42 protein-coding genes, 1 tRNA gene and 1 riboswitch are annotated in these 50,543 nt (G+C 63.2%); of the genes, 22 read left to right on the top strand and 21 right to left on the bottom strand.

Features of this window, described 5'->3' with window-relative positions; translation table 11 throughout:
• The 8 genes from L288_RS34525 to L288_RS34560 all read left to right on the top strand — a co-directional run.
• Positions 1-4,572 (top strand): VCBS domain-containing protein (locus tag L288_RS34525; RefSeq protein WP_021238791.1); only part of this gene is annotated, 4,572 nt, incomplete at its 5' end.
• Between the two features lie 69 nt (positions 4,573-4,641).
• Positions 4,642-5,337 carry an OmpA family protein gene (locus tag L288_RS34530; protein ID WP_021238792.1) on the top strand — a complete coding sequence of 232 codons (696 nt, stop codon included), beginning with the start codon at positions 4,642-4,644 and terminating at the stop codon, positions 5,335-5,337.
• A 14-nt stretch (positions 5,338-5,351) separates the two neighbouring features.
• A complete protein-coding gene (locus L288_RS34535; RefSeq protein WP_021238793.1) occupies positions 5,352-6,746 on the top strand; it encodes a TolC family protein in 1,395 nt (464 codons plus the stop codon).
• A gap of 53 nt (positions 6,747-6,799) precedes the next feature.
• The gene (locus L288_RS34540) at positions 6,800-8,956 is read left to right on the top strand and encodes a type I secretion system permease/ATPase (RefSeq protein WP_021238794.1); all 2,157 of its coding nucleotides are present in this window, start codon (positions 6,800-6,802) and stop codon (positions 8,954-8,956) included.
• Positions 8,957-9,054: 98 nt separating this feature from the next.
• Positions 9,055-10,002 (top strand): cell wall hydrolase, encoded by a 948-nt coding sequence (locus L288_RS34545; RefSeq protein WP_041208374.1) that lies wholly within the window; start codon positions 9,055-9,057, stop codon positions 10,000-10,002.
• Complete coding sequence (locus L288_RS34550; RefSeq protein WP_031304526.1) at positions 9,999-11,273, top strand: HlyD family type I secretion periplasmic adaptor subunit; 1,275 nt, start codon at positions 9,999-10,001, stop codon at positions 11,271-11,273. Before L288_RS34545 ends, L288_RS34550 begins: the two co-directional genes overlap by 4 nt.
• A 35-nt stretch (positions 11,274-11,308) precedes the next feature.
• The gene (locus L288_RS34555; RefSeq protein WP_021238797.1) at positions 11,309-11,686 is read left to right on the top strand and encodes a hypothetical protein; all 378 of its coding nucleotides are present in this window, start codon (positions 11,309-11,311) and stop codon (positions 11,684-11,686) included.
• 213 nt (positions 11,687-11,899) lie between these two features.
• Positions 11,900-12,634, top strand: coding sequence for an SDR family oxidoreductase (locus tag L288_RS34560; RefSeq protein ID WP_021238798.1), 735 nt, complete (start codon positions 11,900-11,902; stop codon positions 12,632-12,634).
• A 73-nt stretch (positions 12,635-12,707) separates the two neighbouring features.
• On the opposite strand, the gene L288_RS34565 is transcribed toward L288_RS34560, so the two are convergent.
• Positions 12,708-13,679 (bottom strand): AraC family transcriptional regulator, encoded by a 972-nt coding sequence (locus L288_RS34565; RefSeq protein WP_021238799.1) that lies wholly within the window; start codon positions 13,677-13,679, stop codon positions 12,708-12,710.
• A 47-nt stretch (positions 13,680-13,726) separates the two neighbouring features.
• On the opposite strand from L288_RS34565, the gene L288_RS34570 reads away from it, so the two are divergent.
• The gene (locus L288_RS34570; RefSeq protein ID WP_152522084.1) at positions 13,727-14,845 is read left to right on the top strand and encodes an aromatic ring-hydroxylating dioxygenase subunit alpha; all 1,119 of its coding nucleotides are present in this window, start codon (positions 13,727-13,729) and stop codon (positions 14,843-14,845) included.
• Between the two features lie 182 nt (positions 14,846-15,027).
• Here L288_RS34570 and L288_RS34575 read toward each other — a convergent pair whose 3' ends face one another.
• Positions 15,028-17,415, bottom strand: a complete 2,388-nt coding sequence (locus tag L288_RS34575; RefSeq protein WP_021238801.1) for a TonB-dependent receptor — start codon at positions 17,413-17,415, stop codon at positions 15,028-15,030.
• A 778-nt stretch (positions 17,416-18,193) separates the two neighbouring features.
• Here L288_RS34575 and L288_RS34580 point away from each other — a divergent pair.
• Genes L288_RS34580 through L288_RS34620 form a run of 9 tightly spaced genes read left to right on the top strand, consistent with a single transcriptional unit; the run spans position 18,194 to position 29,164 of the window.
• Positions 18,194-19,276: a putative urea ABC transporter substrate-binding protein gene (locus L288_RS34580; protein ID WP_021238802.1), complete on the top strand. Its 1,083-nt coding sequence runs from the start codon at positions 18,194-18,196 to the stop codon at positions 19,274-19,276.
• Between the two features lie 37 nt (positions 19,277-19,313).
• Positions 19,314-20,129, top strand: a complete 816-nt coding sequence (locus L288_RS34585) for an ABC transporter permease (RefSeq protein ID WP_021238803.1) — start codon at positions 19,314-19,316, stop codon at positions 20,127-20,129.
• Entirely contained in the window at positions 20,126-20,926 is an 801-nt protein-coding gene (locus tag L288_RS34590; protein WP_021238804.1) for an ABC transporter ATP-binding protein, read from the top strand. Before L288_RS34585 ends, L288_RS34590 begins: the two co-directional genes overlap by 4 nt.
• On the top strand, positions 20,919-21,392 hold the full coding sequence (locus L288_RS34595) for a CopG family ribbon-helix-helix protein (protein ID WP_021238805.1): 474 nt from the start codon (positions 20,919-20,921) through the stop codon (positions 21,390-21,392). Before L288_RS34590 ends, L288_RS34595 begins: the two co-directional genes overlap by 8 nt.
• Positions 21,389-22,213, top strand: a complete 825-nt coding sequence (locus L288_RS34600; RefSeq protein ID WP_021238806.1) for an urea amidolyase associated protein UAAP1 — start codon at positions 21,389-21,391, stop codon at positions 22,211-22,213. The genes L288_RS34595 and L288_RS34600 overlap by 4 nt, the downstream gene beginning before the upstream one ends.
• Positions 22,214-22,231: 18 nt before the next feature.
• Positions 22,232-22,867 (top strand): urea amidolyase associated protein UAAP2, encoded by a 636-nt coding sequence (locus L288_RS34605; protein WP_021238807.1) that lies wholly within the window; start codon positions 22,232-22,234, stop codon positions 22,865-22,867.
• Positions 22,864-26,460: an urea carboxylase gene (gene uca / locus L288_RS34610; protein WP_021238808.1), complete on the top strand. Its 3,597-nt coding sequence runs from the start codon at positions 22,864-22,866 to the stop codon at positions 26,458-26,460. Before L288_RS34605 ends, uca begins: the two co-directional genes overlap by 4 nt.
• Positions 26,457-28,226, top strand: coding sequence for an allophanate hydrolase (gene atzF / locus L288_RS34615; protein WP_021238809.1), 1,770 nt, complete (start codon positions 26,457-26,459; stop codon positions 28,224-28,226). The genes uca and atzF overlap by 4 nt, the downstream gene beginning before the upstream one ends.
• A gap of 2 nt (positions 28,227-28,228) precedes the next feature.
• A complete protein-coding gene (locus L288_RS34620) occupies positions 28,229-29,164 on the top strand; it encodes a Vgb family protein (protein ID WP_031304527.1) in 936 nt (311 codons plus the stop codon).
• Between the two features lie 56 nt (positions 29,165-29,220).
• Here L288_RS34620 and L288_RS34625 read toward each other — a convergent pair whose 3' ends face one another.
• The 5 genes from L288_RS34625 to L288_RS34645 form a co-directional block, all read right to left on the bottom strand.
• Positions 29,221-29,550, bottom strand: a complete 330-nt coding sequence (locus L288_RS34625; protein ID WP_408020607.1) for a UrcA family protein — start codon at positions 29,548-29,550, stop codon at positions 29,221-29,223.
• Between the two features lie 122 nt (positions 29,551-29,672).
• Positions 29,673-30,032 carry a hypothetical protein gene (locus tag L288_RS34630; protein WP_031304529.1) on the bottom strand — a complete coding sequence of 120 codons (360 nt, stop codon included), beginning with the start codon at positions 30,030-30,032 and terminating at the stop codon, positions 29,673-29,675.
• Positions 30,033-30,049: 17 nt separating this feature from the next.
• Positions 30,050-31,618: a tetratricopeptide repeat-containing sulfotransferase family protein gene (locus L288_RS34635; protein ID WP_031304530.1), complete on the bottom strand. Its 1,569-nt coding sequence runs from the start codon at positions 31,616-31,618 to the stop codon at positions 30,050-30,052.
• On the bottom strand, positions 31,615-32,589 hold the full coding sequence (locus L288_RS34640; protein WP_236613034.1) for a sterol desaturase family protein: 975 nt from the start codon (positions 32,587-32,589) through the stop codon (positions 31,615-31,617). The genes L288_RS34635 and L288_RS34640 overlap by 4 nt, the downstream gene beginning before the upstream one ends.
• A 257-nt stretch (positions 32,590-32,846) precedes the next feature.
• Positions 32,847-33,785, bottom strand: a complete 939-nt coding sequence (locus L288_RS34645; protein ID WP_021238815.1) for a LysR family transcriptional regulator — start codon at positions 33,783-33,785, stop codon at positions 32,847-32,849.
• Positions 33,786-33,893: 108 nt separating this feature from the next.
• Between L288_RS34645 and L288_RS34650 the strand changes: the two genes are divergently transcribed.
• Positions 33,894-34,889 (top strand): isopenicillin N synthase family dioxygenase, encoded by a 996-nt coding sequence (locus tag L288_RS34650; RefSeq protein ID WP_021238816.1) that lies wholly within the window; start codon positions 33,894-33,896, stop codon positions 34,887-34,889.
• A 28-nt stretch (positions 34,890-34,917) separates the two neighbouring features.
• Here the strand turns inward: L288_RS34650 and L288_RS34655 are convergent, their stop codons facing one another.
• The 10 genes from L288_RS34655 to L288_RS34700 form a co-directional block, all read right to left on the bottom strand.
• On the bottom strand, positions 34,918-35,517 hold the full coding sequence (locus L288_RS34655) for a hypothetical protein (protein ID WP_031304532.1): 600 nt from the start codon (positions 35,515-35,517) through the stop codon (positions 34,918-34,920).
• Positions 35,518-35,549: 32 nt separating this feature from the next.
• Entirely contained in the window at positions 35,550-36,545 is a 996-nt protein-coding gene (locus L288_RS34660) for a sterol desaturase family protein (RefSeq protein ID WP_031304533.1), read from the bottom strand.
• Between the two features lie 297 nt (positions 36,546-36,842).
• Positions 36,843-37,616: a DUF6925 family protein gene (locus L288_RS43490; RefSeq protein WP_021238819.1), complete on the bottom strand. Its 774-nt coding sequence runs from the start codon at positions 37,614-37,616 to the stop codon at positions 36,843-36,845.
• Positions 37,613-38,395, bottom strand: a complete 783-nt coding sequence (locus L288_RS34670; RefSeq protein WP_021238820.1) for an ABC transporter ATP-binding protein — start codon at positions 38,393-38,395, stop codon at positions 37,613-37,615. The genes L288_RS43490 and L288_RS34670 overlap by 4 nt, the downstream gene beginning before the upstream one ends.
• A complete protein-coding gene (locus L288_RS34675; RefSeq protein WP_021238821.1) occupies positions 38,392-39,378 on the bottom strand; it encodes a FecCD family ABC transporter permease in 987 nt (328 codons plus the stop codon). Before L288_RS34675 ends, L288_RS34670 begins: the two co-directional genes overlap by 4 nt.
• Complete coding sequence (locus L288_RS34680) at positions 39,375-40,268, bottom strand: ABC transporter substrate-binding protein (RefSeq protein WP_021238822.1); 894 nt, start codon at positions 40,266-40,268, stop codon at positions 39,375-39,377. The genes L288_RS34675 and L288_RS34680 overlap by 4 nt, the downstream gene beginning before the upstream one ends.
• Complete coding sequence (locus tag L288_RS34685) at positions 40,268-42,199, bottom strand: TonB-dependent receptor plug domain-containing protein (protein WP_021238823.1); 1,932 nt, start codon at positions 42,197-42,199, stop codon at positions 40,268-40,270. Before L288_RS34685 ends, L288_RS34680 begins: the two co-directional genes overlap by 1 nt.
• 216 nt (positions 42,200-42,415) lie before the next feature.
• Positions 42,416-42,661, bottom strand: a riboswitch (cobalamin riboswitch).
• A 168-nt stretch (positions 42,662-42,829) separates the two neighbouring features.
• On the bottom strand, positions 42,830-43,054 hold the full coding sequence (locus tag L288_RS42010; RefSeq protein WP_021238824.1) for a hypothetical protein: 225 nt from the start codon (positions 43,052-43,054) through the stop codon (positions 42,830-42,832).
• Between the two features lie 469 nt (positions 43,055-43,523).
• Complete coding sequence (locus tag L288_RS34695) at positions 43,524-43,940, bottom strand: RidA family protein (RefSeq protein WP_031304536.1); 417 nt, start codon at positions 43,938-43,940, stop codon at positions 43,524-43,526.
• A 25-nt stretch (positions 43,941-43,965) separates the two neighbouring features.
• On the bottom strand, positions 43,966-45,243 hold the full coding sequence (locus tag L288_RS34700; RefSeq protein ID WP_236613035.1) for an aminotransferase class V-fold PLP-dependent enzyme: 1,278 nt from the start codon (positions 45,241-45,243) through the stop codon (positions 43,966-43,968).
• Between the two features lie 320 nt (positions 45,244-45,563).
• On the opposite strand from L288_RS34700, the gene L288_RS0121760 reads away from it, so the two are divergent.
• On the top strand, positions 45,564-46,100 hold the full coding sequence (locus tag L288_RS0121760) for a hypothetical protein (RefSeq protein WP_021238827.1): 537 nt from the start codon (positions 45,564-45,566) through the stop codon (positions 46,098-46,100).
• A gap of 384 nt (positions 46,101-46,484) precedes the next feature.
• Here the strand turns inward: L288_RS0121760 and L288_RS34705 are convergent, their stop codons facing one another.
• From L288_RS34705 to L288_RS34720, 4 genes are all read right to left on the bottom strand, one after another.
• Positions 46,485-47,423 carry a nucleotidyl transferase AbiEii/AbiGii toxin family protein gene (locus tag L288_RS34705; RefSeq protein WP_031304538.1) on the bottom strand — a complete coding sequence of 313 codons (939 nt, stop codon included), beginning with the start codon at positions 47,421-47,423 and terminating at the stop codon, positions 46,485-46,487.
• An 11-nt stretch (positions 47,424-47,434) separates the two neighbouring features.
• Positions 47,435-48,013, bottom strand: coding sequence for a hypothetical protein (locus L288_RS34710; protein ID WP_021238829.1), 579 nt, complete (start codon positions 48,011-48,013; stop codon positions 47,435-47,437).
• A 174-nt stretch (positions 48,014-48,187) separates the two neighbouring features.
• Positions 48,188-48,382 carry an Arm DNA-binding domain-containing protein gene (locus tag L288_RS43085; RefSeq protein WP_269077980.1) on the bottom strand — a complete coding sequence of 65 codons (195 nt, stop codon included), beginning with the start codon at positions 48,380-48,382 and terminating at the stop codon, positions 48,188-48,190.
• 177 nt (positions 48,383-48,559) lie between these two features.
• Positions 48,560-48,646: transfer RNA gene (locus tag L288_RS34720), tRNA-Leu, on the bottom strand.
• 143 nt (positions 48,647-48,789) lie between these two features.
• Here L288_RS34720 and L288_RS34725 point away from each other — a divergent pair.
• A complete protein-coding gene (locus L288_RS34725) occupies positions 48,790-49,545 on the top strand; it encodes an alpha/beta fold hydrolase (protein WP_031304539.1) in 756 nt (251 codons plus the stop codon).
• Entirely contained in the window at positions 49,545-50,405 is an 861-nt protein-coding gene (locus L288_RS34730) for a tetratricopeptide repeat protein (protein WP_021238832.1), read from the top strand. The genes L288_RS34725 and L288_RS34730 overlap by 1 nt, the downstream gene beginning before the upstream one ends.
• The last annotated feature ends 138 nt before the right edge of the window (positions 50,406-50,543 follow it).

Consider the following 50,543-nt stretch of genomic DNA (forward strand, 5'->3'; position numbering starts at 1 on the left):
GACGATGCGCCGCGCGCTTTGGCGGACAGCGATGGCGTGAGCGAGGATGGTCCGCTGGTGGCGGACGGCAATGTGCTGACGGGCATCGGCGGCAGCGACGCCAACGGCAGCGACGGCGTGGCGGACGTGCAGGGCGCGGATGGTGCGGCTATATCCAGCGCCGGTACGTTCAAGGGTGTCTATGGCACGCTGACGCTGGAGGCCAGCGGGCTCTACAGCTACAGGCTCGACAATGAAAATCCCTTGGTCCAGACGCTCAGCCCCGGCGAGACGCTGACCGACAGTTTCAGCTACTCCATCACTGATGGTGATGGAGATGTGTCGTCGTCCACCCTCACCATCACCATATCGGGATCGGACGACGGCGTAGGGATCAGCGGCCTTGATGGCGAAGGCGCCGAAGTCCTTGTGTCGGAAGCCCATCTGGCGGATGGGTCAGCCCCCGATGCAGCGGCGCTCACCCGTACGGGCAGCTTCAGCATATCCACCCCCGACGGGCTGGCGGCGGCGAGCGTGGAAGGGGTTTCCATCTTCGCGGGCGGCGCGTTCAAGGCCGCTGCGATCGTCACGGCGGAAGGCACGCTGCGCATCACCGGATTCACGCCCGTGACGGGCCCTGATGGCTCGGTGACCGGCGGCAGCTTTGCCTACAGCTATGAACTCACCGGCAACAGCCTCGCCCATGGCCAGCCGGGGACGGATAGCATCCTTCAATCCTTCACCGTCACCGTCACCGATGGCGACGGGTCGGCCGATAGCGCCTCGCTCGACGTCCGCATCAGCGACGACATCCCCGATGCGCGCGACGATAGCGCGGTCATTTCAGGCTCTGCCACAAGTGTCGCGGTCGATGTCAGCGGCAATGACGTGAGCGGAGCGGATGGGCTGGGCAGCGTGACCTTTGCCAGCACAGCGGGCATCTATGGCGATCTTGTCTCGCAGCCTGACGGAAGCCGGCATTATGTTCTGAACGCAGCCGGGCTCGCCAAGATCGCGGCGCTCGCTCCTGGTGCGAGCGTGATCGACAGCTTCGCCTATAGCCTGACCGATGGCGATGGCGACAAGGATAGTGCCACGCTGACCATCAGCCTGGTGGGAGCTGATGACCCGGTCAGTGTGACTGGCCTGACCGCTGGTGGCGATGTCGTTGTTGACGAGGATGACCTGATCGCAGGAACGGACGGCGACAAGGAACCGCTGACGCAGACAGGAGATTTCACCATCTCCGCTCCCGATGGGGTGGATAGCCTATTGATCGACGGCCATGCAGTAATTTCGGCTGGCGTTTTTTCGCAGGTCAGTTTCATTTCGCCGCTTGGGAACAGGCTGGAGATCACCGGCTATGACCCGGTGAATGGTAAGGTCAGCTATAGCTACACGCTGCTGGGAGCAGAACAGCATCCGGCGGGCGGGGGCGAGAATGCCCTGATCGAAACCTTCCCGATCATTCTGACCGATACCGACGGGGATTCCAGCCCGGCAAATCTTGAGGTCAAGATCATCGACGATGTGCCGGTGGCGGCACCGGAAACCGCAGGGGTGGCTGTTGGAGCGACCAGCTTCAACATAGGCCTGATCCTCGATTTCTCCGGCAGCATCGACAAGGGCGAACTGAATGTCATGTTGAGCGCCGTCAAGGGCGCGATGGGGGACCTGTTCGCCACGTCCACTGTGACGGTGAGCCTCACGGTCTTTTCGAACGAGGCGATGAGCTTTGGACCTTTCACCAGCTATGCGGCGTTGGAGGCGCAGATCGACGCCCTCAATCCCACGGCTGGCGGCACCCGTCCCTATAATGGCGGGACGAACTATAGCGCCGCGATCACCGAAGCGATGGAAAGCTTCGCGCCTGATCCCAGCGCGAACAATCAGATATTCTTCCTGAGTGACGGCAATCCCAATCAACATACCGGAACCGGCGGCCATTCGTTGGCCGATGCCGTGGCCAGTGTGTGGGAGAGCTTCGTCGCTGACAATGACATCACGATCAGCACGGTGGGCGTGGGGGCAGAGGTCAATAGCCCGCGCCTTCAGGACGTCGACGTCGACGGGGAAGGAGCCCCTATTCTGGTCGATGACTTCGCTGCGCTGGTGGATGCGTTGGGAGAGATTGTCGGCAACCTGGGCGCTTCGGGCAATCTGCTGGCCAATGATCATCTGGGCGCGGACGGCGGCCGTTTACTGTCGATCACGGTTGATGGCGTAGTCTACACTTGGGACGGCGCCAGTTCGATCATCAAGTCGGGCGCGGCGAGCGGCGTGATCAGCGGGCACCAGTTGTTGATCGATACCAGCGCGGGTGGACGTTTGACGCTCGATTTCGCATCGGGTGCGTGGACCTATGCACGCCCGAATGGCGGCGAGGCGGCCGACGAGCGATTTGATTACAGCATCATCGACAATGACGGGGACAAAGCTCAGTCTTCCCTGACTCTCACGGCTCAGCCCGACAGTGCGCCAGTGACGGCGGCGGTTTTTGCGACGCTCGATGAGGATGGGCTGCCTGGCGGTACGGCAGGCGGCACCGGGGATTATACTGGTGCATCTGGCGAGGCGCAGGTCAGCGGAACGCTGGGGATCGCTTATGGCGCGGATGGTCCCGGCCTCTATGGTCCGGGAGGCACCGGTACGGTCAGTTTCGCGGCCATGCACAATCTGACCGCAGTCGTGGGCGTCGAAACCGTGCGCTACAGCTGGGCGGGCGCGACCCATACCTTGTCCGCGATCGTGGACGGCGGAGCGCGGGCCGGAACGACCTTGTTTGAAGTCCAGATCACTGATGCGTTGACCGGAGCCTATAAGGCTACCCTTGTGAACAACGTCCTTCATGCCGGGGGAGCGGACGAGAATGATGCCGGTCCGGTCAACCTCACCTATCGCGTGGGAGATGGAAACGGCACGGTGTCGGCCGGTGTGCTCACTCTGACGATAGATGACGACACGCCTTCGCTCGGTTCGATCCAGAACGGCTTTGCCAGTTCCAATGCAAATGCGGCCGCGGCCGTGGGAGTGCTGCATCTCCATGCGGGTCCTGACGGGACGGGCGCGGTGACGGATGTGACGATCCTGTCGAGCGACATGCAATCGGGAAGCAGGCCTATCCTAGGTCAACTGGAAGGCAACATCTTCACTGCTTACCGGGACAGCAACAACAACGGGCTGTTGGAAGTCAGCGAGAAATCAGCCTCAAATTCTGTCTTCACGCTGAAGATCGATCCCGCAGGGGGTTCGTCAGGGCTCTACACTTTCGATCTGACGCGAGCGATCAACAATCCCGATACGGGCGCGACCGTGACCTTTGCGGTCACGCTGACCGATGGAGATGGCGATGCGGTCACTGGGAACTTCTCCGTCAATGTGAAGCAGGGGAATACGCCTTCCAGCCCGGTTGCGCCCGTCGTCTTCGACCTTGATGGGGATGGAATTTCGTTTCTGTCATCATCCGCGGGCGTCCTCCACGATTATTATGGGACGGGCGCGGTGCCGACAGCGTGGATATCGCCAGCAGACGGGTTATTGGCGCGCTGGAGCGGCGGGCGCTTCGACATCGTCTTTTCAGATGATGCGCCGGGCGCCGTTTCGGATCTCGATGGCGTCCGCCTTGCCTATGACAGCAATGGCGACGGTGTATTGAACGCGGCAGACAGCAGCTATGCGACCTTGGGCATCTGGCAGGATGCCAACAGCAACGGCCTGGTCGATGCGGGGGAATATCAGGCTTTGGCCACGCGGGGGATCGTCAGCATCGGCCTGGTTACGTCTGGGCCCGGCTTTAGCGCTGCGAACGGCGATGTCGACGTGACAGGCACGGCCAGCTTCGTGCGGAGCGATGGCACCGCGGGCATGTTGGCCGACGCCATTTTCGCGACCGGCCGCGCCGCCAGTCTTTTCCAGCAGGAGCGCCACTCTTTCACCAGCCAGAACCAGGCTCTTGTAGCAGCCGGATTGGTGGCTGTGTCGGGTGTTGGGGTTGTGGGCGAGGAGGGGTCTGCGCCTGTTCTTGCGGCGGAGGCAGCGATCGTAGCGGAGCCTGTTCAGGCGGGCATGGCGGCTTTGGAGCCGGTCGAGGTGGAGGAGGGGCGCGCAGCGCCGCTGGCTCCTGCCGGGGACCGGAGTGAGCATATCGAGCCGTCCGTGCCACAGCGGGGTCATGGCGGGGAGGAGGCTGTAGTGGATCATGCCAGCCTTGGGGATGGTGATGACGCGGCGGCGGCTTCGCCGGATGGGCCTGAGGCGCCGCAGCCTGATCTGGGGGACCATGGGGGATTGCTGGCGCAGTCGGTCGAGTTGCCCGGATTTGACGGCACTGCGGCGGTGCTGGCGGCGGCGGCGCAGGAGACTGGGCCTGGGCAGGTGGTGCAAGTGGTGGGCGAGGCGCTGGGCACGGCGGCGGGGCCGGACATCGACGCGCTGCTGGCGGCATTGCCGGGCGGGGATCATGCCCCGGCGCCGCTGCTGTTCAACGTCCTTGCCGTCGAGCCGGTGGTGGATGCCGGGCACATGGCGGCTGCGGCTGCGGTGTTCGATGCGGCGCTGGCGGCGCATGAGGCGGTGGCGGCCGCGCATGGCTGAGCATCCTGGTCAGCGGGATCTTGCGGTTGGAATTTGGGGGAGAGGATGATGCGGAACGGGTTGAGGAGCATGCTGTGCTTCGGCCTTGCGGCGGGGATGGTTCCGGCGGGAGCCTGGGCGGCGGCGGCGTCACCGCTGTTGCAGCTTGGCAAGGCGGAACTAAAGAGTGAACTCGAAGGCAGATACGACATGGTGGTAAAAGCCGTGGGCGATGCGGGGCTGCGGGCAGCGCGGGACAGCCGCTGGACCTGGGCGGTGGAGGCGAAGAACCAGTGCGGCATCGCGCTTGGCTTCCTGAAATCGGGTACGAAGGATGCGGAGAGCATCAGCAAATGCGACGCATTTGCAGCACGCCTGTCAGCGCCGCCGCTATCCGACGGGGCATCGGCCGTGGTTGCGGCGTCAGCACCGGCGGCGCTGGACTGCACCGCGCCCGCGGTATCGGTCTTCTTCGACTGGAACATGGACGCGCCCGTCCCGGAGGGGGCAGCGGCGATCGGGCAGGTCGGGCAGTCGGCGGCACAGTGCGGCTGGAGGCGCTTTGGCATCACCGGCTATACCGACACGTCAGGGGGCACGGGCTATAATGACGGTCTGTCGCTGCGGCGGGCGCGCAATGTCGCCGCGCTGCTGAGCCAGAGCGGCATCGCCGCGGAGGCGATGAGCGTCAGCGGCCTGGGCGAGACGCAGCTCAAGATCGAGACGGCCGACAATGTGCGCGAACCGATGAACCGCCGTGTCGAGATCACGGCCAGCGCGAACTGAAGGGGAGAGGCATCATGACAATCATGCGCAAGAGTTGCGGCAGCCTGATGGCCCTGTGCGCGGCGGCGATGGGGCCGAGCGGCTGGGCCCAGACGACGGACCTTAAGAGCGCGATCGCGGCGGCGATCGACAGCCATCCCGAGATAAACCAGGCGATCCAGAACAAGGAAGCGATCGAGTTCGAGCGCGAGCAGGCCAGGGGATTGGACCTGCCGCGGATCAGCGTGGAGGGATCAGCGGGCATCCGGCGGCTGGAGAACAACACCCGCCGCACGCTCGGCATCGGCGACCAGACGCTCTATCCGCTGGAGGCGAGCGTGCTGGCCGAAGAGACGCTGTTCGATTCAGGCTATCGCAGCGCGGAGAAGCGGCGGCAGGCGGCGCGGATCGACGGGGCGGCGCTGCGCGTGGGCGAGCGTTCGCAGTTCGTGGCGCTCAACGTCGCGCGGCAATATCTGGACTATATGCTCCAGCAGCGGGTCGTGGCGGCGGCGGAGGACAATATCGCCTTCCACCGCAAGTTGCTGGGCGACCTTGGCGAGGGCGTGTCGAAGGGGTCGATCAGCATCGCCGACCAGCAGCAGGCCGAGGAGCGGCTGCAATCCGCGCTGGTGCGCAAGAGCGAGGCGGAGCAGGACCTGACCAATGCGGCGATCAGCTTCCGCACGCTGACGGGGCTGTCGATCGATCAGGTGGCGATGCCCGATCCGGTGACGGGCGCGGTGCCGCCGACGCTGGAGGAGGCGATCGCGAGCGCGCGCACCCATAATCCGCTGATCCGGGAGGCGGAGGCCGATATCCAGGCCGCCCATGCGGTCGTGGACGAGGCGGAATCGGAACTGGGTCCCAAGGTGACGCTGGAAGGGCGGGGACGCATCGGCGAGGATGTGGACGGCTTCCGGGGGAGCACCAATGACGTGCAGGGCCGGGTGGTGCTGCGCTGGCAGTTGTTCAACGGCGGCATCAACCGGGCGAAGGTGCAGGAGATGACCCGCCGCGCGAGCGAGGCGCGCTTTCGCCTGAGCCAGCGCCAGCGCGAGGCGGAGGAGGATGTCCGCACAGCGTGGAACCGGTGGGACACGGAAAAGAAGCGGCTGACCGACCTGTCGCGGCAGGCGGCCGTTTCGGACTCGCTTTTGATCTCCTATCGCGAGCAGTTCAATGTCGGGCGGCGATCGCTGCTCGACGTGCTCGACAGCCAGAACACCCGGTTCAACACGCAGGTGCGGACGGAAACGGCGCGCTTCTCGGAGATTTTCGCGCAATATCAGATATTGGCGGCGGCCAACCGGCTGCTCGACACGCTGGGGATCGCGCCGCCATCGGGCGCTAACCCCTATGCGCGCCAGAAATATGACGTGCCTGACCTTCCGCCCGCCGAATTGCAGCGGCGGCGCTATCCGGGCTGAGCTTCCCTCTTTTAAGGCCGCTCCGGCAGGGCCGGGGCGGCGCAGGGCCGACAATGCTGGAACGAAGCACATTGAGCCTGTCCGAATGGCTGGACCGCCAGGGCATGGCGGGGGACGAGCTGAGCCAATGCATCGCCCATGTGGCGCGGCACTTCGGGCGTGCGCCGGGGATCGTGGCGCTGCGGGCGGGGCTTGCCGTCGATGAATCCGGGCGGCTGCCCTTTCATCAGGCGGAATCCGCGCTCGACCAGATCGGCCTGCTGAGCGATCCGGTGCGCGGGCGGCTGGACAAGTGGCGGCCGGGCAACCTGCCCGCCATCCTGCCCTTGGCGGGCGGGCGCTTCCTGCTGCTGCTCGACATCCGGGAGGGGGACGCGCTGGTGCAGCTCCCTCATGCGAGCGAGCCCATATGGACGCCCCTTGGCGGCCTGGAGCCCGTCTTCACCGGCGAGGCGCTGGCGGTGATGGCCGACCATGGCCGCGAGCGGGCGGAGGAACGGCCCTGGGACGAGCGGGCGCGGCAGCACTGGTTCTGGCGGGAGGTGTGGCGGGCGCGGGGCGCCTTTGGCTATGTGATGCTGGCGGCGGGGATCATCAACCTTCTGGCTTTCGCGCTGCCGCTGTTCACGATGAACGTCTATGACCGGATCATCCCGAACAAGGCGGCGTCGAGCCTGTGGGTGCTGGGCGCGGGCGTCATGCTGGCGTTCGCGCTCGACTTCGCGCTGCGGCTCGCGCGGGCGCGGCTGGTGGACGAGGCGGGGCGGGAGATTGACGAGCGGCTGTCGCAGCGCCTGTTCGAGAAGGTGATGAACGTGCCGCTGGCTAGCCGGGCGGGGAGCACGGGGGCGCTGGCGCGGCGGGTGTCGGAATTTGAAAGCGTCCGCGAGTTCTTCACCTCGACCACCGTGGTGCTGGTGGTGGACATCGCCTTCCTGTTTCTGTTCGTGGGGGTCATCGCGCTGCTGGGCGGCTGGCTGGCGGCGGTGCCGGTGGTGATGATCGGCGTCATGGGGACAGCCGGCTTCTTCCTGCAACGTTCGATGGCCGGCCTGTCGCGGGACGCGCAGGCGGACGCGAGCTTGCAGAGCGCCGCGCTGGTGGAGGCGATCGGCGGTATCGAGACGCTGAAAGCCTGCCGGGCGGAAGGGCGGATGCTGGAGCGCTGGCGGCGCTATGCGCGGATGAGCGCCATGACGCAGGAGAAGCTGCGGCGGCTGAGTTCGGCAAGCGTGACCCTGGCGTCGCTGTGCCAGCAGGTGACGAGCATCGCGCTGGTGATCGGCGGTTTCTATATGTTCGCGGCTGGCGAGATCTCGATGGGGGCGATCATCGCCATCGTCATGCTGGCGGGCCGGTCGCTCGCGCCGGTGGGGCAGCTTGCCTTCGTGATCGTGCGGGCGCGCCAGGCGCTGACCACGCTCGCCAGCCTCCAGACGCTGATCGACCAGCCGGACGAGCGGCTGGACGGTGCGCGCGGCATCATCCCCAAGGTCCGCAAGGGCGCGATCGCCGCGCGGGCGCTGGCGTTCAGCTATCCGGGCGCGACGCAGCCGAGCCTGAAGGGCATCGACCTGCGGATCGAACCGGGCGAGCGGATCGGCATCATCGGGCGCGTGGCGTCGGGCAAGTCGACGCTGGGGCGGGTGCTGTGCGGCCTTTATCCGCCCAGCGGCGGCATGCTGGCCATCGACGATGTGGACAGCCGCCAATATCATCCGCACGAACTGCGTTCCGCCTTCCGCTATGTGGGGCAGGACGCAGAGCTGTTCAGCGGGTCGGTGCGGGAAAATCTGCTGCTGGGCGCGCGGGACGCGGATGACGCACGGCTGCTGGAGGCGCTGGAGCGTTCGGGCGCGTCGCGCTTCTTCGGGCGGGACGCGGCGGGGTTCGACCTGCATATCGGCGAGCGGGGCAGCCGCCTTTCCGGGGGGCAGCGCAGCTTCCTGGTGCTGGCGCGGGCGCTGGTCGAACCGGCGAGGCTGCTGTTCCTGGACGAGCCCACCGGGGCGATGGACAATCAGACGGAAAATCTGTTCGTCGATCATCTGGCAAAGGCGCTCGACCCGGATCAGACGCTGATCGTTTCGACCCACCGCCATGCGCTGCTGCGCATCGTCGAGCGGCTGATCGTGATCGACCAGGGGATGGTGATCGCCGACGGGCCGCGCGACGAGATTATCGGGCAGTCGCAGAAGGGGGCGGCGTGATGGGCGCGATGGAACCCGTCCCTATGGACAATCGGGCGGGAAGATGGGGCGCTGCGATCTTGTGCGCAGGCGTTGGAGCGGCGGTTCTTGCAACTGCGATGCTCTGGCCCCAGGCGCCCCGGCGGCCCGCCGTGCAGGCGAAGGTGGCGGAAGCGCCCGCGGCGATCCCCCGCCAATATCTGGCGCTGGCCGCCATGACGGAGCAGGCGGGGCCGGTGGCGCAAGGGGCAAGGGCGCGGGAGGAGAATGAGCGCCTTGGCTTTGCGGGCGGCGCGGTTCCGGCGGCCAGACCCTTCCACGCGCTGGCGCAGGCGGGCGAGGATCATGCCCGCGCGCTGCAATGCCTGACCCAGGCCATCTATTATGAAGCGGCCACCGAGCCGGAAAGCGGGCAGCGGGCAGTGGCGCAGGTGGTGCTCAACCGCGTGCGCCATCCCGCCTTCGCCAAAACGGTGTGCGGCGTCGTCTACCAGCGCTTCGACGCTTCGGTGTGCCAGTTCAGCTTCGTGTGCGACGGATCGCTGGCGCGGCGGCCGGTGGCGTCCCTCTGGAACCGGGCGCGGCGGATCGCGGCCGGGGCGCTGGCGGGCGCGGTGGAGCGGAGCGTGGGCACCGCGACCCATTATCATGCCGATTATGTGTTCCCCGGCTGGGCGCCGCATCTGGCGAAGCTGGCCAGGATCGGCGCGCATATCTTCTACCGCTGGCCCGGCGTCTGGGGCCTGCCGCCCGCCTTCACCGGCCGCTATGCGGGCGGGGAGCATGTGCCTGCCTTCGATCCTGCGAGCGTGACGGCGGCGGCGCGGCCGGAGATCGATTATCCGCCCATAGCCGCGCTGCCCGAACGGCGGGCCGCCAACGATCTGGGCGGGCGGATGGACCCGGCCAAGGGGTGGACGCTGTCCATCCCGGACCCGCCGCGCGATGGCGGCGCGCTTGGCCGCATGCTCGCGGCGCAGGAAAGGGGCAAGGACGAGGTGGGGGAAAGGACCGGGACGGTCGCTCTGGCGGCCGGTGATCATGCCATGGGAGAGGGCCAGCCATGATGAGGCGCTGGATCGGCTGGCTGCGGGGGCAGCCGGGCAACAGGCAGGTCATCCTCTATAGCGGGGGCGGCATGGTGGCGTTCCTGCTGTGGGCGAGCCTCGCCCCGGTGGACGAGGTGACCCATGGCCAGGGCCGGGTGATCCCGTCCAGCAAGGCGCAGGTCATCCAGTCGGCCGAGCCCGCGACGATCGAGGAGATCCTCGTCCGCTCGGGGCAGAAGGTCGGCAAGGGGCAGTTGCTGGTGCGCCTGGACGATGCGCTGCTGGCGTCGGAACTGGGGCAGTTGCAGGCGGAGACCCGCTCGCTCACCGCGCGCGCCGGGCGGCTGGAGCAGGAAGGCACGGGCACGGGCGCGGTCTGCGCCACGGGCGGGCCTGAATGCCAGCAGGAACGGGCGCTGGCCGCAGTCCGCCAGTCGGCGCTGCGCAGCAAGCAGGACGCCTTGTCCGCCCAGGTGGACCAGCGCCGCCGCGAACTGGGCGAGGCGCAGGCGACGATCGACAGCCTCACCGGCAGCGTGCAGCTGGCGCGCCAGCGGGTCGGGATGCTGGAGCCGCTGGCCGCCAAGGCGATCATCCCGCAGACCGAACTGCTTGATGCCAGGCGCGACCTGGTCGACGCTCAGGGCCGCCTCAACGCCGCCCAGCAGCAGGCCTCCCGCGCGTCCGCCGCGATCCGCGAGGCGCAGGCGCAACTGTCCGAGGCCCATTACCAGTTCCGTCAGGACGCGCTCAACGAACGCAGCCAGCTCGAAGCGAAGATCGCGGTCAACAGCGAATCCCTGCGCGGTGCGAAGGGCCGGGCGCAGCGCGCCGAAATCCGTTCCCCGGTGGACGGCGTGGTCAATGACGTGCAGGTGACCACCATCGGCGGGTTCGTCACCGCCGGGCAGAAGATCATGCAGATCGTCCCCATCGGCGACAAGCTGCTGGTCGAAGCACGGGTCAAGCCCAACGACATCGCATTCATCAAGACCGGCGACCGCGCGGTCGTGAAGGTCACCGCCTACGACTTCTCCATCTATGGCGGCCTCACCGGCACCGTGCAGCAGGTCTCCGCCGACAGCGTCTATGACGAAACCACGCGCGAAGCCTATTTTACCGTCATCGTCGAAACAGACCGCGCCTGGCTCGGATCAGCCACACGCAAACTCCCCATCACTCCGGGCATGATATGTGATGTCGAAATCCTCACAGGACAAAAATCCGTCCTCGCATACCTCCTCAAACCCATCATCAAAGCAAGAGAAGAAGCTCTGAGAGAACGGTGATTTTATGTGATAGGTAATTCCGGGGGAGAACTGAGATGAAAACACAGTCAAGGGGCTTTATCCAGCTCATAGGGCAAGATGATCTTTTTACGGCCTGCATCAGCCATTTACTGGAAGAGAGCGGGTTTGAGCTATGCGACTATGTGAAGCAAGTGGATGATTTCCAGGAAGTGAACAGGCCCTTTTTAGAGGGAATAACTGTAATATTAACCGGCAATGAAGTTGACAGCGGCATAATAGCTAATATCGGCAAGGCTTATCCAAAATCATCTGTAATTATAATGACAGATGCCCCGAGGGAGTCTTACGCTTATTGGCAGCATGTGGTGTGTGTTGAGAACAGCGTCACAGTGGATGGGTTAGTCGAAACGATTGATAAGTCGCAGCCGGTAAGGCCTCTGGCAGGTTGCTGAGATCCATTTGCCGCTGACGCACCCATTTCACAATGGCTTCTCAAGGAAGGCCGCGGTGCCCCATGGCCAAATGCAGTTGTTGTGCCTCCGGGCATAAGCGATTGCGATACCATTCATGCCGACATCTGATTTTCCGCTGCCGGGGCGGACGGCTATCATTTGGGGCCTAAGATGCGTCTCCAATGGGCGAGCGCGGCATGAGCGGGAGCGGAGATGAAGGCGGACAGTCTGGCGGGAAAGCATGTCGTCGTCGTAGGCGGGAGCCAGGGCATCGGGCTGGCGGTAGCGCGGCTGGCGGGCGATTGCGGCGCGCGGGTCACGATCATGGCGCGTAATCCGGGCCGGCTTGCCGAGGCCAAGGCAATGATCGGCGGCAGCGCGGCCGCCGTCTGCGACATCGCCGACGAGGCTTCGGTCGCCGCCGCCTTTGCCGATGTTCCTGAAATCGACCATCTCGTCGTCACCGCAGGCACTTTCGGGGTGGAAGGGCCGAAGCGATCCTTCGTCGAAGCGCTGCGCGAAGATCTGGAGCAGGTCGTAAGCGTGCGGATCTGGGGGCATTTCAACGTCGTACGCGGCGCGCGGGCTAAACTGGCCGAGCGCGCGACGATCACGCTGTTTTCGGGCGCCGCCGCATGGCGTCCTGTGCCAGCGCTGGGCGAGGCGGCGAGCACCATGGCTGGGATGGACAGCTTCGCCCGCAATCTGACGGTCGAACTGGCGCCGGTCCGCGTGAATGTGATCGCGCCGGGCCCTGTCCAGTCTCCGGCGCTCGCGCGTCATTCGGGCCCTGCTTATGAGAAGATGCTGGCCCATTTGGCCTCCACCTTGCCAAGCCGTTACGTCCCGACGACCGGGGATATTGCCGACGCGGTGCTGTTTGCGATGCGCAATCCCGCGCTGGCGGGCGCGGTTCTCCATGTCGATGGCGGCGCGACGCTGGTCTGACGCGGTACGCTGGCGCGGCTTGCTTCGATAATCAGGAGGATAAATGCCATGTTGTTCGAGCGGGTGGATCGCGTCATCGCTGTGGTGGATGATATCGACAAACTGCCGCGTGGCGCATCCGGTAACGGCTGGGACTTTCGCCCGCGACGGCGGTGAATATGCGAGCGAAGGTGCGCGCGCTCGAATAGCCGAGGCTTTCCGCCACATCCTCCACCGACCGCCTCGTCCTTTTCAGGATGTCCTTTGCGATGTCCACGCGCAATCTGGTCAAATAGGCGAACGGCGTTTCGCCTATGGTGCTACGGAAATGTTCCGCCAGCTTGGACCGTGAGCAGCAGCCGGCCGCGGCAAGCGTGCCCAGATGCCAGCGCCGCCCCGGATGATCGTGCATTGCGCGCAACACTTTCGAGACGATCGGATCGTTCAGCCCCTTCAGCCAGCCACTTTCGTGCGGTGTTTCGGCCAGCCATGTCCTCAGCGCAGCGGTAAGCAGCAGTTCGATGATCCTGAGGGAAATGGCTTCATAGCCGAAAACATGCCGCTGCCGCTCAATGGCGATGAAATCAGCGGTCGCCGCCAGCCACGGGCGAATGGCCGGATCGAGTCGACGAAAGACCATCAGGGCAGGCAAGTGGGCAAGCAGTTGATCGGAACCGGGCCGATCGAACATGATCAGCCCGGATGTCATCACCAATGCAGGCGGCGCGGTTCCGATTTTGAGCAACAACGGCTCGCTCAAGCCATTGTCATGCGACCATATCGGCAGATTATCGCGTTTCAGAATATCCTGGATGCCGGAGATCACTGGATCTTCCCCCATGGCGATGCGATGCGGCAAGCCATGGGGAAGCAGAACCAGATCGCCTGCACCCACATGATGGCTTTCGCCTTGCGCCGAAACCCAGCCTTGCCCCTTGGTTACATAGTGAAAAAGCGAGCCGCCGCTGGAGGCGAGATCGACTCCAGAGTCTTCGCCAAGACGGGTTTCGGCAAGGAGGGGCGCCGCCGCGCGGAGACCGCAGAGAATTGAAGCGACCAGATCCATCTGGACTGATTGTACCAAGTTTAAAACTATGAGGCCATTCTAATCCAGTGATCAGCGGGATACAGATCTTATCAGAACTTATAATTGCTGGGAGAGATGCGATGTACCCGTTGGGTGAGGCTCAAAAGCCATGGCCTGAAAACCAGTGGTATATCGCCGCCACGACCCAGGAGGTCGGGCCCGGCACATTGCTCGGCCGCCGCCTGCTCGGAAAGAGGGTCGTTCTCTTTCGCGACACGGCGGGAAAGGCGCATGCCTTGTCTGGCCTGTGTCCGCACCGGATGATGCCGATGGAGCTTGGCAAGCATCTGGGCGACCTCATCGAATGCGCCTATCACGGGCTCGTCTTCGACAGGAACGGTGCCTGCGCCGCTGCCCCCACCTCTCGCAGCGTGCCCGGCTGCTCTCTCACGCGATATCCGCTGGCCGAGACAGGGCCGCTGCTGTGGATCTGGATGGGCGATCCAGACATGGCCGACAGTGTGCCGCTACCCAGGACCGACTTCGTGGGGATCGGCGTGCCCGGCTGGCGGGTGGACGTGGCGGGCTATTTCCATCTCAAGGCGCGCTATACTCTGCTTGTCGACAATCTTTTCGATCTCAGCCACCTCAGTTACATTCACGCCAGTATTGTTGGGGATCCAAAAAATAATACGCTGCCCTTGGAAGAAGCCGCCTTCGTCGAGGATGACGGCCGCACCTTCTTCCAGCGCGTCAGGGACGATTTTTCATCGCAAGACGATTATCACCGGTTTCTCGACCCGCGCATGGGTGAAAGAATGTGCGCGGGTTTCCAGACAGAGATGATCGCGCCCGGACTGATCAGGGCCGGAGACGTACATTGGTGCGGCCCGGACAGGCGGACCGCGCCGGTCGGTTACAGCAACTTCAATCACGCTTTTACCCCGGAAAGTGAACATTCCACCCATTATTGGACTTTTCTTTCCAGGAATTACGATACTAGCAATGACATGACGAGCGCGCGCCAGGTCGAACAGAATAATGCCGTGGTGGCGCAGGATATCGATGCGCTTGAAGCGATCGAAACTGCGTTGCAACAGGGAAACCTGCCGCCCGAGATTTCCATGAAACAGGATTTGGGCGGAATGCGCGCGCGGCTGCGCCTGATCCAGATGATCAACAGAGAAGCGGCTGCCCAAGCGTGAATCGCGACTGGTGCGGGTGCTGCTTGAACAGGTGAGCGGCGCTTGCCGAGATGGTACTTCCGTCAGGATGCTTCGGCGCGGAATTTCCAGTTCGCGCCGTCCGGTTGTAAGTCTTTGCCCTTCCAACTGACGGCCGGAACGGGGCGCGATCCTTCTGGAAAGCGCCCCACCATTTGGCCGGATCAATATTTGAATCGGGCTTCGATGCCGAAGGTTCGTGGATTGATGACTGTACGTTTATAGTAGCGCAGCACCACGCCATCATTGAGGCCGACGCGAGAACGGTCATTGGCAACCGACGCGACGGCATATTTGTCGAAGATATTGTTGGCGAACAATCCGATACTGTATTTGTCCGTTTCATACCCCAGCGATGCGCGATGCAGGACATAGCCGGGCAGTTTGTCGCCGAAGGCGCGGTCCCAGCCGAGCCGCGTTACCACATTTCCGCGGTAGGTGGCGGTCCAGTTGCCGACGATGCTGCCGTCGCCGAACGGATGAGAGTAGGTCGCGCCCAGGCTGCCGCTGTTCTTGGCCGAACCGGGCAGGCGATCGCCCGAAAGCGCGTCCAACTGGACGGGAACGCTGGGATAAGTGCCAGCCGGATCGTTCACGGCGATGACGGCGGGCACATCCTGGGTCAACTTGGCATTGACGTAGGAATAGGTTCCCTGGATCGATAATCCCGGCAAGGGCCGTAGCTGGAACGAAGTTTCGAACCCTTCGGACTTCGCCTTGCCGCCATTCACCGTAATGCCGACAATGCCGTTCAACGTCGCGGAATCCACTTGGATGCCGTCCCATTTGATCTGGAAGACGTTGAAGTTGAACGTCAGCTTGCGATCGAAGAACTGGGTGCGAATGCCGATTTCCGCATTCTTGGTGGTATCCGGGCCATATTGGAGTTCATTCGGCAGGCCGCAGACATTTTGCGCTGGTGGCGGCTTCAATATGGGTGGGCAAGGCGCGACGGAGTTTGGGCCGCCAATGCGATACCCCTTACTGTACGTCGCATAGAGCATGACGTCCGGCGTGAAGTTGTAGGAAGTGTTGAACTTCCATACCGTCCCGCTCTTCTTCGCACTGCCGCCTGCCGCTTCAGCATCATAGGGGCTGAGCGGATCGCCCAGCAACGGGGTCACGGCCCGCCCCCTGATGTTCGATTTATATTGAAACCAGCGGGCACCAGCAGTCACCTGCCACTCCGGCGTGACGTGGAACGTGCCTTCGCCGAAGATCGCCTTTTCAGTGATTTTCGAACTTGTGTAGGAGGCGTATTCAATCTCTTCGGGATTGGTCGCCAGGTCGACCCAGGGATGGCCCGGAATAATCTCATGATAGTCGTTTTGCAGCTTCTGTTCGTTATAGAAGCCGCCTATCACCCAGTTGAAGGGGCCGCCATGGCGTGAAACGAAGCGTACTTCCTGGTTGAACTGCTTTCGGCTGTTGACGCTTTCATTATAGCTCGAAAAGGCGGGAAAGGTTTCGTAACCATAGTCGAGATCGAGCAACAGGTCGGTATTGTCCAATGTTCGGACATTACGCACATTGGTATAGGCGGTCGTCGCAACAAGATCGGCGAAGTCGGCGATGTTCGCATTGACCTCCATACTGCCAAGATGTGCGCGGCGGTTCACTGGTTCCAGATAGCGCGCGCCATTTTCATAGCGGCCGGTCCCCAGCACTCCATTGCTGTTATACTGGCCGCCATCGGTCTTCGTCCGCTGGAAGGCGTAGGTGAAGTTGACCGACAAATCCGGGTTGAATTCGACCAGCAACTGGTTGCGGGTGGTGAATGTCTTTTCGAAATTCACGTCCTTGCGGGCGGCGAGGTTCGCCGCATAGTCAGCATCCGTTACGCCGCCGGGGCCGCTGGGCTGCGGAAAGGACACGCCCGGTTCCTGGAGCAGAAGCGGAGAATCGATGAAGCCGGGATCATAATAATAGCCGGTGGCCGAACGGAAGGCGACATGATCCCGGATGATCGGGATGTTGATGACGCCGTCCAGCTGGAACCCGGCTTTGCCACTATGATCCTTTCCATAGAGACGGCCATGCACTTCGCCGCCGATGGCCGTCAGGTCAGGGCGATTGGGTATGTTGCGGATCGCGCCAGCGAGCGTGCCGAGGCCGTAGAGCGTGCCCTGCGGCCCAAGCAATGTTTCGACCCGCGCGATGTCCAAAAGCTTGAAGTCATAATAGAGAGGAACCTCGCCTAAATAGACGCCAAGAGCGTCGTCATAGGAAAGACCTGTCGAATCAGTGTCGGAAGCATTGAGACCACGAAGTACGATCGTTCCGGTCGATCCGGGCCCGGTGTCCGAAATCGTCATACCGGGCGTAAAGTCCGCTAGATCACGGACATCGTCGATCCGCTGCCTGGACAATTGCTCTGCACCGATGGCAGTGATGTTGATCGGTACGTCCTGAATTGTGACTTCCCGGCGAGTGCCGGTCACGATGATCTCGTTGGCGTCACCATCTTGTGTGGCACCTTGCGCGATAGCCGGAGTGGTTCCGGCGCCCATCAATATGGTCGCGCCTAACAGCGTGTTCCGAAACAATTTCATAGTCACTCCGACCCCCTTGCGGTTGAGCCTTTAAGTGACATCCCTCCCATTGGCGCTCTGGCCGGACCGGCGCCTTGTCAGATTGCTTGTTGGCCTGTCGGCTCTGATATTCATGGCGCAGCCGCTTTTCCCGGCGGACGTGCTGGAACAAGTGTTGCCGTGCTGACCTGTTCTTCGATCATTTCGCGAATCTATCGGCAGGCCTGCCATGCTCAAAGAACCGGCGAGCATCACGGGCGGCATGTCATCCGCCATTATTGCGCTGCTGGCCTGAATTCGATCCACTTGCCCTCGCTTCAATTGTCGTACTTCGGACTTCAACCTTCCCGCTTCGGCATTTCGGCCTACAATCACTGACACGGTATGGATATTACCTAACGCGTCAAGCGTAATATTTTTGCGCCTGCTCAGTATGAGCGAAATCTATATTGCGGTGCGTAAAAATGGCTTGTTTAGGGCCTTTTCGATTTTACCCCTTCGGATTTTCCGAGCCATGTTCGGCTATGCTGCCGTCCCACCGCCGAAGGTGTCCCGGCCGATTCGCGAATGAGTCTGCTCTTCCGAATCGTTGTTCATGGGCATCGCGGAAAACCAAGTATATCGGGCGTTCATGAAGTAAGCTGACCGTGCTGCAACGGGCACCGGACTCCAAGTGAGCTCAGGTGTTTGCGGTCGCAGCACCTGCTCAACATTATTACTTTTTTTTGGGCTTGTAATATTCCTCCCAAGGCAGCAGGATCAGTCATGACGATGTTGCACTGCGAAAGGGGATCGAATCATGGTCAGGCTGATCAGCAAGGCAGGCAGGGTCGCACTATTTGCCAGCGCATTGTTGCTCGCATCCTGTTCGCAAGGGCCGGACCCGAAGGCAGAGCAGCGAAACGAGTTCAATATCGGCTGGTCGATCTATGCCGGATGGATGCCCTGGCCCTATGCCCAGCAGGCGGGCATCGTGAAGAAATGGGCCGACAAATACGGGATCAAGATCAATGTCGTTCAGGTGAACGACTATGTGGAATCGATCAACCAATATACGGCGGGCAAGTTTGACGGGGTGACCGTCACCAACATGGACGCGCTCACCATACCCGCTGCTGGCGGCAAGGACAGCAGCGCCATCATCGTGGGCGATTATTCCAACGGCAACGACGGCATATTGCTGAAGGGCGCGAACCAGTTGCGCGCGATCAAAGGTCAGCAGGTCTATCTCGTCGAACTGTCCGTTTCCCACTATCTGCTGGCGCGGGGCCTAGAGACCGCAGGCCTCAAGCCTACCGATGTCAAAACCGTGAATACATCCGATGCCGATATCGTCGGCGCGTTCGGCAGCCCGCAGGCCAAGGCCGTGGTCGCCTGGAATCCGCAGCTTTCCGTCATGAAGGCTCAGCCGGGGGTAAGCGAAGTCTTCAGCTCCGCCCAGATTCCAGGTGAGATACTCGACCTTCTGGTCGTCGATACTGCAACGCTCAAGGCCAATCCCAATCTGGGCAAGGCGCTGACGGCAATCTGGTATGAGACTGTCGCCCTGATGCAGCGGCAGGACGCCCAGGGGAAGGCGGCGCGCGCGGCGATGGCGAAGCTGGCCGGGGCGACTCCCGAAAGTTTCGAAAACCAGTTGTCGACCACGCATCTCTATACTGATCCCAAGGCCGCGGTGACTGCCACATCCGCTCCAGCGCTGGTCAAGACGATGACGCAGGTGCGCGATTTCAGCTTTTCCAAGGGGCTGTTCAAAGGCGCGTCGTCGGCCGATGCCGTAGGTATTGCCTTTCCGGGCGGCAAGACGCTGGGTGATCCGCAGAGGGTGACGCTGCGGTTCGATGAAAGCTTCATGAAACTGGCTGCGGACGGAAAGCTCTGAACCAGTTCGTTTCGATCTTGTCGAAAGTGATGTGACGATGCGTTGGGTGAACCGACATGCTCGCCGAGGCGACCGCATCTTCCTGGGTGCGCTGCCGATCCTGTTGCTGGTCCTGCTCTACCTGTTTCTGGCGGCGCAGCGCCATGCGGCCAATCCGATGGATAAGATTCTGCCGCTGCCTGGCAGCATGGCAGACGCCATGTCGGTGCTGCTTTTTCAGAAAGACCAGCTCAGCGGCCAGTTCGTCTTCTGGGCCGACACGCTGGCCAGTCTCCAGCGGCTTGGCATCGGGCTTGGTATTGCGACGTTGTCGGCACTGGCTGTCGGCCTGGTGCTGGGCGTCCTTCCGCCGGTGCGTGCCACCTTTGGCCCGCTGGTGACGGCGATTGCGGTCATCCCGCCCATCGCCCTGCTGCCGATATTGTTCATTGCCTTGGGTCTGGGAGAGACCGCGAAGGTGGCGCTGATCGTCATCGGCGTCGCGCCGGTCATGATGCGCGACATCGCGGCCTATGTCGCAGGCCTGCCGCGTGAGCAGATCGTCAAGGCGCAGACGCTGGGCGCAAGCTCATGGCAGATCATGATCCGGGTCGCACTGCCGCAGGCGATGCCACGGCTGCTGCATGCCATGCGCCTGTCGCTGGGCCCTGCCTGGGTATTCCTGATCTCGGCCGAAGCGATCGCGTCCGACGTCGGCCTTGGCTACCGGATCTTCCTGGTCCGCCGGTATCTGGCGATGGATGTGATCATCCCCTATGTCGCCTGGATCGCAATCCTCGCGATCCTCATGGATGCAGCGCTTACCGTTGCCAGTCGACGGCTATACCCCTGGGCACATGGAGCAAGCCATTGAGCGCGCTCCTTTCCCTCCGCGACATCTGGGTCGAATATGGCGACAAGATCGTGCTCGAAAGGGTCGACCTTGATATCGAAGCCGGTTCCTTCGTCTCGATCGTCGGCCCTTCCGGCGCGGGAAAGAGCAGCCTTCTGCGCGTCGTCCTGGGGCAGGAAGTGCCCACCAGGGGGACCATATTGCTTGACGGAGAAAGGCTGAAGCCCGAATGCGGGCCCGACCGCGGCGTCGTGTTCCAGCGCTATTCGGTATTCCCGCACCTTTCGGCGCTGCAAAACACGATATTCGGCCTTGAATGCGCCAAGGCGCCCCTGACGGCGCGGCTGTTTGGCGGCGCGCGCCGGAGGGCGATGGCGGAGGCGGAAGAGATGTTGCGGGCGGTTGGACTTGGCGACGCCCTCCACCTCTATCCAGCGCAGATGTCCGGTGGCATGCAGCAGCGGCTTGCCATCGCCCAGGCGCTGATCAAGCGTCCGCGCATCCTGCTGCTGGACGAGCCGTTCGGCGCGCTGGACCCCGGCATCCGGGCGGACATGCACGCGCTGATCATGCGGTTGTGGCGAGACTATTCGCTGACGATCATCATGGTGACGCACGACATCAGGGAAGCGTTCACCCTGGGCACGCGGGTGCTCGCGCTCGACAAGCGCCGTCACGACCCGCACGCCCCCCACCGGTTCGGCGCCACCGCGGTCTATGATCTTCCGCTGCGCCGCCGCGCCGATCCGGCGCCCAGCGAAGAAGCGGCCGCCGAGACCAGCCAGCAGAATGATGAGGAGGAGGTTGGAAATGGCTAGCGACAGCGGAAGCCTGGCCAGGCTCAGCATGAGCCTGTCGAGCGATCTGTTCCGTCAGCTCGACGCCATGGTGGAGGAACGCGGGTTGCCCTCGCGCTCGCAGCTTATTGCCGAGCTGATTCGTCATGCGCTGGCCGAGCATGAGGCCCTTACCCGTCCCGACGAGATGCTCGCGGGCACGATCACCATGGTCTACCGGGGCGATCGGGGACGGGTGCGGCATCAACTCGCCCAAACCCAGGCCGATTATCTCAAGGAGGTGATCTCCTCCCAGCATGTGTTCCTGGAAGGGGACCAGTCGCTTGAGGTCCTGCTGGTCCAGGGCCCCGCATATCTGCTGAAGGAATTATGCGACGCGCTGCGCAGGGTACGCGGCGTCCAGCAACTCCAGCTTGTCACGACCACCGCGCTGCTTCCGCCGCTTTATGAGCAGGAAGAAGGCGGCTCCAAGGGAAATGCCGCATGACCGAGACGCTCGCCAATCCATCTGCCGCCCGCGATCATGCCCGCGCCATGGCGGGGCGGGTGGTCGAAGCCATGCCGGTGCTGCCCCCGGTGGCGGACGACCTTCCGGCCGATGTGGCCGCGACCGACCTGCTGTGGGAAGAAACGATCGCGGCAGGCGGCTATGCCTCCCGGCTGCTGCCGCGCGGATCGCGCCTGCGCCTGATCGACCTTGCGGGCGACGCCTGCGCCTCGATCCTGCTGTTCAACGCCGAAATGCCGACCGAGCGGCTGAATGTTGCTGACACGGTGAAGGTGCAGTGGAACGCTTATCTGGGACAGGGCAAGCTGCTCCTTTCGGACATGGGCCGCGTTCTCATGAGCATTCTGGAAGACGGCGCGGGCACGCACGACACCTTCTGCGGGACGTCCAACGCAGCGACGAATGCCGCGAAATATGGCTCTGGAGCCAATAGCGGGCCTTGCCCCAACGGGCGCGACCGCTTTCTGCTCGGTGCGGCCAAGCATGGCCTTCAGCGGCGGGACGTCCACCCCTGCGTCACTTTCTTCAAGGGCGCGAAGATCGAGGCCGATGGCGCGATCACGCCGATGATCGGGCCCTTTCCTCCGCAGCGAAGCATCGTGGTGCGGGCGGAGATGGACGTGATCATGGTCATTGCCAACTGCCCGCACGTCCTGGACCCCAGGGAGGCATATACGGTCACTCCGCTGCGCGCGACCGCCTGGCGCGGGCCCGTGACGGCTGAGGACGACCCGATCCGCAACGCGACGCCAGAGGGGCTGCGCGCCTTCCAGAACGTCGATGACTATTACCGCCGATAGGAAGGAACAGCTTCCCATATGAGCTTTGATCCCCATTTGCAGGGCCTCCCCGGGGCCGTCCTCCACGACGTGACCGTGCCCGCGCGGGCGCCGTGGCTGCACCATGTCGCGGCCGGGCAGACGTTGCGCATCGTCGATCTTGAGGGCAACCAGGCGGTCGACTTCCTCCTCTATGCGGCGGCGGACGATGCTGAACGCTATAGTGCGCAGGATACGGTGGCGGCGCAGGGCAACCTGTTCCTGCGCGAAGGCACGGTACTGCGATCGAACGAGGGGCGGCCGATGATGACCATCGCGGCGACCTCCGTCGAATATCATGACACGATCGGCGGCGCCTGCTCATGCGAGTCGAATACGCTGCGCTACGGCCATCACACCAAGGCCGAACATGCCTGCGTCGAGAATTTCCTGGAGGCGAACCTGCTGGAAGGCCGCGGCAAGCGCGACATCGTTTCCAACATCAACTTTTTCATGAACGTGCCGGTCGAGGATGATGGATCGCTCGGCATCGTGGACGGTATTTCCGCCCCTGGCCTGACCGTCGATCTCAAGGCGGAAATGGACGTCATCGTCGTCGTTTCGAATTGCCCGCAGATCAACAATCCCTGCAACGGATTCAATCCCACCCCTGTGCGCATGATCGTGACCGCATGAGCTTCGATACCGTACTGATCGCCAATCGCGGCGCGATCGCCACCCGCATCATCCGCACGCTGCGCCGCATGGGCCTGCGCTCCGTCGCGGTCTATTCGGAAGCGGACGAGGGTTCGCTGCACGTCGCGCAAGCGGACGAGGCTGTCTGTATCGGCCCTGCGCGGGCGTCCGACAGCTATCTCAACATCGCCGCCATATTGGAGGCGGCGCGCGCGACCGGCGCGGGCGCCATCCATCCCGGATATGGTTTCCTTGCCGAAAATGTGGAGTTCGCCGAAGCCTGCGCCGCGGCCGGGATCGTCTTCATAGGGCCGACGCCGGATAATATCCGCACCTTTGGCCTCAAGCATAGCGCGCGCGCCCTCGCCTCCGCGCATGGCGTGCCGCTCGCGCCGGGTACTGGCCTGCTCACCGATGAAGAGGAGGCGGCCGCTGCCGCCCGCGAGATCGGCTTCCCCGTGATATTGAAGGCGACGGCAGGCGGCGGCGGCATCGGCATGCGCATTTGCGAGGACGAGGCCGCCGTGCGCGAGGGATTCAGCGCCGTAGCCCGTCAAGGGCAGAGCAATTTCGGCGATGCGGGCATATTCCTCGAACGCTATATTCGCCGCGCGCGGCACATCGAAGTGCAGTTGTTCGGCGACGGGCAAGGCCGTATCATGCCATTGGGCGAGCGCGACTGTTCGCTCCAGCGCCGCAATCAGAAGGTGGTCGAGGAAGCGCCCGCACCGCTGTTGCCCGAAGCGGTCCGCAGCGACCTGATCGCTGCGGCGACCCGCCTGGGTCAGGCCGCCAGCTATCGCTCCGCCGGGACGGTCGAGTTCCTCTATGATGCAGAGCGCGAGGAGTTCTTCTTCCTGGAGATGAACACGCGCCTTCAGGTCGAGCATGGCGTCACCGAAGAAGTGATGGGCATAGACCTTGTCGAATGGATGATCCGCGGTGGTGCTGGAGATTTCAGCTTTCTCAATGCCGAGCCGCCCCGGCCCCATGGCCATTCCGTTCAGGTGCGGCTTTACGCTGAAGATCCGGCGCTCGATTATCGTCCCACGTCGGGAACGCTGACGGCGGTCGATTTTCCCGCCGACCTTCGCGTCGAAACCTGGTGCATGGCCGGCAGCGACGTCAGCATCTGGTATGATCCGATGCTCGCCAAGCTGATCGTCCATGCGCCGACCCGCGCCGAGGCAATCGCGAAGATGCAAGCCGCCCTCGACCAGAGCCGGGTCGACGGCATAGAAACGAACCTGCGGTGGCTGCGCGATGTGGTCCGCTCTGACGCGTTCGTGAGCGGTGAAGTTTCCACCCGCGTTCTGGAAGGTATCAGTTCCCAATCCCGCAGCATTCGGGTGATCAGCGGCGGCACGGCCACCACGGTGCAGGACTGGCCCGGCCGCCAGAAGCTGTGGGCCGTTGGTGTGCCGCCGTCCGGCCCGATGGACGATCAATCATTTCGCCTTGGCAACCGGGTGCTGGGCAACCCGGAAGGCACGGCGGGCCTTGAAGTGACCGTTACGGGTCCGGCGCTGAGCTTTACCGCACCGGCGCGCATCTGCCTTATGGGCGCCGATTTCGCCGCGACGCTCGATGGCGATCCGGTTTCGCGGGGAGTGGCGATCGATGTCGCCGCCGGGCAGACGCTGGCTCTCGGACGTGCGGTGGGTGCAGGCCTGCGGGGCTATATCCTGTTCGCTGGCGGCCTGGACATCGCCCCTTATCTCGGCAGCCGCAGCACTTTCGAACTGGGGCAATTCGGCGGTCATGCAGCGCGCCGCCTGCTGGCAGGGGATACCCTGCACCTGGCTGACGAAGAGACGGATGCGCCGCTGCCATCCGTCACCGTGCCCGCCCTCACCACGGAGTGGACATTGCGGGTGCTCTATGGCCCGCACGGCGCGCCTGACTTTTTCACCGATGCTGACATTGAGGCGATCATCGCGGCCGAATGGCAGGTGCACTACAACAGCAATCGAACCGGCGTGCGCCTGATCGGGCCCAAGCCCCAATGGGCGCGCGCCGACGGGGGCGAAGCAGGGCTGCACCCATCCAACATCCATGACAATCCCTACGCCATCGGTGCAGTCGATTTCACTGGCGACATGCCGATCATCCTGGGACCGGACGGGCCTTCGCTGGGCGGGTTCGTCTGCCCCTTCGTGGTGATCGCCGCCGATCGCTGGAAGATCGGGCAACTCGCGCCCGGCGACAGGCTCCGCTTCGCTCCCGTCAACATCGGCGACGCGATAGCGGCGGACGGGCTCCAGCGGCGGCTGATCGCATCAGGTACGGTCGAGGATTCAGGTCCCGCCCGGCCAATTGAGATGCTTTCGCCGATCCTGGCCGAAATTCCTGAGGGGCCGGGCCGTCCCCATACCGTCTATTGTCAGCAGGGCGATCGCAATATCCTGGTGGAATATGGGCCTATCGTGCTCGACATCGAGTTGCGAATCCGGGTCCATGCATTGATGACGGAGCTGGAGCGGCTCAATCTTCCCGGCACGATAGACGTGGTTCCGGGCATCCGTTCGCTGCAATTCCACTTCGATGGCAAGCTGCTTGACCAGCGTGCCGCGCTGGCTGCGCTCATCGCGGCCGAAGAGAGGCTGGGCGATCTGGAGGATTTCACCATTCCCTCCCGCATCGTCCATCTGCCGCTGAGCTGGCGCGATCCGGCGACGATCGAGACGATCGAAAAATATATGAGCGGGGTGCGCGCCGATGCTCCCTGGTGCCCGGACAACATTGAATTCATTCGCCGCATCAATGGCCTGCCAGACGTACCGGCGGTGGAGAATCTGATATTCGAGGCGAACTACCTCGTCCTGGGGCTTGGCGATGTTTATCTGGGTGCGCCAGTGGCCACTCCTGTCGATCCCAGGCACAGGCTGGTCACCACCAAATATAATCCCGCGCGCACCTGGACACCGCCCAATGTGGTGGGGATCGGCGGGGCTTATATGTGCATCTATGGGATGGAGGGTCCGGGAGGTTATCAGCTTTTCGGCCGGACCATCCAGGTCTGGAACACCCATCGCCAGACGGATGCATTTATAGAGGGCAAGCCCTGGCTGCTGCGCTTTTTCGATCAGATCCGTTTCTATCCGGTCAGCGCGGACGAACTCGTCGAATGGCGTCGTGACTTCCCCACCGGGCGGCGATCGATCCACATCGAGCCATCGGAATTCCGGCTTGCCGACTATCGCGCCTTCCTGGTGGAAAATGCATCGTCCATCGCCGAGTTCGAAGCGCGGCGGCAAGCGGCGTTCGATGAGGAACGGGCCGAATGGCAGCGCAGCGGCGAGTTCGACCGCATTACCGACCTTGCCGAAACCGATGCGCCTGGATCGGAGGCGATCGACGTCCCCGATGGCGCTGCCCTGGTCGAGACGCCGTTCGGCGGAAGCATATGGAAATTGCTGGTCGCGGTCGGCGACGAGGTGAAGGCTGGCGACACGATCGCCATTATCGAGGCGATGAAGATGGAATGTGCAGTGCAAAGTCCCGGTACGGGAACGGTGGCGGCCCTTTATGTGCAGGAACGTCAGGCTTTGCAGCCGGGCGCGCCGATGCTGGCGCTGAGGGCGCAGGCATGATCGCGCTCGACCGCCGCAGCGTGATCGCGATCGCCCGGGAGGTGAACGCCGCGAGGACCAGCGCCGCCGCCGTGATGGAGGAAACAGTCGAACGGCTGACGGCTTATGATGCCGTTCAGCCGCAGATCTGGATCAGCCGACGGAGCGCAGAGGATTTGATTGCTGCTGCCCGTGCGATCGATGCCCGCGTCGCAGCGGGCGAGGAGCTGCCTCTGGCGGGCGTCCCCTTCGCGGTGAAGGACAATATCGATGTGGCCGGGCTTGAAACGACCGCCGCCTGTCCCGCTTTCGCCTATCGCCCAGGTAAATCCGCGACGGTTGTCGATCATCTGGTGGCAGCCGGGGCGATCTGCGTCGGGAAGACCAATCTCGATCAGTTCGCCACCGGACTGAACGGCACGCGCAGCCCTTATGGCGCACCGCGCAACGCCTATAATCTTGCCTATGTGAGCGGCGGGTCCAGTTCAGGCTCCTCCGTTGCCGTGGCGGCCGGGCTGGTCGCTTTCGCGCTGGGCACCGATACGGCTGGGTCGGGCCGGGTTCCTGCCGCCTTCCAGCATCTGATCGGGTTCAAGCCAAGCAAGGGACGGTGGAGCAATTCGGGCCTGGTGCCAGCGTGCCGCACGCTTGACTGCATCACCGTCTTCACCGGCGACACTGGCGATGCCCGTCTGCTCGACCGGGTCATCGCCAGCTTCGATCCGGCAGACGCTTATTCAAAGCCGTTGGCTAATCGTCCGCTTGCCTGCAAGCGGATCGGCGTGCCGCGGCCTGAGCAACGGGCATGGTTCGGCGACGCGGAGTCGGAATATCTGTATGGCCGCGCGCTGGAGCGGCTTGGCGGACTGGCCGAAGTGGTGGAAATCGACATCGCTCCACTGCTCGAAGCCGCGCAACTGCTTTACGGCGGACCGTGGGTGGCCGAGCGAGCCGCCGCCCTAGCCGGACTCCTGGCCGATAATCCCGGCGCAATCGATCCGACTGTGCGCGAGGTGGTGGAACCGGGGCTGGGGATCAGCGCGGTGGAGCTGTTCAACGGCATCTACAGGCTGGCCGAACTCAAGCGCCATGCCGACACGCAGTGGGCGGAAATCGACCTGCTGGCCTTTCCGACCACCGGATCGACCTACCGGGTTGCCGAACTGCTCGCTGCGCCGGTCGCGCTCAACAGCGCGCTCGGCTTCTACACCAATTTCGTGAACCTGCTCGACATGGCGGCCGTCGCCATTCCGGCCGGCAGCCGCGCCAATGGCACCGGCTTTGGCATCACCCTGATCGGGCCTGCCGACACTGATCGCGCCCTGCTCGATTTTGCGGACGCCTATCTCGCCGCCGCCAATCTTCCTTCTCCACCGCCACTTGATCTGGAGGGCAAAATGCAGACCGTGAAACTCGCCGTCGTCGGCGCGCACCTGAAGGACATGCCATTGCACTGGCAACTTACGTCGCGGGACGCCAGCTTCGTGGGCGCATTCGAAACCGCGCCCACCTACCGCCTCTATGCGATGGCGGACAGCGTGCCGCCCAAACCGGCGCTGGTGCATAGCGAAGATGGCGGGCCGATCGCGCTTGAGGTCTATGAGCTGGGCGTGGCCGAGTTTGGAAGCTTCGTTGCCGAAGTGCCCGCCCCGCTGGCGATCGGCACGGTGACGCTGGCCGACGGCAGCAGCGTCAAGGGCTTTGTCGCCGAGCCGCGCGCGGTGACCGGGGCGGAGGACATTACCGCCCTGGGCGGCTGGCGCGCCTATATCGACCGGAAGGGATGATCATGTCGAAGCTTCCCATTCTTGGCGCGGTACTGGCGGCGGGTTTTTCCGCCGCCGCCGCCGCCGCCGCCGCTCCGGCTCATGGCGAGCAGGTGATCCAGGTCCCCGGCTTTGCCGACTTCCTGGCGGTCGACGGGGATAGCGTCTGGGCGACCAACGACGCCCGCGTGGAGCGGTGGTCGCGGCAGGGCAGGATCGCTTTGGTCCCGATGTCCAAACCATGCGGCGCAATGGCGATATTGGGCGATGATTTGTGGGTGGCTGATTGCAAGGAACAGGCGCTCGTCAGGATCGACAGGCACAAGGCGCAAAAGACCGCCACCATCCCGACCGGGATCGCCAATCCCAAGGGCGAGCTTAACGTCGTTGCCGGGGCGGGATCAATCTGGGTCGCCAGCGATCAGAAGGGCATAGTCTCACGCGTCGATCCCGCAAGCAACAAGGTGACTGCCACCATCCCGGTCAGCATGGGCACGCATTACCTGACCTTCGGCTTTGGCTCGGTATGGGCGGTGAGCAGCGAAGCGGGGACGATACAGCGCATCGATCCGGCAAGCGATACAGTGGTCAAGACCACGGCGCTCGGCAAGGAGCCCGCCTTCCTCGCTGCTGGAGAAGGCGCGGTATGGGTTCAGGAGCAGGGCGACGGATCGATTGCGCGCGTCGATCCAGCCAGCGGCGAAGTGACCGGCCGGGTCAAGGTCGGCGAAGTGCTGAAATATGGCGATATCGATACAGGCGCGGGAATGGTGTGGCTGCGCACCACGGAGGACCAGACCTTCGTCGCTATCGACCCTGAAACGCTGACCGTGAAGGCGCGGGTGGGCAAGGCCGAGGGCAGCGGGGCGCTGCGCTTCACGAGCGAAGGCCTGTGGACTTCGGCCCATGACGTGCAGACGCTGACCTGGTGGCCTGATCCGGCAAGGCTGGCGAAATAATCGATGTCCCCGCCGCCTCGTCAAATCATCGAGGTGACGGGGAAATCACGAATGAACTAGCGGATAGAAGCGACGCGCACGGGCTTTGAGGTCATGGCGAGGCGCGATTCGATCTGGGAACGAATGTCGGCCAGAACCGCGGCGCGGCATGCCTGGGCCTTCGCTTCGGCGGCGAGGTGGACGCCAGCGAGACGGCTGCCGCAGACGGAGCTTGCAGCCTGATCCATGCGGATGGCGAGGCGCTGCTGGCCTTCGGCGGAAGCGAGGTCGATGCCCTTGAGGTCGAGGATCGCCTGATCCTGCGCGAAAGGGTTGCCGGCGGCGAAGGCGGAAGCGGGGATCGCGCATGCGAAAGTGGCCAAGGCCACAAGGCCAATCTTCATCATTGTCTCCTGTGCGTCAGACGAACGCCGCTCTCCGGCGACTGCGGATCACATAAAACGAGACAATGATTATTTCAAGACAACAATAAAGATCGTTATTTTATTACTGAACATCTACCTCATTATTACTTTGCCCGGATGACCAGCATGGTCAGCTTCTCTGGCTGCACGAACATTCCGATCGGCAGCCTTGCCTCCGTCTCGGCACCATCGACGGCTATGGTGATCGTACGCGCGTTGGGAGCGGACCATGCGCGAAGCGTTTCGACCGGCAGGCGGGCTTGCCAGCGCCGCCCGCCTTCTACCGCCACCGCATGACCGTTGATCGCGACCACAGAGCCGCGATGATCGCGATGGCCAGTGACGAGCAGGCAATCGCCCGACCGGCACTCGACCAGCCGGGTGCCCGGTTCGGGCGCGGCAATGGCGGGCGTAGCGGCAGCGGCAAATGCCGGGATCAGCATCCATCTGGCGATTGCTGACATGATCCGGTTCCTTTCCTTCACGAGACGTCGACCCCGGCCTGTTCGAAAAAGCGGCGCACCGGCTCCAGCACCGCAGCATGCCGCCTCCACCGGCCCACGGAGTCGGCGTAGATCGGCCTGCGGACCTGGGCGGCGCTGGGCGTCGAGACCGGGGCGTTATTGGCATGGAACGACAGGCAGGCGTCCGCCCAGTCGAGGCCGCAATGCGTGAGCAGCCGTTGCGTCTGGCCTTCCTGATCGGCGACGATATCCTCATAGCGAAGTTCGATGATGCGGCCGGGCAGGACCTTTCGCCACAGGCTCATCAGCCGGTCGAAGCGGACATAATAAGCGGCGATGTCGAGAAGGTCGTAGCTATAGTCATAATAGCGGGAACTGACCGCAAAGAGGTTGCGGAAGTTGCTGAGCACCGTGTCCATCGGATGGCGGCGCAGGCAAATGATCCTGGCGGCGGGCAGCGCGCATGCGATGAATCCCGCATAGAAGAAATTGCCGGGAAACTTGTCGATAAAGCGCAGCGCCGGGTCGCGGCGGTGATGCGCCGCGCGGCGCAGGAAGTCGCGCCCGATCCCGCCCATGTCAGCGCGCGCGGCGGTGGCGATCGTTTCGGCGTCCATGACCGTGGGCGTCCGCGTTCCTGCCGCCTTCTTCACGGCGAGCGGCATGGCCTGCAATTCCCCGGCGCTTTCCACCAGCGGATGCGACGACAGGATGCGATCGACCAGTGTCGTTCCGGTGCGCGGCATGCCGATGATGAAGATGGGATCTTCCGCGGGTGCTTCATGCGCTTCGGGAAGCGGCCATGCGGCTTCCACAGCGCCGAACAGCGCGGCATCGCGGGCAAAGGCATAGGGAAGCGTGCGGCGATGGTGCGCATTGGCGGCGCAAAGCCGTTCCAGCGCCTCATCCGGCCTGCCGATATCCTCCAGCTCCTTTGCCAGGGCATAGCCTAGCAACAGCCTGCTGCGGCCGTCCTTCGTGCCTGTAAGCGTTCGTGTCAGGCGATCGACATGATTATGGTCCGGCCTTTGCTTGCGCAGGGCGGAGAGGAGATGGTGGGCGCGCGCGTCGTGTGGAGCGAAGGTGAGCAAGGCTTCCAGCGCAGCCTCTGCCTCATCTGCGCGGCCGAGAAAGTTGAGAGCCGTCGCCAGATTGTAGCGATAGTTCACATTTTGCGGGTCGATCCGAACCGCTTCTTCGAAATGGCCGAGTGCGGCGGCATGATCACCCAGCCGGGCATAGACACAGCCCATCGTGTCGCGGCTGAGCGCATCCTTGGGCGGAGCCTGCTCGGCGTCGCGCAGGGTGGATGCGGCATCGCCATCCCGGCGGTCCATGATGAGGAGCCGGGCAAGTTGCGCCCGGTATTCGCCCTGCGGATCAAGCGTCACTGCTTGGCCGAGATGCTGGATGCCCGTGCCGATGCGGCCAGCGTTGGATTCTGCGAGGCCGAAGAGGAAGTGGCCTTCGGCATCTTTCGGATTATGCGCCAACATCCTGGCAGCGAGATGGCGCGCCGCCTGGAAGTCGCCCTGGGCCAGAGCGCCGCGCGCGGGACTGGCCTGCGAGGCGCGCGCCATCGTCATGCCGCGATCGCGCTCCCGATGGTTTCCCGGCCCGGCGCATCGCCATCCGCCTGATCAGGTCCGATGCTGTTTCCGCTGGCCTGGGCGGCCGCCTTGCGCGTCTTGTATCTTTCGATCAGCGGCCGGAAGGGGAAGATGGTCTGTTCCCAGATCGTCAGGCGGCGGCGGTCATCCTGACCCACCACGGCCGCTTCGCCTTCGCGATAGGTGCCGAAGATGCGATCCAGCAGGATCAGCGAATTGCCATAGTTGCAGCGGGTGCTGTCATAGTCCGTCGAATGATGGAGGCTGTGGTGCCGGATCGTCGTGAAGAAGAAGGAGTAGAAGGCCGGAGGGTCGGAGCGGACATTGGCATGAGCAAAGGTCGAGATGACGCCCAGGACATTGATGGCCGCGAAGACAGCGGTCGTTTCAAGGTCGAACAGCGCGACGATGCTGAGGCTGATCAGGACAAGTTCGATGGGATTGCCGACCGCCCCTTTGGCCGCATTCAACTGCGTCAGATGATGATGCGGGGCGTGGGTCAGCCAGAAGGGCGTCACATTGTGCATCAGCCGATGCATCCAATATTGGCCAAATTCGATGAGAAGGATCACGAGGGCGGCCTGCGCCAGCCATGGCATGTGCATGGCCCATTGCGTCGTGATGCCGAGCGAAGTCTTTGCCGCTGCCAACGGCTCCTCGCCTATCTTTTGCGATATCCATGCAATCACGGTGGCGCTGAGAACCGCATAGAACAGGTCGGTGGCAAATTCCCGCCGGTTCATTCGCCACCCGGCATGGCGTTCATGAATCTGTTCAAGCAGCAGCACGACGATCGTGATGAGCGCCGACATGACTGGCAAGGTCCAGGGCTGGTCCAGCAGGACCTTGGGACCAAAGGCCCAGAAGGACAGGACCGCCGCGATCATTACGGGCGGGACGAAGTTGAAAATCCTGTCCTTCATCGTGCTTGCCGGTGTGTTTGCCATGGCCGCGCCCATCATCGAGCGCGGCGAACCGGCGTGGATGCGGGAACGACATGAGCCCGCGCGTACATGCCGGCAAGCAGCAGATCGCCAAGCATCGTGGCGAGATGACTGAGGCGACGAGCAAGGCGTTCAGGGGACGTTGGCGAGCAGGATTTCTGTTTCGTCGGCATGGTGCAGCTCCATTCCACCAGAGGAAGCTGTGCTGCGCTGCGTCATCAGGGCAGGGGTAAAATCCCGATGGAAGCCATAGATTTAATTTATGCCCTGTTCTTGGCCCGCAACCGGCGGATCACTTCGTCCCAGAAAAGCTGGGTCGCAGTGTCTCGCGCCGCTTCGGAACGGGACAGGAGAAATATGTCGTAGGATGGCTCCGTATCCGCGTCGAGAATGGGCCAGAGCCGCTCCTTTGCGACATCCTGTTCGGCGGCGAGGATGGGTAGAAAGCCGATGCCGACCCCCTGGATGATGAGTCGCTTCGCCTCATTAATGTCTTCCGCGAGCCCGCTGACGTTGGTCCCCAGGCGATACCGGCGGCGCAGATGCGTGATCAGTTCGATCTCATCATCGCCGGTAAGGACGAAACCTTCATCCTTCAGATCGTGCAGACGGCTCAGCCGATAACCGAAATAGGGGCTGTAGCGGGAGCAATAAAGTTGCTGACGCTCCACAAGCAGCGGTTCATAGACCAGGCTGCCGCGAACGCTGCCGTCATAGCCGACGCCGATTTCAACCTCGCCCTGTTCGAGCGCATCAAGCACCTGACGCCAGGGCGAAACGCGAATTTCAATGTGGATCGCGGGATTGCGCCGATGGAAGCTGGCGATCGCCTCGTCAAATTCAGGCGATATCAGGCCGGATATGATCTGAATACGGACGAAGCCTTCGACCCGCCTGGTCGCCTGCGCGATCTGATGCGGCACCATCTGCGCCGATTCCAGCATTTCCTCGCAAAGCGTCATCATCGCCTTGCCCGCCGCCGTCATTTCGACACCCGTAGCCGTGCGGCGGAGAAGGGTGGCGCCGACATGGTCCTCCAGCCGCTTAAGCGCCGCGCTGATGCTGGGCTGCTGCCGGTTGAGTTGCCGGGCCGCCGCGCCGATGCCCCCGGCGCGGACGATATCAACGAAGGTGCGCATCAGGTTCCAATCGACCCTGCTCGCGAACTTCCTGTCGATCAGGCCCGCTCTATCATTCATCTGCCGCCTTTCCATCATCGCAGAATGACGCAGCCATAGATCAAATCAATGGAAATCATCGGAACACCACATCTTATCGTTATGACCTGTGAGGTCTAGCATGGCGGCATGACTTGTCTGCCCGTTGTCGACATATCCCATCTGGCAAGCGATCGCCTGAATGAGCGGTGCGCCGTGGCCCAGGCGCTGGACCGCGCCTGCGTTGAGGCCGGGTTCCTGTATATCAGGGGGAGCCAGTTCGACTGGACGCTTTTCCGCCGCCTGCATGCGCGGGCCCAGCTCTATTTCGCGCTGGACGACGCCGTTAAAATGACGAGCTATATAGGCCGGTCGCAGAACCATAGCGGATATGTTCCCATCGGCGAGGAGGCGTTCGGCGAGGGGGCTGGCGACCTCAAGGAAGCCTATGACGTCAATTGCGACTATCCGCATGCGGAAGGACGCCGCCCGCTGCTGGGGCCCAACATCTGGCCGGACATGGCGGGGTTCCGCGAAGATGTTTCCGCCTATTATGCCCACATCATGGACATCGGCCGGCAGCTTTTCCGCGCCTTTGCGCTGGCGCTGGGCCTGGATGAAGATCATTTCGGCCCGCACCTCGCCCATCCCCCGAGCCAGCTGCGCTTGATCCACTATCCCCATGATGAGAGCGCCGATGACAGGCCGGGCATCGGGGCACATACCGACTATGAATGCTTCACATTGCTTTTCGCCACAGCGCCCGGATTGCAAGTTCTCGACAAACAGGGCGAATGGGCCGACGTGCCCCTGATCGACGGCGCGATGATCATGAATATCGGCGACATGATGGAGGTCCTGTCCAACGGACGATATCTGGCGACGAAGCATCGCGTGAAGAAGGTCAAGGAGGAGCGTTATTCCTTCCCCATGTTCCACGCCTGCGATTATGACTATGTCATCGCTCCCGTTATGCGCGGCGAAACGCCGCGCTATGCGCCGGTCAAGGGGGGTGAGCATCTGTTCAGCCAGACAGCGCGCACTTTCGCCTATCTGAAGCAGCGCGCGGCCGCGGGCGGCCTGGTGGTGAGCGAAGGCGTGCCCTCCGGTTTCTTCGGGCAGCGGAAAGGGGCTACGGGCGCCTAGTTTAATTCGCGGGACGCGGAGCGCCGTACTATACGCCCAGCAATCTCTTGCGGAACAGCGACTTCACCAGCCTGTCTTCAAGAATGCGCCCGGCGACGTAGAGAATGGCAAATAGTCCTGCGAACACATAGGCGGCCGTGGGCGAAGGCTTGTCCTTGTCTTCGGCGTCCTTGTCCTTCTTCGGCTTTTCCGGCGTGGGAGCGCCCAGAAACTTGTCGATCGGATGTTGCGGCAACTCCATGTTCTTTTCGGGCTTTTTTTCCTCCGCCGCTGGCGCTGACGCCTTTTCCAGTTCGCCGATCGTCACCGCCGCCTGGGCAAAACCCAGGAACAAGAGGGGAGCGAGGAAGCAGAAGAGAAGCGCCCGGCTTTTCAGCCGATAGTGGAGGACGCAGCCGGGCGCGCTTTTCTGTATTTGCAGGACCCCGGCGTCGAAGACCGACATCTTGTCCTGCGCCGCCTGGTTCTTCTTGCGGAAGGTCAGCGTGTCCGCCGTCCTTTCGTGGCTGGTGCCCGGCTCCTGAAACAGGGGATCGAGTCGGCCGAAAGCATCGTCGCTCGACTGTCCGGGAATGAGCGGGAGGCTGCCCCTGATATTCCATATCCAGTCGATGAAACGCCGGTTCACGCCATTTCCCCCTTTTCCGCGCCGAATATCGGTCATTCAGCGGGCAGCACCGCAGGCTCTTCGAAACGGTCCCTGCGCAGCTTCGCCCTGATCGTCTTCCAGCCTTCGGTGAAGGGGAAGGTCATGGTTTCGCTGATCGACATCTTGCGGCCGCCCTCCATGCCCAGCAGTTCGGCTTCTCCATCGACGCAGGTGCCGAACATGCGGTCGATGACGATCCAGGTGCTGGCATAATTGCTGCGGCTAGCCTCATAGTCCTGGGAATGGTGCATGCTGTGATGTTCGGTGGTGTTGAACAGGAAACGCCACCAGCGCGGCGAGTTGAAGCGGACATTGATGTGCTGATAGGTGCCGACCGCCAGACCCAATGTACCGGCAAGCAGGGCTGCGCGGGGCAGGAAATCGAAGAACCCGCCGATCCCGAGCCCGATCAGGAAGAGTTCGACGGGATTACCGACCGCTCCCTTGTTGATGTTGAGCTGCGTGATATAGTGATGCGGCGCATGGGTCAGCCACAGCGGATACCAGTTGTGCATTCCGCGGTGCATCCAATATTGCCCGAAATCGAAGATGAACGAGATCAGAAACGCCTGCACCAGCAGCGGCAGGCCCATGAACCATGCAAACTTGTCCCAGTCGAAATTATGCTGAACGGCCTCGATCACGGCGTCGCTGCCGATATAGCGTTCAACCATGCTGAGCAGCGTATAGCCCAGACCGACATAGAAGAGGTCTGTAACCAGCTCCTTCCAGGTCAGGCGCCAGCTTTCATGGCGTGGATTGACCCATTCCAGGGCCAGCAGCAGCACCTTGAAGCCGATGCCGATGCCGATCGCGGTGGACGCTTTCGCAACGTCATTGGGGGCGTAATACCAGAATGCGATGAGCGCGAGCAGCATTGTGGGCTGAAACCAGGTGAAGACGAACTGCTTCAGCGGGCCGCCCTGGACCCGGGGAATGTTTTCCCACCCGATCGTTACCGGCGATTGAGCGCCTATCACCCTTTTACCTACGCGGACTCCGTTCATACCGCCCTCATGTCGCTTGCGTGTGTCCTGGGGGCTTTACGGAGCGCTGCTAAGGGTCACGCGTCCAAGCCCATTGAATATCAGGTCAGGCCAAGCATCCCTAAACCGCCTCATCACGCCAGTCGCGATTATGCTATAGATCCCATAGATATCGTCTATGCCGCAGGTGCGGCGCTTTGGTTTTTCGTGGCTTATAGGCGCGCTGGGGACATCCGCGCGCCGCGCGGCGGCTTACGATGGGGCTGTTTCGCCGTTACCGGTCTCCGGATGATATTTGTTTCACCTGCATACGGGAAATCAGGGATGGAGCCGGTTGTTCGTTCGCATCTCTGAACCTCGATCCTGTCGGCCGCCGCTGCGATGCCGCCATCGGCAGGCGCCGCCTATCGCACGACCTGGCGCTGGCATTTCTATGCCGGGCTGTTCGTGCTGCCTTTCATCCTGATCCTGTCGGTTGGCGATCAGCTTGGGAAGCAGATGGGTATGCGGCCCATCGGGCGATTTGCCGTCCGGCGGCGGGATCGGCTGGAACACCTCGACCCTGCCGGCCGGTGACAGCAGCACCCGATGGGGCTGCGCGCGCAACACTTGCCCCATGACCGCGCCGTTGCCGGGCACGGACTGACCCTGCGCAGCCTCCATGGCGGCGATCAGTCCTGCATCCTTCGTACGAAGACACATGGTAACGACGCCTGATCCAACGCCAAGGTCGAACAGGCGATCGCCCCGGTCTGTGGCGCGGATGGCCTCTTCGTCGATTCCCATGTCGCCAATGACGCGCGGCCCGCTCGTTTCGCGCGGCACGCAGAAGGCCAGCGAGTGGCCCCAGCTTTCCCCGTCCGGCGAAAGACTATCCCAGGCGATCGGGGTGAGCGCCGCGCCACGTTCGATACGGATTGCGCCGCGCGCGGTGCAGGCTTCCAACCGATCCGGCGCGCGGGTCATTTCCACCTGTTCTTCCGGGTCGCGGATAAACTCGCCGATCGCCCCGAAGCTGCCAATACTCCAGCCATGGGCGGGATCATCGAGAAAGGCGGCGATAAGGTCGAACGGATCTTGCGGCAGGCTCATCCGGGTCTCCGGTCATCAAGGAAGCGGACAGCGACACCATCGGCGTCGCGCAGAATTCGGACGCGCACATCGTAAAGCGTGCAGAGAAGGTCTTCCGTCACCACATCTAAGACCGGGCCTTCGGCCAGTAGGCGACCCTCCCGGATCGCGACGATGCCATCGGCATGGTTGAGCGCCAGATCGAGGTCATGGATCGCGAGGATCACTGTCCGCCCCGCATCCGCCCGCGTCCGCAACCGGCGCATGGCGTCCATCGCGTGGCGCGGATCGAGGCCAGCGGTTGGCTCATCCACGATCAGCAGTTCAGGATCGCCGACGATCGCCCGGGCCAGCATTGCCCGCGCGAGTTCGCCACCCGACAAGGCCGTGGCCGACCGATGACGCAGGGCAAGCAGATCGCAGGCGGCAAGCGCATCCTCAACTGCGGGGAGTAGAGCATCTGGCAACGCCCCAAAGGCCGGAAGGCTGGACGTGAGGCCGAGCGCCACGACCCGTTCTACGTTGACGGGCCATTCGACGCCAGCCCGCTGTGGCAGATAGGCTCGGCGCCGCGCCAGTACCTTGCGGCCGATCGCGGGCAAAGGCGTTTCGCCTAGCCGCACTGCGCCGGCATCGGGCGCGAGCAGACCCGCCGCGACGTCCAGCATCGTGCTCTTGCCCGCGCCATTGGGGCCGACGACGGCGGTTAACCGCCCGGCGGGGAAGTGCAGCGACAGGTCGTCAAGGATGGCCCGGCCGCCGCGCCGCACAACGATATGATCGAGGATCAAGTCGCTCATGCCGTCCGCCTCCGCACATGCAGGATCAGCCACAGGAAGAAAGGCGTACCGATCAGGCTTGTGAACACGCCGATATTGAGCGGCGCGCCACCGAAGATCAGCGTGCGCGTCGCGACATCGGCGAGAGTGACGAGCAGTGCGCCAGCCAGCATCGCCGGCAACAACACCCGGCCCGGCTGATGACCTACCAGTGGGCGGACCAGATGCGGGGCCATCAAGCCCACGAAACCGATCGACCCGGCGATTGACGTCGCCGCCCCGACGCTGAGCGCCGTGCCCGCAAGCGCCATCAGGCGGATGCGCGTCACCGGCACGCCCAGGCTTTCGGCCTGCACTTCGCCCAAGGTCAGCGCATCAAGCGCCCGCGCGGTGAGCAGCAGTATGACAAGTCCGGGCAGCACGAACGGTAGAGCGAGCATGACATGGTCCCAGCTCCGGTCACTGAGCGACCCCATCAGCCAGGTCATGATCTCATAGGCGGCATAGGGGTTGGGCGCGAGATTGAGCGCCAGCATGACCAGCGCCATGGTGATGCTGCTGATCGCGACGCCGGTGAGGATCAGCGCCAGCGTGCCACCGCTCCGGGCAAGCAACAGCGCGATCCCCGCCGTGACGAACCCCCCGGTCAGCGCGAACAGCGGAGTTGCCAGCCCGAAACTGGAGGCGAAGCCGAAATAGATGGCGACGACTGCGCCGAGCGAGGCGCCAGAGGTCACGCCCAGCAGCCCCGGCTCGGCCAACGGATTGCGCAGCAGGCCCTGGAGCGTCGCGCCCGACAGGCCCAGGCTCGCTCCGATCAACGTGCCGAGGATGATGCGCGGCAGGCGGATTTCCCGGACGATGAGCCCCGGCAAATCGGGCGCCGTTGAAAGCAGCGCGTCCCAGGTCTGCCCCGGCGTCAGCCACACCGTTCCAGCCAGGATGGAGAGCAGGGCCGCGCCGGTCAGCAGCAGCGTCAGGACGGGCACGAGCCAGCGGTTCACAGGTCCCTCGCCGACGCGAAAGGCAACGGGGTCTTCACCCGTGCGGCGGCGGCACGCAGTTCGGCGCGCAGGGCAATGGCGGCGTCGCCGACCATCGGCGTGCCGCATTGATAGGTGGCCTGCCGAATCGTCAGCGTGCGCGCCCCGTCCCAATAGCGGCGAACCAGCGGATGCCGCTCGACATTGTCGCGCAGGCCCGGCTTGCGGCCAAGCCCCGCGCCCTTTACCAGCAGCGTCGGTGCGGTCGCCAGCAGCACCTCTACGTCTGGCCGGCCATAGCTTGTCGCAGGCGGCCGATTGGCGACATTGTCCGCGCCCGCTGCCTCTAGGACGGCGTTGTAGAGCGATCCCTCGCTGGCGTTGAAGCCTGCGCCGTCCCAGGCGGCGACGCGCAGTCGCGGACCGGCATTGCGGGCAAGATCGGCGAGCTGCCGGTCCATCCGGGCGATCAGCGCTTCGCCCTTCGCTTCCTCTCCAACGGCCTGGGCGACCTGCCGGGTGATCCGCCTTATGTCCTCGAAGCTCTCCGCATGATCGACCTCGATCATGGGATAACCCATGCGCCTGAGCAGCACGCGGGTTGCCGCCGTGGTGAAGCTGCCCGCGACCACCAGGTCCGGCTTTTGCCGGACGACCTCCTCGGACAGGCCATGGTTGATGCCCACCCGCATCGCTTCGCGGGCCATCAGCGATCCATCAGGATCGCGCGACAGCCAGGTCACGGATGCAATCCGCTCGGGAGGCAGCAAGGCCAGGACAAGCTGATCGGCGCACTGGTTCATCGACATGACCCGCATCGGCCTCTTCGGCAAATGCGGCACGTCCGCGCTGCCGACGGGCATCGGCAGCGCGGTTAGGACCAGTCCCGCCAGAAGGGCGGCGAGACGCATCAGAAGCGGACGCGCACGCCGCCATAGCCGGCGCGGCCGGGCGTGGCGAAGCTGAACACCTCCTCATAATCCTCGTTCGCCAGATTCTCCACGCGCCCGAAAAGAGCGATAGCCGGAGTGATCTTGTACTCGGCGTTGAGGTTCACCAGCACATATTCCTTCAGCGACACGCGAACCGGGATGTAGCTGGGATCGGTATAGGCGACATCGCTCTGGCGGCCATTGTACCGCAGGGTGATCGTGCCGGAAAAACGCTCGTCCTTGCTGAACACCGTCGCGTTGAAGCTTGCGACATGCTTGGGACGCCGCACTTCCTCGGTGCCGTTTTCCCGCGCCTTCAAATAGGTGTATGCAGCGTCCAATCTGATCTGCTGGATCGGCCGGGCGCTCACGAAGACTTCGACGCCGCGTTGCTTCGACAGGGTCGTGCGGTTGGACGGTGTGGCCACATAGGTCGGCGCGGGATAGGTGATGTAGATTTCGTCTTTCAGCCTGCTGTCGAAATAGGTCGCGCCGATGGTGGCAAGGTTGCCGCCGAAGCTCTGTTCGATCCCGGCTTCCCAACCCTCGGATTTTTCCGGCTTCAGGTTCGGGTTGCCGATATAGCGGCCATCCGAATAGCCGAACAATTCATTATAGCCCGGATTCTTGACGCCCGTCCCATAGGCACCGCGAATACGTGTGCCGGTCGCAAAGCTGTAGCTGCCCTGCGCCCGCCATGTCGTGACATCGTCGAAGCGGTCATTCTCGTCGCGGCGAATCGAGGCCCCCAGCGACAGCGCGTCGTTGACCAGAAGCTCATACTGCCCGACCAGGCCGACATTGTCGGTATGGCGCTTGCCCTGGAAGGCAGAGGGCGTTGTATTCTGGAACTGCTCGCGTTCGACATCCACGGCGGCGGTCAGGCGGTGAATGATGCCGTCCGTGCCGAAGCGCAGGCTGGATTCGAAGCTACCCTTGTAACGCTGCCCCTTGTCGCCATAGTCGAAGCCGGCAGCGGTGTAGCCCTTGCGGGTCGTGTCCGCCATTTGCGCGGTCACGGCGTTGGTCCAGCGACCGTCGAGAGCAGTCAACTCGGCACGAATGAGGCCGTAGAAAGCCTTGTTCTTGAAATGGACGCCGGGACTGTCGACAGTGTAGCCAAACAGCGGGCTGCCCGGATCATTCTCGCTATCGTTGGTATCGGCGTCAGTGTAGCTGTAGCGTGCGACGCCGGTGACCTTGAAGTTGTCCGCTGGCGACCAGATCAGCTTGGCGGACAGGCCTGCGCTGTCCGACCCCACGTCGCGGGTGCCATAGCGTGCGGTCGGCGTTCCCTTGGTGTGATAATAGGAGCCGGAGACGGCATAATCGAGGTCGCCGGTAACGCCAGCCGCGCGGAGCCCGCCAGTGAACGTGCCGAAAGAGCCGCCCTCGGCCCGGGCCGAGAAGCCGGGCGCTTCCGCGCCAGTCAGGGTGATATATTGGATCACGCCGCCGATCGCGTCCGACCCATAGAGGGAGGACTGCTGGCCGCGCAACACTTCGACCTTGGCCTCTGGATCGGCGATCAGCGTACCGAAATCATATTCGCCATAATAAGGATCGGAGGCCTTGATTCCGTCGATCAGGACCAGGACGTGATTGCCCTCAGAACCACGCACGCGGATCTGGGTCAGGCCGCCGATCGCGCCGGTGCGGTTGACCGCCACGCCAGGCACGTCGCGCAGGATATCGGATATGATCCGCGTCTGCCGCGTTTCGAGCGCTTCTGCGTCCAGCACCGTTATGGAGGCACCGATCTGCTTGACCGGCACCGCCTCACCGGAGCGGCTTCCGGTCACGACGATGGTGTCGCCATCTTCATTCCTGGTGGGTTGGCTGGGATTGGATTGTGCGAAAGCCGGCGCCGCCGTCAGAGCCAGCAGAGACAGATATTGGATCGACTTCATGTTCGTTCCCCCCGCGCCTGAGCTTGGACGGCGGGGGCAAACCGGCACATATCGTCAGGGCTGACCTGAACCGGTCAACCAGGCGCACGAACGGTCGGCCTGCGACGGCGGCCGGGCGCATGTCGCCCGCAGACGCAGACCCTCACGGCCCCAGCCGCTTAGGTTCGTCGCTCAGACGGAGAAGTACCGTGCCCTGACCATCCCCTGGACCAAAGCAAGAGCGACCTAGCGCCGGCAGGTCTCCTGGCTCGCGGGTCATAACTTGATGCACGGCCTTCCCAGGCCTCGCAGGAATTAGCGTCCGGCCCAGTGGCTGGCGGTTCGGGACAATCCCATCCGCACATGTGCATCGCGCTCACCGCTTACAGTTGCAGGGACAGCCTCGGATTGGGATGGATTTCGCCATCCGCACCGCGTTCCCTATTAAGCCCCTTTCGGGGCACCGGCGCGATCATTGCCCATGCCGGGATACGGCATGAACGTCCCGCCAATATGCTGTTGGTGCTTGCAGCGCAAGACAGCTTTTGAGCCCACCGGCAAGGCGCGAATTATTTAGATGCCGTCTAGCGCTGCGTTGCCCCCGAAAGCCGCCTTCTTATCCATGTTGCGGGAGTGCACCACAGAAGTCTGCTACTGCCGAAAGGGAGCGCCGCGCAGATCCTCGTAGCGGCCTTCGAGATCGGCAAGACATTCGCGATAGACCCTGACCGCACGATCCGCGCCGCGGTCGATCATCTCGCCAATCGCATGGTGAGGGACCTCGGCGATCGCTGCCTCGATGCCGCTCGACGCATACCAGGTGGTGAGGTCGCCGCTGCTGAATCCCCCCGCGCGCGCATGAAGGAAGCTCGCCATGGACCCATTGCTCGCGCGGCAGCCGCCTGATCCTCGTTGCGACGAGACGTGGTCCAGCCCTCCAGCTCCATCACCGCGTCCATGTCATCGAGCGAGGCACAGGCCGCGAACGTGGCAATCGGCGGGAAGGAGGAAGGAATCAGCGGGTGGACGGGCTGATCGATCGGAACGACCGGCACTAGGCTATTCGAAGACGATGTCGCCGGGGGCGAACGTGGTTGGGACCCCGGCGCGTTCGGCCGGACTCAGCCAGGCGCCGCCGCGCCATGCATCGACGTTGGAGCTCGCCTCACAGCGCGAGCTTGTTCGAATATCCCCACTGGACAAGGTCGTCGTCCATCGCGTCTGCCGGGAACTTACGCACCAGGGCCTGATCGCGGCGCTGTAGACCGGAGAGGATGCGCGGCTACGTCTGCTTGGGTCACGCCAGCGAAGCCCTGTTAGGATTCCCAAACCAGCAGGACCTCCTTCATTCGAAAGCCGCTATGCATTCGACTTCCAGCGGGGCACCCAGCGCCAGCCCGTCCGCGCCGAACGCACTACGCGCGGGAAGACGCTTGCCCTTGAAATAGGTCAGATAGACGCTGTTGAAGCGCGGCCAATCGGCCATGTCGTCCAGCATCACCGTGCATTTGGCGACATTGGCATAACTCAATCCATTGTCCTTCAAGACCTTGCCAATGGCGTCCATCGATTCGCGGACCGCCGCGTCGAACCCTTCCTTGTGTGGGTCAAGGCCCGCCGGAACCCGACCGATTTGCCCTGACAGATAGAGGGTATCCCCCACGCGCACCGATGGCGAGAAAGGCAGGGACGCGGGAAGCGGCTGTTGCGCGAAGGCGGGGGTAGCTGCCAGGAGGGCGATCAGCGCGAGAGCGGTCTTCATAGGCGGAACTCCAATGACGGCACGGTCAGACAGGCGGCAGCGCCGCAATCAGGCGCTCGATATCCTTCTGGTCGTTATAGACCGATGGCGAGACGCGAAAATGATTGTCATGCAGTGACAGCCGCACCTGCGCCTTAGCCAGCGGCTCGGCGAGCACTGCCTTTGCATTGGCTAAGAGGCAGGTGAGCAATGGGACTCGCGCTTCGGGAGGCGTGATGATGCGATAGCCTTTGCGCGAAAGTTCCTCACGCAATTGCCTGATCAGCGCCTGCGCATGCGCTTGAATGGCCGGGACGCTGAGCCGGGCGATATAGTCGAGCGAATAGTCGAGCTGCGCAGGCACGGCGTGGCTATAGGTTCCGGTCGCGAAATGGCCGATGGCGCCGCCGCGCTTCATATAGGCTACCGGCCACGCGCCGGGCGGATCGAGTGGATAGACATGCGTTTCCGGTGGCGACAGGCCGATGCCCGGCGGCGCTCCCGGCTTCGCAAAGCCATAATAGCCATATTCGGTGCGGGGCAAAAGATCGGCGACGCCCCTGCGCACATAGAGGAAACCCAGCCCGAAATCCCCCATCAGCCATTTGTACGTCGCGCACGCCGCAAAATCGACACCGCTGGCGTGCAGGTCTACAGGGATGGCTCCGGCGGCATGGATGATATCGGCATAGACCAGTGCCCCCGCCGGATGGGCCAGGTCGCACACCGCCTTCAGATCATGGGTGAAGCCGTTATAAGTTGACACCAGCGACAGCATTACCAGCTTCGTGCCGGGCCTGATCGCTTCGGCCATGTCCTCCAGCGCGATGCGCCCGTCGCGCGCCGTGACCCAACGGACATCGATGCCCTGCCGCGCCATCTCCATATACATGGGGAAGGATGCGTAGAAGTGCAGCGTGTCGGTGACAATCCGGCCGCCCGCAGCCGGAAACCCCATCGCGCGCAAGACCATCTGCTCGCCCATGGTCGTGCTCTGGACCCAGGTCAGCTCGTCCGCATCCGCATTCATCAGGCCGGCGAATTTGCCTAGCGGGCGGGCCATGTCCTGGCGCCTCTGGTTCTTCGCCATCGGGGCGAGCATCCGGCTTTCCATATAGGCGTCAATCGCCGCTCTGGCACCGATGCTGATGGGATGGGTCGATGCATTGTCCAGATAAGCGAGCGGACCGGCAGCGAAGGACGCCTTGTCCGGCAGCACCGGCGCGGCGGGCGCTTGCATCGCTCCAGCCGCAAGCGGCATGGCGGCAACCGCCCCGCCCAGCGCCTGCCGGCGGCTGAGCATCATGCCAAGATCTGATGACATGGGTCAGGCCAGCGGCTTGTGGTACGGATGAAACACGCAAGGGCGACCGGGATCGCCATCGGCACCTCCTGCATGCTGATCCATGTCCGGTGAAACGAAGCAACGGTGTCGATCCGCCATGCATTTGATTTAACGATCGCGCCGCCGCCGAGCCACGCCAAGTCTCGGCGGCGAGAGCCCAGTGCTGGTCTGCCCCAGTCCCGTCAGTGCGGGCACGATAATCGCTGCTTCGGCGACGTGTATCAGCGCCAGTGCCCAGCCTGCATTGGTACCCGCGAACTTGCCCGTTTACTCCCGGATGATCAGGTAATCAGCATCCAATGATGGTGTCGGGCGACCGTCAGACCGTGGTCGTCATTCCGCCCGACGCAATCAGGCTTGGCGCCGGCGCGAACGCTTCCGAGTATAGAGCGATGCTCCGGCTTCTGAGCAGCGACGTCACTGCGATCTGCAAGGCACAGTGGCCATCAAACAGCACGGATTGCAACGCGTTTGTGAAGGCGGTGGCCGGGAACCTGGGAGTGACTTTGACCGGGAATGCGGATAGCATTGTTGATCAAATTAGCGGTTCCGGTTGGACAAGCCTCGAGGACGGAGTGGCGGCATCCGCCGCAGCGGCGGACGGCAAACTGGTGGTTGGAGGCTTGAAGGCCAAGGATCTCGGCAGCAACCATGGTCACGTCGTTATCGTCGTCCCGCCGACAGGACCTCTGGCACACGGCAAGTATCCTTACGCCTATTGGGGAAGCCTGGATGACGGCGACGTTCGCAAAAACGGCGGCTTGGGCACGACGGTGAACTATTCGTTCAATACCGCGACTCGGGATAAGGTTGTTTACGCCTCGATAGACATCTGAGGGATTTTGGGTCTTCGGAGCCTCTGATAAATGTCTAGGTCAGACCAACAGTCCGACTTGAAACAGCCCTTGCAAGTCTCAGCCCGAGGGCGTCTTGCGTGATGGAATAAGACGTCCTCAAACGACTTCGCACGCGCTCAGGGTCTCAAGCAGGAGAGGACTCGAAAATCGCGCTAGTAAATTGAGAAATAATCATTTTTTCACAATATTGTCAGCCAATACCATCGTCGATACCCTACGACTTTTTGTTGATGAGGTTCGAGTCCCTTTGCCAGCGTTTTTAGCTGTCTGCTGTTCCGTTGCACCGTGATTCGGATGTCGCGCATCCGCACCAGCTCCGACCGCTTTCGCGTCGTCCATTTGATGTAGGCCCGCGCTGATCTCTCACAGGCGATCCGCATACTCGTGGATGCGCCTAAGGATATCGTCGAGGCTGGGTTGCCCGCGATAGTAGAGCGCAGACGTGGCGGCATAGGCGCGGGCGAAGCGATCCCGTGTGGCTTGGTCCGAAAGTTCAAACGCGGCGTTTTCGGCGATCGCTTTGTTATCTGCAGCCGGGAAGCGCTCGTCCTTATGAGCCACATAGGCTTCGGTGCCGAGGAACGCCTGAACGCCGGGATCACCGAGGAGGCAATAGACGTCGTAATAGTGGCGAAGGAAGTTCTGCGGCATGCTGCCATCCTCAAGATGCCGCCGGAACTTCGTCGAGATCGTCTGGAGCTTCTCGACCAGTGTGTAGCCGGGTTCGTAGCAGGGCACGTCGAACGCCCGGTTGTCAGTCAGGCCAGGAAGATCACTCGCCGCCGCCTTGTCATAGGCCCACGAACTGATCAGGCATGGCCGATTGGGTGCGACCTGATCGAAACCAGCCTCCAGCAAAATCCCGTCCTTGACGCCCCCCGGTAGCGGGTTGCGGGGAGTATAATGCAGGCGGATGCCTGCACTGCGCATGCGCTGGTCATCGAATGCTTCGTCGCGCTCGATCTCAGTTATGCCGGGGATCGTGATCTTGGCCGACAGACCATCATAGAACGTACGGCGTGCCTCAATATGGGCAGGCTTGTTCTGGTTCTTGCCGGTTGGCAGATCGTCCAGGTCGGGGTGAATCAGGATGTCGATGTCCTCGGAAAACCGATGGATAAGGCCATGCCCTTTCGAGAGCGACGTTCCGCCCTTGAGTTCAAAGCGAAAACCCGACTGCTGCAAGCCCCAGAGGACGTGCATGATCCAATAGTCCTTCTCGACCAAACCCGGATCGATCGCATGCTCGCGCGACACGACCGCGAGAAGATCGTCGAAATCCTGATGATCGTGCAGCAGCACCTCGTGCGCCTTCAAGCCCGTTCGAGAACAGGCGAGAGCAAGCGTTCAGCCCGCGCAGAGCCAAAATCCTGGACCGCCTTGGCAAGACGGGAACGATCCATTTCCTTCGCCCGCTCGAGCGCGCGCGGGAGCACTGCCGATTTGTCTTCCGGCAGCCGATCGAGATTGTGCAGCAGATCGACCAGCAGGATTTCCTTGGACAGCCGCTTGGGTACAGACGGCCGCATCCGGAAATCATAGACACGCCCATCAAGGGTGAACTTCCCGTGCCGCTTGCGGTTGTAGACGACCGGCTCGTTGTAGAGCTGCGTCGTACCGACCCCGAGCCCGTTGAACGCATTTGGCGAGACCATCAGAAATCGGTCGTCGCCGAGGAATGTCTCGACGAGCTTTTCGGGCTTGGCAGGTGCCGCCCCGAACCTTGTTTGACGCGGCGCCATATAGACACCGGCGGAAACCTTTTCGAGGCGCCCTTCATCCAGCAATTGCCGCACATGACGATCGACCGCGTTGGACCAGCGCGCAAGATCCTTGCGACGATAAACCTGTCCGGGGCGCAAATGGCGCTTGAGATCGCTGAGGGCCGACATGTCACATCTCCTGCGCCACACATATATGCGGGAAACATATTATGCAACGATCCTCATTAAAATTTCATGCAAAGCGATTTGAAAGGAGATGGCGCCATCGCTCTCTCCATTCAAAAAGGGCGGTTCAAAGTCGCTAACCAGCACGCGCCGGTGGGCTATGAGGTAACTATCCCGCTAGGCGGGCGGCAACTTCCGACCCTTGCCACCAGTCAGCCATGGCGATCCCGATTTCGCTGCCAGGAACCGATACTTGAAGCGCCAGAGCTTAGAGCCGTTGGGTTGGATCTGGAGATGGAGGCCTTGTGAATCGCTCAGGGTCCAAGCCTTCGCTTTCGGCTTGGCGGCATTGATCTGGATGTAGGTCAGCATGGTCGTTTTCCCAGCAAAGCCGGGTCGATCCGAGAGCACCAAAAAGAGCAACATTTTGTGGCTGCTGCTGGTGCTCTTAGCCGGATTTCGCCGGACGGTGTCTGGCGATTTTCGGTCAAGAAATGCTGTGAAACCAGCCGCTTACTGGACTTACCTGGACGTATCCATAGCCAGTAATGGTGCCCAGAAGAGGACTCGAACCTCCACGACCTTGCGATCGCCAGCACCTGAAGCTGGTGCGTCTACCAATTCCGCCATCTGGGCACGGGGTAGGTGGGCGCGATTAGCCGTTGGTTTTCACCCTGTCAATCGCGCAGCCCTTTATTTTTCTTCTGCTTTGGTTTTCCGCTCGCCGCGCTTTAAGGCAGTGGCCGGACCCTCGACCGAAACTGCGCTGGAGAGCCTTTGTGCAGCAACCCGTACTCGCCCCGCCATCCTTTTTCGCGCGGCCTGACGGGCTTCGGCTTGCCTATCGCTACCGCCCCGGCGCCGGACCCGTGATCGTGTTCCTGCCGGGCTATATGTCCGACATGGAGGGCGGCAAGGCGGTTGCGCTGGACGCCTGGGCGGCGGAGAGCGGCCGGGCCATGCTGCGGCTCGACTATGGCGGCAATGGCGCGAGCGAGGGACGGTTCGAGGATGGGACGCTTGCCAGCTGGCGCGACGATGCGCTGTTGCTGATCGATTCGCTGACGCAGGGGCCGGTGCTGCTCGCCGGTTCCTCCATGGGCGGCTGGCTGGCGCTGCTGATCGCGCTGGCCCGGCCTGAGAGGGTGGCGGGGCTGGTGGGCATAGCCGCCGCGCCGGACTTTACCGAATGGGGCTTTACCGATGCCGACAAGGCGCTGCTCAGGACGGAGGGGCGGATCGCCGAGCCCACGCCCTATGGCGACCAGCCCTATGTTACGACGCTGGCCTTCTGGGAATCGGGGCAGGCGCTGCGCCTGCTGGAGGAAGAGATCGCCATTTCCTGCCCCGTCCGCCTTCTGCAAGGGCAGGAGGACCCCGACGTGCCCTGGGAGATCGCGCTGCGGATCGCGCGGCAGCTGCGTTCATCCGATGTGCAGACGCTGCTGATTAAGGATGGCGACCACCGCCTTTCCCGCGACGCCGATATCGCTTTGCTGATCCGCACCGTCGCCAGCCTTTTGGACAATCTTTGATGGCCATCTTATTGCCGCTGCTGCTGTTGACGCCGCAAGCCTATGACCCGGAGGTGGAAGCGGTGATGAACCGGCGGCGCAAGGAAGCCGCCGCTCCCGCCGCTTCTTCGGCGGCTCCGGCGCAGGCCGTCCGCGCTGACGGGCGCATCCCCGTGCCGGAAAAGTTCGCCAAGCCCTTCCAGGCCTGTCTGGATCAGGCGATCGACTCCCCCGATCAGGGGATTGCCTTCGCGCAGAAGTGGCGGCTGGAAGGCGGCAGCTTCTACGCGCGTCATTGCCTGGGCTTCGCCTATGCGCGGGCGGAGCGCTGGGCGCCTGCCATCGTCGCCTTCGAACAGGCGGCGGACGAGGCGGAGCGGGGCGGCGACATGGCGCAAAGCGCGCGATTGTGGGCGCAGGCTGGCAATGCGGCGCTGGCGGGCGGGGACGCGGCCAAAGCGCGGACCAGCTTTGACGCGGCGCTGGCGCGCGGGCTGCCGGACGGGCTGGAGAAGGGCGAGCTTCATCTGGACCGCGCCCGCGCCCTGGTGGCGCTCGGCGACATGGATGGCGCGCGTGACTCGCTGGATGTCGCCACGGTCCAGGCCGCGCAGGATCCGCTCGCATGGCTGCTGTCCGCGACATTGGCGCGGCGGACGGGGGAGTTGAAGCTGGCGCAGGCCCATATCGCGCGGGCAGTCCAGATGTCGCCGGACGACGCCTCCGTCGCGCTGGAGGAGGGGAATATCGCCATCCTCACCGATCATGAGGATGTCGCGCGGTCCGCCTGGCAGCGGGCGGTGAAGATTGCTCCGGCATCGCCTGCGGGGAAGGCGGCGGCCGAAAGCCTGGCGCGTTTGCCCGCCGCTGCCGCTCGCTGACCGGGGGCAGCAAAACTTCCTTACGGAACATAGCCCTGCCCCTTTCCGTTCGCGGGCCATGCGGTCCACAGGAAAGGATGAAGATATGCAAGGCAATCGAGGAAAGCTGTCCGCCATCGCCCTGTTGCTGGCGGGCGC

Origin of the sequence: Sphingobium quisquiliarum P25, from assembly GCF_000445065.1 — a bacterium.
GTDB lineage: Bacteria > Pseudomonadota > Alphaproteobacteria > Sphingomonadales > Sphingomonadaceae > Sphingobium > Sphingobium quisquiliarum.

What these genes read in the sequence shown, in the direction of transcription:
- L288_RS34530 (WP_021238792.1), top strand. Translation starts at nt 4,642, where the DNA reads ATGCTGTGCTTCGGCCTTGCGGCGGGGATGGTTCCGGCGGGAGCCTGG.
- L288_RS34535 (WP_021238793.1), top strand. Translation starts at nt 5,352, where the DNA reads ATGACAATCATGCGCAAGAGTTGCGGCAGCCTGATGGCCCTGTGCGCG.
- L288_RS34540 (WP_021238794.1), top strand. Translation starts at nt 6,800, where the DNA reads ATGCTGGAACGAAGCACATTGAGCCTGTCCGAATGGCTGGACCGCCAG.
- L288_RS34545 (WP_041208374.1), top strand. Translation starts at nt 9,055, where the DNA reads ATGCTCTGGCCCCAGGCGCCCCGGCGGCCCGCCGTGCAGGCGAAGGTG.
- L288_RS34550 (WP_031304526.1), top strand. Translation starts at nt 9,999, where the DNA reads ATGATGAGGCGCTGGATCGGCTGGCTGCGGGGGCAGCCGGGCAACAGG.
- L288_RS34555 (WP_021238797.1), top strand. Translation starts at nt 11,309, where the DNA reads ATGAAAACACAGTCAAGGGGCTTTATCCAGCTCATAGGGCAAGATGAT.
- L288_RS34560 (WP_021238798.1), top strand. Translation starts at nt 11,900, where the DNA reads ATGAAGGCGGACAGTCTGGCGGGAAAGCATGTCGTCGTCGTAGGCGGG.
- L288_RS34565 (WP_021238799.1), bottom strand. Translation starts at nt 13,679, where the DNA reads ATGGATCTGGTCGCTTCAATTCTCTGCGGTCTCCGCGCGGCGGCGCCC.
- L288_RS34575 (WP_021238801.1), bottom strand. Translation starts at nt 17,415, where the DNA reads ATGAAATTGTTTCGGAACACGCTGTTAGGCGCGACCATATTGATGGGC.
- L288_RS34580 (WP_021238802.1), top strand. Translation starts at nt 18,194, where the DNA reads ATGGTCAGGCTGATCAGCAAGGCAGGCAGGGTCGCACTATTTGCCAGC.
- L288_RS34585 (WP_021238803.1), top strand. Translation starts at nt 19,314, where the DNA reads ATGCGTTGGGTGAACCGACATGCTCGCCGAGGCGACCGCATCTTCCTG.
- L288_RS34595 (WP_021238805.1), top strand. Translation starts at nt 20,919, where the DNA reads ATGGCTAGCGACAGCGGAAGCCTGGCCAGGCTCAGCATGAGCCTGTCG.
- L288_RS34600 (WP_021238806.1), top strand. Translation starts at nt 21,389, where the DNA reads ATGACCGAGACGCTCGCCAATCCATCTGCCGCCCGCGATCATGCCCGC.
- L288_RS34605 (WP_021238807.1), top strand. Translation starts at nt 22,232, where the DNA reads ATGAGCTTTGATCCCCATTTGCAGGGCCTCCCCGGGGCCGTCCTCCAC.
- uca (WP_021238808.1), top strand. Translation starts at nt 22,864, where the DNA reads ATGAGCTTCGATACCGTACTGATCGCCAATCGCGGCGCGATCGCCACC.
- atzF (WP_021238809.1), top strand. Translation starts at nt 26,457, where the DNA reads ATGATCGCGCTCGACCGCCGCAGCGTGATCGCGATCGCCCGGGAGGTG.
- L288_RS34620 (WP_031304527.1), top strand. Translation starts at nt 28,229, where the DNA reads ATGTCGAAGCTTCCCATTCTTGGCGCGGTACTGGCGGCGGGTTTTTCC.
- L288_RS34625 (WP_408020607.1), bottom strand. Translation starts at nt 29,550, where the DNA reads ATGATGAAGATTGGCCTTGTGGCCTTGGCCACTTTCGCATGCGCGATC.
- L288_RS34630 (WP_031304529.1), bottom strand. Translation starts at nt 30,032, where the DNA reads ATGTCAGCAATCGCCAGATGGATGCTGATCCCGGCATTTGCCGCTGCC.
- L288_RS34635 (WP_031304530.1), bottom strand. Translation starts at nt 31,618, where the DNA reads ATGACGATGGCGCGCGCCTCGCAGGCCAGTCCCGCGCGCGGCGCTCTG.
- L288_RS34640 (WP_236613034.1), bottom strand. Translation starts at nt 32,589, where the DNA reads ATGGCAAACACACCGGCAAGCACGATGAAGGACAGGATTTTCAACTTC.
- L288_RS34645 (WP_021238815.1), bottom strand. Translation starts at nt 33,785, where the DNA reads ATGAATGATAGAGCGGGCCTGATCGACAGGAAGTTCGCGAGCAGGGTC.
- L288_RS34650 (WP_021238816.1), top strand. Translation starts at nt 33,894, where the DNA reads ATGACTTGTCTGCCCGTTGTCGACATATCCCATCTGGCAAGCGATCGC.
- L288_RS34660 (WP_031304533.1), bottom strand. Translation starts at nt 36,545, where the DNA reads ATGAACGGAGTCCGCGTAGGTAAAAGGGTGATAGGCGCTCAATCGCCG.
- L288_RS43490 (WP_021238819.1), bottom strand. Translation starts at nt 37,616, where the DNA reads ATGAGCCTGCCGCAAGATCCGTTCGACCTTATCGCCGCCTTTCTCGAT.
- L288_RS34670 (WP_021238820.1), bottom strand. Translation starts at nt 38,395, where the DNA reads ATGAGCGACTTGATCCTCGATCATATCGTTGTGCGGCGCGGCGGCCGG.
- L288_RS34680 (WP_021238822.1), bottom strand. Translation starts at nt 40,268, where the DNA reads ATGCGTCTCGCCGCCCTTCTGGCGGGACTGGTCCTAACCGCGCTGCCG.
- L288_RS34685 (WP_021238823.1), bottom strand. Translation starts at nt 42,199, where the DNA reads ATGAAGTCGATCCAATATCTGTCTCTGCTGGCTCTGACGGCGGCGCCG.
- L288_RS42010 (WP_021238824.1), bottom strand. Translation starts at nt 43,054, where the DNA reads ATGGCGAGCTTCCTTCATGCGCGCGCGGGGGGATTCAGCAGCGGCGAC.
- L288_RS34695 (WP_031304536.1), bottom strand. Translation starts at nt 43,940, where the DNA reads ATGAAGACCGCTCTCGCGCTGATCGCCCTCCTGGCAGCTACCCCCGCC.
- L288_RS34700 (WP_236613035.1), bottom strand. Translation starts at nt 45,243, where the DNA reads ATGTCATCAGATCTTGGCATGATGCTCAGCCGCCGGCAGGCGCTGGGC.
- L288_RS0121760 (WP_021238827.1), top strand. Translation starts at nt 45,564, where the DNA reads ATGATGGTGTCGGGCGACCGTCAGACCGTGGTCGTCATTCCGCCCGAC.
- L288_RS34710 (WP_021238829.1), bottom strand. Translation starts at nt 48,013, where the DNA reads ATGTCGGCCCTCAGCGATCTCAAGCGCCATTTGCGCCCCGGACAGGTT.
- L288_RS43085 (WP_269077980.1), bottom strand. Translation starts at nt 48,382, where the DNA reads ATGCTGACCTACATCCAGATCAATGCCGCCAAGCCGAAAGCGAAGGCT.
- L288_RS34730 (WP_021238832.1), top strand. Translation starts at nt 49,545, where the DNA reads ATGGCCATCTTATTGCCGCTGCTGCTGTTGACGCCGCAAGCCTATGAC.